This window comes from Actinomadura formosensis (assembly GCF_050948385.1).
Lineage (GTDB): Bacteria > Actinomycetota > Actinomycetes > Streptosporangiales > Streptosporangiaceae > Spirillospora > Spirillospora formosensis.
Map to the genome: position 1 here is coordinate 2,766,943 of NZ_CP192011.1, position 56,607 is coordinate 2,823,549.

The 56,607-nt window shown below is 74.1% G+C and carries 52 protein-coding genes (2 of these 52 cut by a window edge); 46 read left to right on the forward strand and 6 right to left on the reverse strand.

The features are described from left to right. The 9 genes from ACQP1N_RS13095 to ACQP1N_RS13135 form a co-directional block, all read left to right on the forward strand. A protein-coding gene (locus tag ACQP1N_RS13095) for an ABC transporter ATP-binding protein (protein WP_433231486.1) crosses the window boundary here: on the forward strand, positions 1–687 show its 3' portion. The gene continues 240 nt to the left of window position 1, outside the view; 687 of the gene's 927 nt are visible here — the last part of the coding sequence; the start codon falls outside the window, past its left edge; the stop codon is at positions 685–687. Further along, positions 684–1,478, forward strand: a complete 795-nt coding sequence (locus tag ACQP1N_RS13100; RefSeq protein ID WP_067803321.1) for an ABC transporter permease — start codon at positions 684–686, stop codon at positions 1,476–1,478. The genes ACQP1N_RS13095 and ACQP1N_RS13100 overlap by 4 nt, the downstream gene beginning before the upstream one ends. 40 nt (positions 1,479–1,518) lie before the next feature. After that, entirely contained in the window at positions 1,519–2,757 is a 1,239-nt protein-coding gene (locus ACQP1N_RS13105) for a sensor histidine kinase (RefSeq protein ID WP_067803324.1), read from the forward strand. Beyond that, positions 2,754–3,359, forward strand: coding sequence for a response regulator transcription factor (locus ACQP1N_RS13110; RefSeq protein ID WP_433231489.1), 606 nt, complete (start codon positions 2,754–2,756; stop codon positions 3,357–3,359). Before ACQP1N_RS13105 ends, ACQP1N_RS13110 begins: the two co-directional genes overlap by 4 nt. Before the next feature lie 148 nt (positions 3,360–3,507). Continuing rightward, entirely contained in the window at positions 3,508–4,671 is a 1,164-nt protein-coding gene (locus ACQP1N_RS13115) for a pyridoxal phosphate-dependent aminotransferase (protein WP_084263254.1), read from the forward strand. Positions 4,672–4,803: 132 nt separating this feature from the next. After that, a complete protein-coding gene (locus ACQP1N_RS13120; protein ID WP_433231491.1) occupies positions 4,804–5,910 on the forward strand; it encodes a ring-opening amidohydrolase in 1,107 nt (368 codons plus the stop codon). A gap of 81 nt (positions 5,911–5,991) precedes the next feature. Further along, positions 5,992–6,687 carry an SseB family protein gene (locus ACQP1N_RS13125; protein WP_067803335.1) on the forward strand — a complete coding sequence of 232 codons (696 nt, stop codon included), beginning with the start codon at positions 5,992–5,994 and terminating at the stop codon, positions 6,685–6,687. Between the two features lie 98 nt (positions 6,688–6,785). Continuing rightward, the gene (locus tag ACQP1N_RS13130; protein ID WP_433231494.1) at positions 6,786–8,423 is read left to right on the forward strand and encodes an AMP-binding protein; all 1,638 of its coding nucleotides are present in this window, start codon (positions 6,786–6,788) and stop codon (positions 8,421–8,423) included. Continuing rightward, positions 8,420–9,859 (forward strand): MFS transporter, encoded by a 1,440-nt coding sequence (locus tag ACQP1N_RS13135; RefSeq protein WP_433231497.1) that lies wholly within the window; start codon positions 8,420–8,422, stop codon positions 9,857–9,859. The genes ACQP1N_RS13130 and ACQP1N_RS13135 overlap by 4 nt, the downstream gene beginning before the upstream one ends. A gap of 405 nt (positions 9,860–10,264) precedes the next feature. Here ACQP1N_RS13135 and ACQP1N_RS13140 read toward each other — a convergent pair whose 3' ends face one another. Then, positions 10,265–11,134, reverse strand: a complete 870-nt coding sequence (locus tag ACQP1N_RS13140; RefSeq protein ID WP_217999844.1) for a family 3 encapsulin nanocompartment shell protein — start codon at positions 11,132–11,134, stop codon at positions 10,265–10,267. Between the two features lie 194 nt (positions 11,135–11,328). Between ACQP1N_RS13140 and ACQP1N_RS13145 the strand changes: the two genes are divergently transcribed. The 10 genes from ACQP1N_RS13145 (at position 11,329) to aroQ (ending at position 21,092) form a co-directional block, all read left to right on the forward strand. Next, positions 11,329–11,505 (forward strand): hypothetical protein, encoded by a 177-nt coding sequence (locus tag ACQP1N_RS13145; RefSeq protein WP_157419292.1) that lies wholly within the window; start codon positions 11,329–11,331, stop codon positions 11,503–11,505. Then, positions 11,502–14,171, forward strand: coding sequence for a type 2 lanthipeptide synthetase LanM family protein (locus ACQP1N_RS13150; protein WP_433231501.1), 2,670 nt, complete (start codon positions 11,502–11,504; stop codon positions 14,169–14,171). Before ACQP1N_RS13145 ends, ACQP1N_RS13150 begins: the two co-directional genes overlap by 4 nt. A gap of 32 nt (positions 14,172–14,203) precedes the next feature. Then, positions 14,204–15,463, forward strand: coding sequence for a DegT/DnrJ/EryC1/StrS family aminotransferase (locus ACQP1N_RS13155; protein ID WP_433231503.1), 1,260 nt, complete (start codon positions 14,204–14,206; stop codon positions 15,461–15,463). Then, complete coding sequence (locus tag ACQP1N_RS13160) at positions 15,463–16,389, forward strand: sulfotransferase (RefSeq protein ID WP_067803857.1); 927 nt, start codon at positions 15,463–15,465, stop codon at positions 16,387–16,389. Before ACQP1N_RS13155 ends, ACQP1N_RS13160 begins: the two co-directional genes overlap by 1 nt. Then, complete coding sequence (locus ACQP1N_RS13165; RefSeq protein WP_067803860.1) at positions 16,389–17,156, forward strand: SDR family NAD(P)-dependent oxidoreductase; 768 nt, start codon at positions 16,389–16,391, stop codon at positions 17,154–17,156. Before ACQP1N_RS13160 ends, ACQP1N_RS13165 begins: the two co-directional genes overlap by 1 nt. Positions 17,157–17,169: 13 nt before the next feature. Continuing rightward, positions 17,170–17,769, forward strand: a complete 600-nt coding sequence (locus ACQP1N_RS13170; protein WP_067803863.1) for a nitroreductase family protein — start codon at positions 17,170–17,172, stop codon at positions 17,767–17,769. Between the two features lie 86 nt (positions 17,770–17,855). After that, positions 17,856–19,034: a chorismate synthase gene (gene aroC, locus ACQP1N_RS13175; RefSeq protein ID WP_067803866.1), complete on the forward strand. Its 1,179-nt coding sequence runs from the start codon at positions 17,856–17,858 to the stop codon at positions 19,032–19,034. Positions 19,035–19,042: 8 nt separating this feature from the next. After that, on the forward strand, positions 19,043–19,576 hold the full coding sequence (locus ACQP1N_RS13180; RefSeq protein ID WP_067803899.1) for a shikimate kinase: 534 nt from the start codon (positions 19,043–19,045) through the stop codon (positions 19,574–19,576). A gap of 80 nt (positions 19,577–19,656) precedes the next feature. Next, positions 19,657–20,646: a 3-dehydroquinate synthase gene (aroB, locus tag ACQP1N_RS13185; protein ID WP_433232690.1), complete on the forward strand. Its 990-nt coding sequence runs from the start codon at positions 19,657–19,659 to the stop codon at positions 20,644–20,646. Then, the gene (aroQ, locus tag ACQP1N_RS13190; protein WP_433231507.1) at positions 20,643–21,092 is read left to right on the forward strand and encodes a type II 3-dehydroquinate dehydratase; all 450 of its coding nucleotides are present in this window, start codon (positions 20,643–20,645) and stop codon (positions 21,090–21,092) included. The genes aroB and aroQ overlap by 4 nt, the downstream gene beginning before the upstream one ends. A gap of 11 nt (positions 21,093–21,103) precedes the next feature. Here the strand turns inward: aroQ and ACQP1N_RS13195 are convergent, their stop codons facing one another. Next, entirely contained in the window at positions 21,104–21,679 is a 576-nt protein-coding gene (locus tag ACQP1N_RS13195; RefSeq protein ID WP_067803880.1) for a TetR/AcrR family transcriptional regulator, read from the reverse strand. Positions 21,680–21,823: 144 nt separating this feature from the next. Here ACQP1N_RS13195 and ACQP1N_RS13200 point away from each other — a divergent pair, with 144 nt between their 5' ends. Next, complete coding sequence (locus ACQP1N_RS13200) at positions 21,824–22,489, forward strand: enoyl-CoA hydratase-related protein (RefSeq protein ID WP_084263297.1); 666 nt, start codon at positions 21,824–21,826, stop codon at positions 22,487–22,489. A gap of 64 nt (positions 22,490–22,553) precedes the next feature. Next, positions 22,554–23,600, forward strand: a complete 1,047-nt coding sequence (locus tag ACQP1N_RS13205; RefSeq protein ID WP_067803902.1) for an LLM class F420-dependent oxidoreductase — start codon at positions 22,554–22,556, stop codon at positions 23,598–23,600. 37 nt (positions 23,601–23,637) lie between these two features. On the opposite strand, the gene ACQP1N_RS13210 is transcribed toward ACQP1N_RS13205, so the two are convergent. Further along, entirely contained in the window at positions 23,638–25,116 is a 1,479-nt protein-coding gene (locus ACQP1N_RS13210) for a flavin monoamine oxidase family protein (RefSeq protein WP_433231512.1), read from the reverse strand. Positions 25,117–25,278: 162 nt separating this feature from the next. Between ACQP1N_RS13210 and ACQP1N_RS13215 the strand changes: the two genes are divergently transcribed. The 6 genes from ACQP1N_RS13215 (at position 25,279) to ACQP1N_RS13240 (ending at position 30,173) form a co-directional block, all read left to right on the forward strand. After that, positions 25,279–26,355 carry a M24 family metallopeptidase gene (locus tag ACQP1N_RS13215; RefSeq protein WP_433231514.1) on the forward strand — a complete coding sequence of 359 codons (1,077 nt, stop codon included), beginning with the start codon at positions 25,279–25,281 and terminating at the stop codon, positions 26,353–26,355. A 33-nt stretch (positions 26,356–26,388) separates the two neighbouring features. After that, entirely contained in the window at positions 26,389–26,946 is a 558-nt protein-coding gene (gene efp, locus ACQP1N_RS13220) for an elongation factor P (RefSeq protein WP_067803889.1), read from the forward strand. Further along, the gene (nusB, locus tag ACQP1N_RS13225; protein WP_067803892.1) at positions 26,946–27,362 is read left to right on the forward strand and encodes a transcription antitermination factor NusB; all 417 of its coding nucleotides are present in this window, start codon (positions 26,946–26,948) and stop codon (positions 27,360–27,362) included. The genes efp and nusB overlap by 1 nt, the downstream gene beginning before the upstream one ends. Before the next feature lie 217 nt (positions 27,363–27,579). Then, positions 27,580–28,365 (forward strand): methyltransferase domain-containing protein, encoded by a 786-nt coding sequence (locus ACQP1N_RS13230; RefSeq protein WP_131732996.1) that lies wholly within the window; start codon positions 27,580–27,582, stop codon positions 28,363–28,365. A 5-nt stretch (positions 28,366–28,370) separates the two neighbouring features. Beyond that, a complete protein-coding gene (locus tag ACQP1N_RS13235; protein ID WP_433231518.1) occupies positions 28,371–29,636 on the forward strand; it encodes a DNA polymerase IV in 1,266 nt (421 codons plus the stop codon). Between the two features lie 147 nt (positions 29,637–29,783). Beyond that, positions 29,784–30,173 carry a DUF3040 domain-containing protein gene (locus ACQP1N_RS13240; protein WP_067803914.1) on the forward strand — a complete coding sequence of 130 codons (390 nt, stop codon included), beginning with the start codon at positions 29,784–29,786 and terminating at the stop codon, positions 30,171–30,173. Between the two features lie 80 nt (positions 30,174–30,253). Here the strand turns inward: ACQP1N_RS13240 and ACQP1N_RS13245 are convergent, their stop codons facing one another. Genes ACQP1N_RS13245 through ACQP1N_RS13255 form a run of 3 tightly spaced genes read right to left on the reverse strand, consistent with a single transcriptional unit; the run spans position 30,254 to position 35,046 of the window. After that, positions 30,254–32,725 carry a transglutaminaseTgpA domain-containing protein gene (locus ACQP1N_RS13245; protein WP_433231522.1) on the reverse strand — a complete coding sequence of 824 codons (2,472 nt, stop codon included), beginning with the start codon at positions 32,723–32,725 and terminating at the stop codon, positions 30,254–30,256. Beyond that, entirely contained in the window at positions 32,722–34,026 is a 1,305-nt protein-coding gene (locus ACQP1N_RS13250) for a DUF58 domain-containing protein (protein WP_433231524.1), read from the reverse strand. Before ACQP1N_RS13250 ends, ACQP1N_RS13245 begins: the two co-directional genes overlap by 4 nt. Before the next feature lie 3 nt (positions 34,027–34,029). Continuing rightward, positions 34,030–35,046 carry an AAA family ATPase gene (locus tag ACQP1N_RS13255; RefSeq protein ID WP_084263518.1) on the reverse strand — a complete coding sequence of 339 codons (1,017 nt, stop codon included), beginning with the start codon at positions 35,044–35,046 and terminating at the stop codon, positions 34,030–34,032. 405 nt (positions 35,047–35,451) lie between these two features. Here ACQP1N_RS13255 and mraZ point away from each other — a divergent pair, with 405 nt between their 5' ends. From mraZ to ACQP1N_RS13350, 19 genes are all read left to right on the forward strand, one after another. Continuing rightward, on the forward strand, positions 35,452–35,883 hold the full coding sequence (gene mraZ / locus ACQP1N_RS13260) for a division/cell wall cluster transcriptional repressor MraZ (RefSeq protein WP_067807848.1): 432 nt from the start codon (positions 35,452–35,454) through the stop codon (positions 35,881–35,883). A 247-nt stretch (positions 35,884–36,130) separates the two neighbouring features. Beyond that, positions 36,131–37,126 carry a 16S rRNA (cytosine(1402)-N(4))-methyltransferase RsmH gene (rsmH, locus tag ACQP1N_RS13265; RefSeq protein ID WP_433231527.1) on the forward strand — a complete coding sequence of 332 codons (996 nt, stop codon included), beginning with the start codon at positions 36,131–36,133 and terminating at the stop codon, positions 37,124–37,126. Then, positions 37,123–37,761, forward strand: coding sequence for a hypothetical protein (locus ACQP1N_RS13270; protein WP_433231530.1), 639 nt, complete (start codon positions 37,123–37,125; stop codon positions 37,759–37,761). The genes rsmH and ACQP1N_RS13270 overlap by 4 nt, the downstream gene beginning before the upstream one ends. 31 nt (positions 37,762–37,792) lie before the next feature. After that, positions 37,793–40,027, forward strand: a complete 2,235-nt coding sequence (locus ACQP1N_RS13275) for a peptidoglycan D,D-transpeptidase FtsI family protein (protein ID WP_131733003.1) — start codon at positions 37,793–37,795, stop codon at positions 40,025–40,027. 81 nt (positions 40,028–40,108) lie between these two features. Then, positions 40,109–41,644, forward strand: a complete 1,536-nt coding sequence (locus ACQP1N_RS13280; RefSeq protein WP_067795813.1) for a UDP-N-acetylmuramoyl-L-alanyl-D-glutamate--2,6-diaminopimelate ligase — start codon at positions 40,109–40,111, stop codon at positions 41,642–41,644. Next, the gene (locus ACQP1N_RS13285) at positions 41,641–43,023 is read left to right on the forward strand and encodes a UDP-N-acetylmuramoyl-tripeptide--D-alanyl-D-alanine ligase (protein ID WP_433231534.1); all 1,383 of its coding nucleotides are present in this window, start codon (positions 41,641–41,643) and stop codon (positions 43,021–43,023) included. The genes ACQP1N_RS13280 and ACQP1N_RS13285 overlap by 4 nt, the downstream gene beginning before the upstream one ends. Beyond that, positions 43,020–44,078, forward strand: coding sequence for a phospho-N-acetylmuramoyl-pentapeptide-transferase (gene mraY / locus ACQP1N_RS13290; RefSeq protein ID WP_067795808.1), 1,059 nt, complete (start codon positions 43,020–43,022; stop codon positions 44,076–44,078). Before ACQP1N_RS13285 ends, mraY begins: the two co-directional genes overlap by 4 nt. Then, positions 44,060–45,490, forward strand: a complete 1,431-nt coding sequence (gene murD, locus ACQP1N_RS13295) for a UDP-N-acetylmuramoyl-L-alanine--D-glutamate ligase (RefSeq protein ID WP_067795805.1) — start codon at positions 44,060–44,062, stop codon at positions 45,488–45,490. Before mraY ends, murD begins: the two co-directional genes overlap by 19 nt. Positions 45,491–45,492: 2 nt before the next feature. Further along, positions 45,493–46,746, forward strand: coding sequence for a putative lipid II flippase FtsW (ftsW, locus tag ACQP1N_RS13300; protein WP_067795802.1), 1,254 nt, complete (start codon positions 45,493–45,495; stop codon positions 46,744–46,746). A gap of 39 nt (positions 46,747–46,785) precedes the next feature. Continuing rightward, positions 46,786–47,880, forward strand: a complete 1,095-nt coding sequence (gene murG / locus ACQP1N_RS13305; RefSeq protein WP_067795799.1) for an undecaprenyldiphospho-muramoylpentapeptide beta-N-acetylglucosaminyltransferase — start codon at positions 46,786–46,788, stop codon at positions 47,878–47,880. Beyond that, positions 47,877–49,280, forward strand: coding sequence for a UDP-N-acetylmuramate--L-alanine ligase (murC, locus tag ACQP1N_RS13310; protein ID WP_433231538.1), 1,404 nt, complete (start codon positions 47,877–47,879; stop codon positions 49,278–49,280). Before murG ends, murC begins: the two co-directional genes overlap by 4 nt. 57 nt (positions 49,281–49,337) lie before the next feature. After that, positions 49,338–50,084: a cell division protein FtsQ/DivIB gene (locus ACQP1N_RS13315; protein WP_067795792.1), complete on the forward strand. Its 747-nt coding sequence runs from the start codon at positions 49,338–49,340 to the stop codon at positions 50,082–50,084. A gap of 228 nt (positions 50,085–50,312) precedes the next feature. Next, positions 50,313–51,773, forward strand: a complete 1,461-nt coding sequence (gene ftsZ, locus ACQP1N_RS13320; protein WP_067795787.1) for a cell division protein FtsZ — start codon at positions 50,313–50,315, stop codon at positions 51,771–51,773. After that, entirely contained in the window at positions 51,770–52,498 is a 729-nt protein-coding gene (gene pgeF, locus ACQP1N_RS13325) for a peptidoglycan editing factor PgeF (RefSeq protein ID WP_433231542.1), read from the forward strand. Before ftsZ ends, pgeF begins: the two co-directional genes overlap by 4 nt. Beyond that, entirely contained in the window at positions 52,495–53,226 is a 732-nt protein-coding gene (locus ACQP1N_RS13330) for a YggS family pyridoxal phosphate-dependent enzyme (protein WP_433231544.1), read from the forward strand. The genes pgeF and ACQP1N_RS13330 overlap by 4 nt, the downstream gene beginning before the upstream one ends. Positions 53,227–53,335: 109 nt before the next feature. After that, positions 53,336–53,872: a cell division protein SepF gene (locus ACQP1N_RS13335; protein ID WP_067795777.1), complete on the forward strand. Its 537-nt coding sequence runs from the start codon at positions 53,336–53,338 to the stop codon at positions 53,870–53,872. Positions 53,873–53,893: 21 nt separating this feature from the next. Next, the gene (locus ACQP1N_RS13340) at positions 53,894–54,190 is read left to right on the forward strand and encodes a YggT family protein (RefSeq protein ID WP_067795834.1); all 297 of its coding nucleotides are present in this window, start codon (positions 53,894–53,896) and stop codon (positions 54,188–54,190) included. A 57-nt stretch (positions 54,191–54,247) separates the two neighbouring features. Continuing rightward, on the forward strand, positions 54,248–55,177 hold the full coding sequence (locus tag ACQP1N_RS13345; RefSeq protein ID WP_067795774.1) for a DivIVA domain-containing protein: 930 nt from the start codon (positions 54,248–54,250) through the stop codon (positions 55,175–55,177). Positions 55,178–55,327: 150 nt separating this feature from the next. Then, positions 55,328–56,607, forward strand: the 5' portion of a protein-coding gene (locus tag ACQP1N_RS13350; RefSeq protein ID WP_433231547.1) for a hypothetical protein. Its footprint extends 103 nt past the window's final position; the window shows 1,280 of its 1,383 coding nt (coding positions 1–1,280); the start codon lies at positions 55,328–55,330; its stop codon lies beyond the right edge, outside the window.

The following is a 56,607-nucleotide window of genomic DNA, read 5'->3' on the forward strand; positions in this document are numbered from 1 at the left end:
GGCATCATGCTGCAGGACGGCGGATTCTTCGCCGACCTCACCGTCGCCGAGACCATCGACCACTGGCGCGGCTTCACCCCGGGGGCACGCGGCCGGGACGAGGCCCTCACCGTCGCCGGGCTGGCAGGCAAGGCCGGGGTGCGGGTGCGGCAGCTGTCCGGCGGCCAGAAACGCCGCCTCGACCTCGCGCTCGCGCTGCTCGGCCGCCCCGCCGTCCTGTTCCTGGACGAGCCGACGAGCGGCATGGACCCCGAGGCCCGCCGCGCCACCTGGACCATCGTCCGGGACCTGGTCGCGGACGGCACGACCGTCCTGCTCACCACGCACTACCTGGAAGAGGCCGAGCACCTCGCCGACCGGCTCGCGATCCTGCACCGCGGCCGCATCGAGACGTCCGGGACGGTCGCCGAGGTCGTCGCCGGGCACGGCGACCGCATCAGCTTCCAGATGCCCGGGCACCTGCGGGTCGCCGAGCTTCCCGACCTGCGCGGCGCCCGCGCCGACATCCGCGTGGACGGCGGCCGCACCGTCGCGTCCTACACCGTCGACGGCACCGGACTCCAGACCGGCCTCTACGAGCTGCTGCGCTGGGCCGACGCGGAAGAGGTCCGGCTGGACGGCCTGCGGGCGCGCAGCGCGTCCCTCGAAGACGTCTTCCTCGGCACCGCCGAAGGAGCGGCCCGATGAACCCGTCCGCCGTCCTGCGCGTCGCCCGCCTCGACCTCACCCTGCTCTGGCGGAACCGGACCGCGCTGTTCCTCGTCTTCGGCCTGCCGGTCCTGTTCGCCGCCATGCTCGTCCCCGTGCGGGGCGAAAGGATCGGGGGCGTGGACGGAGCGCTGCTCCAAGGCACCGGCCACCTGGGGTTCTTCCTCATCTTCGCCGTCTTCATGAACCTGGTGAACGTGTTCACCGCCCGCCGCGAGGACCGCACGCTCAAGCGGCTGCGGGGCACCGCCCTGGCGGACGCCGAGATCGCCGGCGGCAGCGTGCTCACCGCGGCCGCGCTGTACGCGGTGCAGGCGGTGGCGCTGCTGGCCGTGCTCGGCGGCGCGCTGGGCGGCCGGTTCCCCGCCGACCCGGTCCTGCTGCTGGCCGGCCTCGGGGGCGGTGTCGCGGTGTTCGCGGCGCTGGCGTTCGCGGTGTCGGGGATCACCCCGAACGCCGAGCTGGCGCAGCTCACCGTGCTCCCGATCATGTTCGGCTGCATGCTCGGGGCCGGGGTGATGTTCCCGCTGGACGGCCTGCCCGGATGGCTCCAGGAGATCTGCCGGTTCGTCCCGCTCAGCCCCGTCGTGGAGATCGCCCGGACCGGCTACTTCGGGCAGGACTTCGTGCACCGGGCCGACCATCCGTCCGTCGGCATCGCCGAGGGGTGGCTCACCTGCGTCCGGTCCTTCTGCGTCCTGGTCTTCTGGGCCGCGCTCGGCCGCGCCCTCGCCGCCCGCTGGTTCCGCTGGGAGCCGCGGCGCGGCTGAACCGTCACCCATTACAGTGCGAGGCCGGAGGGACGGGGACATGACGGTCGCGACGACGGCGGACATCGAGGAACAGGCGGCCCGCAGGCTGGAACGCTACCGGCGGGTGACGTACCGGTCGTTCCTGTTCGCCGCGTTCGGGTTCCTCGCGCCGGGCCTGGCCGGCGCCGGGGCCGCCTACGCCGAAGGTCACGTCGGTGTCCCGGCCGTCATCGCGGTGGTCGCCGGGCTGGGGCTGATGACCTGGTGCTACGCGCGGCTCGTCCGGACCGGCCTGGAGGGCGCGGCGTCCCGGCGCGACATCGCGGTCAGCGGCGCCGTCGCCGGGGCGCTGAGCCTCATGATGCTCACCGACCCGCTGTTCAGCGTGATCCCCGTGTTCTGGGTGTCCGCCGTGGTGCTGTCGCCGATGGGCCGCGGGCGGATCATCGCCCTGTGCGCGGCCGCGGGCATGTTCTGCGGGGTGCTCTCCACGGTCGGGGTGACTCGCCTGCACGGCGCCGGGAACCTGCCGTGGTTCGCGGTCCTCCCGCTGACGACCGCCCTCTACACCGCGGTCTGCGGGGTCGTCGCGTTCGTCAACCGCTACCAGCGGCGCATGTGGGACCTGCACCAGGAGGCGTACGCGGCCCGCGACGCCCTCGCCCGGCTCGCGGTGACCGAGGAACGGCTCCGCTTCTCCCGCGACCTGCACGACCTGCTCGGCCACAGCCTCTCGCTGATCGCGGTGAAGAGCGAGCTGGCGATGCGGCTGGCCCGCGACGATCCGGACCGGGCGGGGGCGGAGATGGCCGACGTCCGGCGCGCCGCCCGGGACGCGCTGCGCGAGGTGCGCGCCGCGGTCCGCGGCTACCGGGCCGTCGAACTGGACGCCGAGCTCGCCGGGGTGCGGGCCGTGCTGGAGGCCGCCGGCGTCCGCTGCGCGATCGGGGACCCGCCGGACGGGCTGCCGCCGGAGGTCCGCTCCGTGCTCGCCTGGGTGATCCGCGAGGGCGCCACCAACGTGATCAAACACAGCGAGGCGCGGCACTGCTCGATCGCCCTCACCCTCTACGGTGGCTCCGTGGTGGTGGAGATGCGCAACGACGGCGTGCGCGGCGCGGAGACCGGGGAGGGCTCCGGGCTGACCGGCCTCACCGAGCGGGCCGCCGTCCTCGGCGGCGAGATCACCGCGGGCCGGCACGGCCGCGACGGGTTCCTGCTGCGGGCCGCCGTCCCGGTGCCGTGCCCGGACGGGCGGGAGGCCGGCGAGGCGATCACGGCGGGCAGGCCCGCGTGATCCGCGTCCTGCTCGCCGACGACGAGCACCTCATCCGCGGCGCGGTCGCCGCACTGCTCGGCCTGGAACCCGACCTGGACGTCGTCGCCGAGGTCGGCCGCGGCGACGAGGTCGCCGCCGCGGTCGCGGCGCACGACCCGGACGTGGCCGTCCTCGACATCGAGATGCCCGGCGCGGACGGCCTCACCGTCGCCGAGGAACTGCACGCGTCCGGGGCCGGCTGCGCGGTCTGCATCCTGACCAGCTTCGGCCGTCCCGGCTACCTGCGCCGCGCCATGGCCGCCGGGGTCCGCGGGTTCGTCGCGAAGGACGCCCCTACCCAGGAACTCGCCACCGCCATCCGCAAGATCCACGGCGGCGGCCGCTACCTGGACGCCGAACTGGCCGCCAGCGCGATGGCCGCCGGAGACAACCCGCTCACCGCACGGGAACGCGAGATCCTCCGCCTCACCGGCGCCGGGACGGAGACCGCCCGCATCGCCTCCGCCCTGCACCTGTCGGAGGGCACCGTCCGCAACTACCTGTCCACCGCCATGGCGAAACTCGGCGAGCCCACCCGCCTGGCCGCCGCCCGCGCCGCCGAGCGGATGGGCTGGATCTGACGACATTTAGAAACTACTCTGCTACATTCTGTCAATGCTCCTCGTGTATACGGGGATGGCCCTACGGGGATGGCCCATGGGGCAGGGGTTTCCCGACACTGGCGGACGGTGCTCCCCGCGTACGCGGGGCTGGGCCTAGGCTTGCGGCGTGAGTGAGTCACTGGTCGAGCGCATGCAAGGATTCGGCGAGACGATCTTCGCTGAGATGTCGGCTCTCGCCGTCCGGACCAGTTCGATCAATCTAGGCCAGGGTTTCCCGGACAGTTCGGGCCCGGAGTCCATGCTGGACGTTGCCGTGGAGGCCATCCGGTCGGGGGCGAACCAGTACCCGCCCGGCCCCGGACTCCCGGACCTGCGGGAGGCGGTGGCGGCGCAACGGCTGGAGCGGTACGGGCTGTCCTACGACCCGGCCACCGAGGTGTTCGTGACCGTCGGGGCCACCGAGGGCATCGCCGCATCGGTGCTGGCGCTCGCCGAGCCGGGCGACGAGGTCGTCGTTTTCGAGCCCTACTACGACTCCTACGCGGCCGTGATCGCGCTCGCCGGGGCCGTCCGCCGGGCCGTCACCCTCCGGCCGGTGCAGGGCCGGTTCACCTTCGACCCGGACGAGTTGCGCGCCGCCGTCGGACCGCGCACCAAGGCCATCCTGGTCAACTCGCCGCACAACCCGACGGGCACCGTGTTCACGCGCGCCGAGCTGGAGACCATCGCCGGCGTCTGCCGCGAGCACGACCTCGTCGCGATCACCGACGAGGTGTACGAGTACCTGACCTTCGACGGGACCGAGCACATTCCGCTGGCGACACTCGACGGCATGCGCGAGCGGACGGTGTCGGTGTCGTCCGCGGGCAAGTCGTTCTCCGTCACCGGGTGGAAGACCGGATGGGTGACGGCCCCCGCGCCGTACATCCGGGCCGTCCAGACGGTGAAGCAGTTCCTCACCTACGCGGTCAGCGCCCCCTACCAGCGGGCCGCCGCGTACGCGCTGCGGACCGAGATCCCGTGGGTGGAGGAGCTGCGCAAGTCGCTCCAGGCCAAGCGGGACCGGCTCATCACCGGGCTGGAGACCGCCGGGTTCACCGCCCACCGGCCGCAGGGCACCTACTTCGTGCAGGCCGACATCCGGCCGCTCGGGTTCACCGACGGCATGGAGCTGGCCCGCGCCCTGCCGCAGAAGGCGGGCGTCGTCGCGATCCCGACGCAGGTGTTCTACGACCACGCCGAGGCCGGCGCCCACTTCGTCCGGTTCGCGTTCTGCAAGAAGGACGAGGTCATCGACGAGGCCGTGGAACGCCTCGCCCGCCTCCGCTGAGTCCCCGAGAACTGCCGAAGAAACGGCGTTCGTTGGGCGGTTTTCGCCCGTGAGCACCGCCTCCCGTGCGGCTAGCGTCCGACCCGTGACCGGGGTGGAGACCGATCATCCGATCAGCTGAGGAGCGATGACGTGCCCGATCCGATCGAAGTCCGCAAGATCCCCATCGAGAGCGTGACCGACGCGTCCGGGCTGGCCCGGCTGATCGACGACGGCGTCCTGGAGGCCGACCGGGTCCTCGCCGTCGTCGGCAAGACCGAGGGCAACGGCGGCGTGAACGACTACACGCGGCTGCTGGCCGACCGGGCGTTCCGCGAGGTGCTGATCGCCCGGGGCACCCGGACGGCGGACGAGGTGGCGCGCGTCCCGCTCGTGTGGTCCGGCGGCACCGACGGGGTGCTCAGCCCGCACGCCACCGTGTTCGCGACCGTCGACCCCGCGAAGGCGCCGGCGTCGGACGAGCCGCGCCTGTCGGTGGGTGTCGCGATGAGCGACGTCATCCGGCCCGAGGACATCGGGCGGCCCGCGATGGTCGAGACGGTCGCGGCCGGGGTCCGCGCGGCCATGGAGACCGCCGGGATCGACGACCCGGCCGACGTCCACTACGCGCAGACCAAGACGCCGCTGCTCACCCTCGACACGATCAACGACGCGAAGTCGCGCGGCCACGACGTCGTGACCGAGGACACCCTGAAGTCGATGGACATCTCCAACTCCACCACCGCGCTCGGCATCGCCGTCGCGCTGGGCGAGATCGAGATGCCCTCCGCCGAGCAGATCCACCGGGACCTGGCGCTGTACTCGTCGGTGGCGTCGTGCTCGTCCGGTGTGGAACTGGACCGGGCGCAGATCGTCGTCGTCGGCAACGTCCGCGGCATCGGCGGCCGGTACCGGGCCGGGCACGGTGTGATGAAGGACGCGCTGGACGCCGACGGCATCTGGGACGCGATCAGGACGGCCGGCCTCGACCTGCCCGAAAGGCCCCGCGCGTCCGACCTCGGCGACCGGCTCGTCAACGTGTTCATCAAATGCGAGGCCGACCCGGGCGGATCGGTCCGGGGCCGCCGCAACATCATGCTGGACGACTCCGACGTGCACTGGCACCGGCAGATCAAGGCGTGTGTCGGCGGGGTGGCGGCGTCCGTCACCGGCGATCCGGCGGTGTTCGTGTCGGTCGCGGCCGTTCACCAGGGGCCGTCCGGCGGCGGCACCGTCGCAGCCATCGCCGACCTCGGCTGACCCGCGCGGGAAGAACCGGGGGGAGGGAGAGTGCCCGGGTAGCCGCCCATGGCGGTCGCCGGAGGTTATAGCCTTCCTGCCGTGTCCGGACTGACCATTCCCGAACCGCAGTTCCCCGGTGACGACGGAAGCGCCGACCCCCGGCTGGCCGAAGTGCTCGCCGGGTACGCGGCCGGGCGCATCGGGGCGCACGCGGTGCTGCGGCTGCTGCAGGGCGCCCGGCTGCTGGTGCCGATCGTCGCCGTCCTCACCGAGGAGGAGGACGTCGAGCCCGGTGAGCTGCGGCGCGAGAAGACCAGCGAGATGGCGCTGCCGACGCTGATCGGGGACGACGGGCGGCGCGGCGTGCTCGGCTTCACCTGCACCGAGACGATGAAGGCGTGGCGCGCCGACGCCCGCCCGGTGTCGGTACTCGGCGCCGACGCGTGCCGTGCCGCGCTCGACGAGGGCGCCGACGCGCTGGTCGTGGACGTGGCGGGCCCCGTCCCGTTCGCCGTGGAGGGCCTGCACCTGCATCTGCTCGCCGAGGGCGGTCCCCTCCCGCCGCCGCACGAGGACCCGGACGTCCTCGCGGCGGTCGAGGCGGCGTTCGGCTCCGAGCCGTCCGTGACCGGTGTCCGCGTGCTGGAGGGGACGTCCGCCGAGGTCGCCGTGCGGTTCGCCGTCGTTCCCGGGCACGACGAGCGCGCCACCGTGCAGCGGGTGTCCGACCGGCTCGCCGAAGTGCTGCGCGGCCGCGTCGTCGGCGCCGTCGAGCTGAACGTCGTGCGCCCGTAGATCGTTCGCGCCGGCCCCGTCGGTCTTCGTCAAGACTGGCCGTTGCCGTTCCCGCCGCGCCGTGGTCATGATCAAGTCACCCGGCATGGAAGGGGTCGATGGTGACGGTCCTTCACGACGCACAGGAGTTCCGGCGGCGGGGCTGGTGGCGGGACGGAACATTCCTGGACGATCTCGACCGGTGGGCGGCCGCCGCCCCGGACCGTCCGGCGGTGGTCGGGCATGTCTGGGAGACCGGGGACGCGCCCGACACCGTCCTCACCTACGCGCGGCTCGCCGAGCTGGTGGACCGGTGCGCGGCGGGCCTCGCCGCGCTGGGGATCGGCCCCGGCGACCGCGTCGCGATGCAGCTCGTCAACCAGTGGCAGGCCACCGTCCTCGCGCTCGGCTGCGGGCGCGCCGGAGCGGTCGTGGTGCCGTACTACATCGCGACGGGCGCCGTCGACACCGAGTGGATCCTGCGCGAGTCCGGGGCCCGGGCCGTGGTGTCGCTGGACGGGGTGCGCGGGCTGGACATCGCCGCGACCATCGCCGGCATGCGGGACCGGCTGCCCGCGCTGCGCCACCAGATCGTGGTGGGGGAGAAGGTCCCCGATGGCGCGATCGGCTTCGAGGACGGGCTGCTCGCGGCGGACGGCGCCGCGCCCCGGCACCGGCCGTCCGGCGACGACGTGTTCCAGATCATGTACACGTCGGGGACGACCGGGCGGCCGAAGGGCGTCCGGCACTCCCACAACACGCTGTACGCGATGGCACGTTCCTACACCGTCCCGCTCGGGCTCGGCGAGGACGACGTGCTGTCCACGCCGTGCATCGTCGGCGGGCAGGGCGGCTGGCTCTACGGGATGCTGGCGCCGCTCGTCGCCGGCGCGACGGCCGTGTGGGCGGACGCGTTCAACCCCGGCGACTTCCTCGACCTCGCCGCCGAGTACGGGATCACCGCCGCGTACTTCACCCCGCTCATCCTGGACGAGCTGGTGGCCGAGCAGCGGGAGAACCCGCGGACGGTGGCGCTGCGGCACATGGTCACCGGGTCCACCCCGATCCCGCCGGACCTGCCGGGACGGTTCCACGAGACGTTCGGCCTCCCCGTCCGGTCGCTGTGGGGGATGACCGAGAACGGCGGCGTCACGATCAGCCGCCCGGACGACCCGCCGGACTGGGCGTCCCGCAGCGACGGCCGGCCCGTCGAGTGGATGTCGGTGCGGCTGGTGGACGAGGACGGCGCCGTCGTCGAGGACGGGCCGGGACGGCTGGAGGTCCGCGGCGCGAACATGTGCCTGGGCTACGAGGGCGCCGACGAGGTGTTCGCCGCCGCGCTGCACGACGGCTGGTTCGCCACCGGCGACCTGGCCCGGCCGGACGGGCGCGGCGGCATCAAGATCATCGGCCGTACCAAGGACATGATCAACAAGGGCGGGCTGCACGTCCCCGGCGTCACCGTCGAGGACATCGTGCGCGCCGACCCGCGCGTCGCCGAGGTCGCGGTCGTCGGGGAGCCGGAACCGCTGCTCGGCGAGACCATCGTCGCCGTCGTCGTCCCCGCGCCGGGCACCGCGCCGCCCACGCTGGAGGACCTGCGGAAACGGGTCGCGGACGCGGGGATGACGCCCGGCTACGAGCCCGACCGGCTGGAGATCGTCGCCGAGCTGCCCAAGACCCCGACGGGGAAGGTCCGCAAACGCGTCCTTGAGGAGGAGTTCGCCCGGAGGGCGCGCACCGACACCGCGCGGTGAGCACCGGGTCGCTCGCCGGACGGCCCGCCGCGCCGGTGCGCCCGTCCCGGCGCCGGGGCCTGGCGCTGACGTCCGTCATCCTCGCCAACGTCATGGCGGTGATCGACTACAACATCGTCAGCGTCGCGATCCCGCAGCTGCTGCGGGCCTTCCCGGGCAGCACCCTCGCCGGGCTCTCCTGGACGATCACCGCGTACACGGTGGTGTTCGCCGCCGTCCTGCTGCCCGCCGGCGGGATGGCCGACCGGCTCGGGCCGAAGCGGATCTTCCTCGGCGGGCTCGCGGTGTTCACCCTCGGCTCGGCCGCCTGCGCGCTCGCCGGCGGGCCGCTCGGGCTCGTGCTGGCGCGGATGCTGCAGGCCACCGGCGGCGGCGCGGTCGTCGCGCTGTCGATCTCGGTCGGGCTGAGCGAGTTCCCCGGCCGGGCCGGGCACGCGTTCGGGCTGCTCGGCGCCGCCGCGGGCGTCGCCGGCGCGAGCGGGCCCGCGCTCGGCGCCGCGCTGCTGGCGCTCGGCGGCTGGCGCTGGATCTTCCTGATCAACCTGCCGCTCGGCGCGCTCGCCCTGGCCTGCGCGGCGGCCGGCGTCCCGGCCCGCCGCGCGCACGGGCACGGGATGCCCGATCTGCTCGGCACGGTGCTGCTCGCGGGCGGTATCGCCGCACTGGTGCTGGGCGTCGTGCAGGGCCCGGAGTGGGGCTGGACGGACACCCGGACCGGCGCCGCGATCGCCGCCGGCGCCGCGCTGACGTGCCTCGGGGTGCGCCGGTCGCTGCGGCATCCCCGCCCGGCGGCCGACTTCACGCTGCTGCGGGCCGCGTCCACGGCGGCGGGCAACGCGGCGATGGCGCTGCTCAGCGTCACCCAGTTCGCGGTGGCGCTGTGTGTGGCGCTGTTCCTGACCGCGCGGTGGGACTACTCGGCGCTCGCCGCCGGGTTCGCGCTCACTCCCGGCCCGCTGACCTCGGCCGTCGTCTCCTGGCGGAGCGGGTCGCTGGTGCGCCGGGCGGGCGCGCGGACGGTCACGGTCGCCGGCGGCGCGCTCGGCGCCGCCGGCTGGTGCTGGCCCCTTGCGGCGGAGGCGCTCGGCGCCGGGCGGAGCTACCCGGTGGTGCTGCTGCCCGCGCTGGTGGCCGGGACGGCCGGGATGGCGGCCGCCGCCGTGGCGATCGAGACGATCGCGATGGAGGCCGTCCCGCCCGCCCGGTTCGGCAGCGGCAGCGCGCTGATCATGCTGGCCCGGTCCGCCGGCGCGGCGGCCGGCATCGGCGGCCTCGCGGCGGTGCTGCACGAGCCGACCGGGACGGCGTTCCACGTCGCCTGGGCGGGGCTCGCGGCGGGCCTGCTGGCGACGGCGCTCACCGGCGCCGCCGCGGTGAAAGGGGGGCGCCCGCGGCCCTGGAGGGTACCGCGGGCGCCGCTGCGCCGGCATCGGTGATCCGGCGCCCACTGCCGCGAATCAGTACGACCGAAATTGCTCGGTTGAAATGTGGATGACATCAACGGCATCGGCACGTGGCCATTGTTGTGATGCCTTCCTGTTGTTCGCGGAGTGCCGGTGATGGCTTACCACGGAGTCGTGCGCATTTTTCCTCCTCGGGGGTGAAGAATCGTCGAGGGTGCGGATGAAATCACCACGGCTTCGTGCGCATGCGATTCACCTCCTGGTCTCGCCGGGACGGGAACGGGCGCGGAACGTCACCACGGGGGCGTGCGCATACGGGTCACCTCCACTTCTCGGCTTGCACGGGTCCGGACATCCGGGCCCGGGGGAGCGGTGCGGCCGGATCGGGCACGGCGGGGGCGCCCGGGGCGACCGCGTCCGGGGGAGCCGAAGGGCGGGTCAGAGGGCGAGGAGGAGGAAGTGCTGGGGCAGGTGCACGGCCAGGCCGAGCCGCATCGCGGCACTGATCGTCGCGTCCCCGTCGCCGGCCGGGCGGCGCAGCGCGAGCGTCGACTCCTCCCCGTCCAGCAGGGTGATGCCCGCGCGGAAGTCGCCGAGCAGCACCCGGTCCCGCCCGATCATGCGGGTGCGGGTGACGCGCAGCCCGGCCGCATCCAGCGAGGGCAGTGCGCCGCCGCCCACGAGCCGCCAGTACAGGGCGGGGTGCATGACCAGCCCGTCGCATGAGCCGCCCATCTCCTCGACCTCGGCGCAGCCGCTCATCAGCGCGTCCATCACCCCGCCGGCCCGCGCGTCCCGCTGCGGCGCGGCGCGGCGGCGCAGGCCGTCCAGGCGCAGCAGGCCGGGGATCGCGCCGTCGCCGCTGCCGTGCAGCAGCACCTCGTTCTCCACGGTGCACAGGCGGACGGTCACGCGGTGGTCGACGAACCGGGCGAGCAGGGCGGGGTCGGCGCACAGGTCGGCGGGGACCGGGACGGCGACGGAGATCTCCGTCAGCTCGGCCTTGGCGACCGCCGGGCGGAACACCGCCTCGGGCGTCGCGTCGTAGCGGGTTCCGCGTTCGGCGTCGCGCCCGGTGTCCCGGTGCTCCCGCACGTAACGCAGGGTCCGGTCGGTGACGGTGCCGCCCTTGGCCTGCTCGCGGACGGTCGGCCGCGGCCGGGTCGAGGCGAGCGGGAACAGCGTGGTCAGCGGCGCCCGGAGCCGGACCGCCGCGTCGCCGCCGGCCGCCCGCGCGACCGCGATCGCCAGTTCCTCGCCCGGGCTGCGGACACGCAGCGCGGGGTCGTCGATGAGGTAGTCCAGCACGGAGAACTCCCCTCAGCCATGCTTTGCGCGGCCACCCGGATCTCGGGCCGGCCGACAAATGCACGATGCCGGTCCTGCACCGTGCCAACCCAGAGAGTAAGCACGGAGAAGGAGAAATGAAAAGGGCCTCCGTCGATCTTGTTTGAAAAAATTGGCCATGGTAGAACTTCGTAGCGTATTGCAAGGGAGGTGACATGCCGGAGACGGATAATGACACCGGGTGGGCCATGGGATTCGCCGATCCCGTGCTCGATCCCCTGCGCGGAACGGGCCCGCGCCCGGCCGTCCGCCCGGCCCCCGGCTGCCCCCTGCGCGTCCTGACCCGCGACGGGGAGCCGAAGGCCGGCGGCGCGCCGGGTGACGCGGGATGAGCACCGCGACGGCGGCCCGTTCCGGTGCCTCCGGCGACCTGGGCGGGCTGGGCCTGCTGGAGATCGCGCGGCCCCTGATCGGCGCGGCGCGGGACGGCCTGCGCGACCGGCTGCGCGCGCTGCCCGCGCTGCCGGACGGGCTCGCGGAGCCGCTCGTCCGCGAACCGCCGCTCGGCTGGCTCGCGATGGCCGTCCAGCCGGCGCTGACGCGCGAACTCGCCGCGGCGAGGCGGCGGGGACTGCCCGGGGCGACCCCTGAACAGCGTTACGCGTCCTTCCTGCGGAGCCTGCGCGAACCGGAGAACGCACGGCGGATCTGGGCGGAGTACCCCGTCCTCGCCCGGCAGGCCGCCGCCCTGCTGGACGGCTGGGTCGCCGCCCGCGCGGCCTTCGCCCGCGACCTCGCCGCCGACCTGCCCGCCCTCACCGAGACCTTCGGGGAGCTCGGGGCCGTCGCCGACGTCGTCTTCGGGTCCGCCGAGACGCACCGCGGCGGGCGGACGGTCGCGCTCGTCCGCTTCGAGCGCGGCACGGTCGTCTACAAGCCGCGGAGCCTGGCCATCGACCACTGCTTCGACCGGCTCCTCGGCTGGTTCAACGCGTCCGGCGGCGTGGCGCACCCGCTGCGGCGGCCCCGGGTGCTGGACCGCGGCGACCGGGGCTGGAGCGAGTACATCGAGCCCGCCCCCTGCGCGCGGGAGCGGCTCCCGGCGTTCTTCTGGCGGATGGGCGCGCTGCTCGCGCTGACCCACCCGGTGCACGGCTACGACCTGCACGCCGACAACGTGATCGCCGCGGGCGCCGACCCCGTGGTGATCGACCTGGAGGCGCTGTTCCACACCGAGGGGACGCAGCCGATGGCGCGCCGCGCGCGGCTCGGCGACCCGGCCGCCGAGCGGCTGGCCGCGTCCGTGCTGCGCACCGGCCTGCTGCCCGGCCCGCTCGTCATGCCCGACGCCGGCACCGAACGTCCCTTCGGCGTCGACATCAGCCCGCTCGGCATCTCCCCGGGCCGCCGCTCCCTCATCCCCACGCCGATCGTCGAGGAGCCGGGCACCGACCGGATGCGGGTCAGGCTCGGCTACCGGAGCGTTCCCGCGCCCGCCGGGCGGCTGCGCACGCCGGACGGCGGCACCGTCGACCCGCGCCCGTACCGGGACGCGCTCGCCGCCGGGTACGCCTTCGCCTACCGCCGCCTGGCCGCCGCCGGAACCGGCCTGCTCGCGCCGGGCGGGCCGCTGCACGGCTGCGCGGACGTCCCGGTCCGGCTGATCCAGCTGTCGACGTTCCTCTATGTCCGGCTCCTGCTGGAGGGCTGGCGGCCGGAGGCGGTGCGCGATCCCGCCGTCCACGAACGCGGGCTCGCCCGGCTCGACGCCGGCTGGCCCGGCGTCCCGCACCGCGAGACGCTCATCGGCGCGGAGAAGGCGGCGCTGCGGCGCGGCGAGGTACCGGTGTTCGAGATCCGCCCCGGGCACCGCGACGTGTGGCTGGAGGACGGGACACGCCTGCCCGGCGTCCTGCCGGCCGCGCCGCTGGAGGAGACCGCGGTGCGGCTCGCCGCGCTGGGCGAGAGCGACCTCGCCGCCCAGACGGAGATCATCGACGCGAGCCTGGCCGCGCTGGACACCCGGCCGCGCGCCGGGCACCGCGTCCCCGCCGCGCCCGGCGACGACCCCGTCCGGCACGCCCTGCAGATCGCCCGGCGGCTGGAGGAGACGGCCGTGCGGGACGGCGACCGGATCGGCTGGCTCACCGTCGAGGTCGTGGACGCCGCGTCCCGCCGCGTCGTGCCCGCCGGGCTCGACCTCTACGGCGGCCTGCCCGGCATCGGGCTGTTCCTGTCGTACCTGTCCGCCGTGACGGGCGAGCCGCGGGCCGGGAGGCTGGCGGAACGGGTCGCGGACGAGGTCGCCCGCCGGGTCCGCGCCGGCGCGGCGGGCCCCGGCCCCGTCCACCATCTCGCGCACGCCGCCGCCGTCCACGGCCGCGCCGACCTGGCCGAGACGGCACGCGACGCGCTGCTCGCCACCCCCGCGGCGCCCGGCCCGGACGTCCTGGACGGCGAGGCCGGCGTGCTCCTGTCCGCGCTCGCCCTGCACGCCGTGCTGCCCGACGGGCGGGTGAGGGAGGCGGCACGGGCCGCCGGTGAACGGCTCATGGCCATGGACCCGGCCGGCCCCGGCTTCGGATACGGCGCGCCCGGCGCGGCGGTCGCCCTGGCCCGCCTGCACGCCCTGCTCGGCGACCCGCGCCACGCGTCCCGCGCGCGGGCGCTCGCCGCCCCGGCCGCGGGCGCCGAGCCCGGCTGGTGCCAGGGCGCCGCCGGGACCGGCCTCGCCCTGCTGGAACTGCGCTCAGTGCTCGGCGACACCGTGTTCGCCGACACCGGCCTGGAGCGTTCCCTCGGCACCGCCGCCGCGACCGCCCGCGCGGCCGGCCCGCTCCCGGACGACTCGCTCTGCCACGGCACGTCCGGGCTGCTGGACCTGCTGACCGCCCTCGGCGAGCCCGCCGCCCGCCCGCCCGCCGGATGGCGCACCGCCCTGCCCGTCCCCGCCCCCGGCCTGCTCGCCGGCCTGTCCGGCATCGGCTTCGGGCTGCTGCGCCGCGCGTTCCCCGCCGACGTGCCCCCAGTGCTCACGCTGGCGCCCCCGCACCCCTGAGCCATGCTCCCGTTCCCCGTGGAGGAGACGACATGACCGTGGACGTTCAGCCCGGCCTGCTCGCCATCGACGGCGCCGCGCCGGTGCGCACCGACCCCTGGCCGACCTACGACAAGGGCGACGTCTTCATCGACGAGGACGACCTGCACGCCGCGCTCGACGCGATCCGGGACCGGCTCTACTTCCGCTACGACCACCGCCCCTACGCCGAGACGCAGACCGGCCGGTTCGAGCGGGACCTGTGCGCGTACTTCGGCGTCCCGCACGCGCTGTCGTGCGCCAGCGGCACCGCCGCGATCACCCTGGCGCTGCTCGCGCTCGACCTGCCGCCCGGCTCGCCCGTCGCCTGCCCCGCCTTCACCTTCGCCGCGACGCCCAGCGCGATCCTGCTCGCCGGGCACCGCCCCGTCCTCGTCGAATGCGACGACGATCTGCACCTGGACGTGGCCGACCTGCGCCGCCGCCTCACACCCGACGTCCGCGCGATCGTCGTCGTGCACATGCGCGGGTTCGCCTCCGACATGGACGCGATCTGCGCCCTCGCCCGCGAGCGCGGCGTCCCCGTCGTCGAGGACGCGGTGCCCGCGCTCGGCGCCCGGCTCAACGGCCGCCCGCTCGGCACGTTCGGCGACGCGGGCGCGTTCAGCACCCAGTCCGACAAGTCGCTCAACACCGGCGAGGGCGGATTCCTGCTCGCCCGCGACCCCGCCGTGCACGCCCGCGCGGTCGTCTACTCCGGCGCCTACGAGGGACGCATGGCGCGGCACTTCGACGGGCCGCCGCCCCCCGTCGACGACCTGGCGCTGCCGATCTACAGCCTGCGGATGGACGAGATCCGCGCCGCGCTCGCCCGGCCGATGCTGCGCCGGCTGCCCGACCGGCTCGCCGCCCACCGCCGCAACTACGACGACGTCGCCGGGCGGCTCGCCGGCGTGCCCGGCATCGCGCTGCGCCGCCCCGTCGCCGACCACGCCTACCTCGGCGAGGCGCTCGTCTTCCGGCTGCCCGGCGCCGGCGCCCGCGCCACCGCGTGGACCGCCGCCGCGCTGCGCGCCGAGGGCATCGGCGCCCGCGCCCTCGGCGACCCCGGCGACACCAACGTCCGCGCGTTCTGGAACTGGCGGTTCCTGTTCCCGGACGCGGACCGTGCCCGCGCCGAGTACCCCGCGACGGCCGCGCGGCTCGACGAGTCGATCGACATCCCGCTGTCGGCCAACCTCACCGAACGCGACCGGGACCACGTCGTCGAGGCCGTCCGGAAGGTCGTCGGCTCCGGCACCGGACGCGTCTGATGGTCCGCGTCCTGTACGTGACGGGCTGGTGCCGCAGCGGAACGACCCTGCTCGGCAACCTCCTCGGCGAGGTGCCCGGCGCCGTCCACACCGGCGAACTCCGCTACCTGTGGACGAACGGCGTCCTCGGCCGCGGCACCAACACGCTCTGCGGCTGCGGGCGGGAGCTCGCGTCGTGCCCGCTGTGGAAGGCCGTCATCGGGCGGCTCGCCGGTGACGATCCCGCCTGGCACGCCGAACGCGCCGCCGGGCGCCAGCGGGCCGCGCTGCGGACCCGGCACACCGGCCGCCGGCTCGCCGACGCCCGGCACGCCCGCCCTCCCGTGCCGGCCGTGCGCGACCTGGTCCGGCTGTACGAGGCGATCGCCGCCGAGACCGGCGCCGGGCTCGTCGTCGACACCGGCAAGTTCCCCGCCGAGGCCGCCGCGCTGTGCGGCGCGCCCGGCGTGGACGCCCGCGTCCTGCACGTCGTGCGCGACCCGCGCGCCACCGCCGAGTCGTGGCGGCGCGCGAAGGAGTACATCCCGGCGATGGGCCCCGCCCGCAGCACCGCCTACTGGACGGGGTTCAACCTGGCGTCCGAACGTGTCGCCCACGCGTTCCCCGGCCGCTGCCTGCGGCTCCGCTACGAGGACTTCACCGCGCGCCCCCGCGCCGAGCTGATGCGGGTGATGGCGCACGCGGGTCTCACCGGAGACCCGCCCGTCGGCGGCGACGGCACCGCCCGGCTCGGCGTCAACCACACCGTGACCGGCAACCCCGACCGGCTGCGGCAGGGCCGCGTCCGGATACGGGAGGACGACGCATGGGTGCGCGCCCAGCCCGCCTCCGCCCGCGTCGTCGCCACCGCGCTCGCCGCGCCGCTGCTGGCCCGCTACGGCTACCCGCTGCGTCCCGTCCCCGCCCGCGTCCCCGAGGGGGTCTGATGGATCTCGGCCTGTGCGGCCGGGTCGCGCTGGTCGCCGCCGCGACCAGCGGCCTCGGCCTGGCCACCGCCCGTGAACTCGCCGCCGCCGGCGCGGACGTCGCGTTCTGCGGGCGCGACGAGGCGAAGCTGGAGGCGGCCGCCGAGCAGATCGGCGCGGCGGGCCCGGGACGAGCCGTCCCCGCCCGGCTCGACGTCCGCGACCACGCCGCGGCGGCCGCCTGGGTGGAACGCACCGCCGCCGACCTCGGCGGGCCCCACGTCCTGGTGACGAACGCGGGCGGCCCGCCGCCCGGCCCCGGACTCGGGTTCGGCCTGGACGCCTACCGCGACGCGGTCGACCTGTGCGTGCTGTCGCACATCGCGCTCGTCCAGGCGGCGGTCCCGCACATGGTGGAGGCGGGCTGGGGCCGCGTGCTCATGATCGCCTCCGAGACGATGCGGCAGCCGACGCCCCGGCTCGCGCTGTCCAGCACCGTGCGGCCCGCGCTCGCCGGGTTCGCCAAGGCGCTCGTCCGCGAACTGGGCCCGGCCGGGGTCACCGTCAACGTCCTGGCACCCGGCTACCACCTCACCCCCGCCGTCGAGGCGCTCCTCGGCGCCGACCGCGACGCGGACCTGGCGGAGATCGCCGCCGGCGTCCCGCTCGGCCGCCTCGGCGCGCCCGGCGACTTCGGCGCCGCCGCCGCGTTCCTCGCCTCCGAGCGGGCCGGGTTCATCACCGGAACGACGCTGCTGGTCGACGGCGGCCTCAGCCAGGGCATCTGAGAACGGAGACGCAGTGGAGTTCGACGATGTGCTCGCGGCCCGGCGGATGGTCCGCCGCTACCGGGACGACCCCGTCCCCGCCGAGACCGTGGAGAAGATCGTCCGGGTGATCCGCAGGGCACCGAGCGCCGGGTTCAGCCAGGGCCACCGCCTGGTCGTGGTGACCCGCCGCGCGACCCGCGAGCGCATCGCCGAATGCGCCGAGGAGCACCTCTACCCGGACAGGTGGCTGTCGGTCGCGCCGGTGCTCATGGTCCTCGGCATCCGCGAGGACGACTACCACGACCGCTACACCCGGCCCGACAAGCTCATCGACGGCGAGGAGATCGACTGGCCCGCCCCCTACTGGTGGGTCGACTCCGGGGCGTTCCTCATGCTGCTCCAGCTCGCCGCGATCGACGCGGGCCTCGCGGCGGGGTTCGCGACCGTCCGCCGCACGGACGAGCTCAAGGCGCTGCTCGGCCTGCCGGACGACATCGCCGTGGTCGGCGTCATCACGATCGGCCACCCCCGCGAGGACGCCACACCGCCGTCCGACACCGCCCGCCTGCGCTCGATGCGCAAACCCCTCGACGCCCTCGTCCGCCACGAATCCTGGGAGCGGCCCGGCTAGGACCGGGCCGCCGGACCCCGCGGCCGGGCCTCTCAGATGGTGGACGCCGTCACGGGCGGGTGCGCGGACTCAATAGGATCGTTCGCATGCTGCGCTGGTTGACCGCGGGGGAGTCCCACGGCCCGGCCCTGACCGCGATCGTGGAGGGGCTGCCGGCCGGTGTGCGCGTGACCTCGGCGGACATCGTCGAGGAACTGCGCCGCCGGCGGCTCGGGCACGGGCGGGGCGCCCGGATGAAGTTCGAGCAGGACGAGGTGACGATCCTCGGCGGGGTCCGGCACGGGGTGACGCTCGGCGGGCCGGTCGCGATCGAGGTCGGCAACACCGAGTGGCCCAAGTGGGAGACGGTCATGTCGGCCGACCCCGTGGACGCCGCCGTCCTTGCGGCCCAGGCGCGCAACGCGCCGCTGTCGCAGCCGAGGCCCGGGCACGCCGACCTCGTCGGCATGCAGAAGTACGGGTTCGACGACGCCCGCCCCGTGCTGGAGCGGGCGAGCGCCCGGGAGACCGCGGCGCGGGTCGCGCTCGGCACGGTCGCCAAGGCGTTCCTCAAGCAGGCCCTCGGCGTGGACGTCCTCAGCCACGTGCTCGCGCTCGGCGAGGTCGAGGCGCCGGGCGGCGTCCTGCCGGGGCCCGGCGACCTCGCACGGGTGGACCAGAGCCCGGTGCGCTGCTTCGACGCGGAGGCGTCGGCCAGGATGGTCGCGCACATCGACGAGATGAAGAAGGCCGGCGACACCCTCGGCGGCGTCGTGGAGGTCCTCGCCTACGGCCTGCCGCCCGGCCTCGGCAGCCACGTCCACTGGGACCGGCGGCTCGACTCGCGGCTCGCCGGCGCCCTCATGGGCATCCAGGCGATCAAGGGGGTGGAGCTGGGCGACGGGTTCACCACCGCGCGGCGCCCCGGATCGCGGGCGCACGACGAGATCGACGGCACCCCGGAGGGCGTCCGCCGCCGCACCAACCGGGCCGGCGGCGTCGAGGGCGGCATGACGACCGGCGAGGCGCTGCGGGTCCGGGCCGCGATGAAGCCGATCTCGACCGTGCCGCGCCGCCTCGACACCATCGACGTGCGGACCGGCGAGCCCGCCAAGGCGATCAACCAGCGCAGCGACGTCACCGCCGTCCCCGCCGCCGGGGTGGTCGCCGAGGCGATGGTGGCGCTGGTCCTCGCGGACGCGGCGCTGGAGAAGTTCGGCGGCGACTCCGCCGAGGAGACCGCGCGCAACCTGCGGGGATACCTGTCCGCCCTGACGATCAAGTGAACGGGACCATGCGACCGAAGGCAGTCATCATCGGGCCGCCCGGCTCGGGCAAGACCACGATAGGCGGCGCGCTCGCCGAGCGCCTCGGCGTCCCGCTGCGCGACACCGACACCGATGTCGAGGCCGTGGCGGGCAAGCCGATCGGCGAGATCTTCATCGACGACGGCGAGGAGCGCTTCCGCGAACTGGAGCGCGCGGCCGTCGCGGCGGCCCTCGCCGAGCACGGGGGCGTCGTCGCGCTCGGCGGCGGCGCCGTCCTCGCCGCCGAGACGCAGGAACTGCTCGGCGGGCACACCGTCGTCTACCTGAAGGTCGGGCTGCCGGAGGCGATCAAGCGGGTCGGCCTCGCGACCGCGCGGCCGCTGCTCGTGCTGAACCCGCGCAGCCAGATGCGCAAGCTCCTGGAGGAGCGCCTGCCGGTCTACGAGCGGCTCGCCACGGTGAGCGTCGACACCGACGGCCGCGACCCCGCCGAGATCGTCGAAGAGATCGCGGCGGCGCTGGACGCCGCCCCCGCCGGCGAGCGCGGGGAGGAAGAGTGACACCCGCGCGGGTGCGCGTCGGCGGCCCCGACCCGTACGACGTCGTCATCGGGACGGGCGTCCTCGGCGAGCTGCCCGCCATGGTCGGTGGCGGCGCCCGCACCGTCGCCGTCGTGCACGCCGAGGGCCTGCCGGAGATCGCGCACCCCGTCCGCGGCGTGCTCGAACAGGCCGGACACACCGTCCACGCGCTGCCCGTCCCGGACGGCGAGGCGGCCAAGGAGGCCGGTGTCCTCGCCGGCCTGTGGTCGTCCTTCGCCCGGTCCGGCATGACCCGCACGGACGTGGTCGTCGGCGTCGGCGGCGGCGCCACCACCGACCTCGCCGGGTTCGCGGCGGCGTCGTGGCTGCGCGGGGTGCGGGCCGTGCTGGTCCCGACGACGCTGCTCGGCATGGTGGACGCGGCGGTCGGCGGCAAGACCGGCATCAACATCCCCGAGGGCAAGAACCTCGTCGGCGCGTTCCATCCGCCCGCCGGCGTCCTGTGCGACCTGGCCACGCTGATGACCATGCCGCGCGAGGACTACGTCAGCGGCCTCGCCGAGATCATCAAGGCCGGTTTCATCGCCGACCCCGCGATCCTGGACCTGGTCGAGGACGACCCGGAGGGCGCCGCGTCCCCGGACGGCCCGCACACCCGCGAGCTGGTGGAACGCGCCGTCCGGGTCAAGGCCGACGTCGTCTCCGCCGACCTCAGGGAGAGCGACCTCCGCGAGATCCTCAACTACGGGCACACCCTCGCCCACGCCATCGAGAAGGCCGAGGACTACCGGTTCCGGCACGGCCACGCCGTCGCGATCGGCATGGTCTACGCCGCCGAGCTGTCCCGTCTCGCCGGGCGCCTGCCCGCCGAGACCGTCCAGCGGCACCGCGACATCCTCGGCTCGGTCGGCCTGCCGGTCTCCTACGCCGCCGACTGGCCCGGCCTGCGCGCCACCATGACCATCGACAAGAAGTCACGCGGGAAGACGCTCCGCTTCGTCGTCCTGGACGGCATCGCGCGGCCGGGCCGCCTCGAAGGCCCGGACGAGGAGCTGCTCGCCGCCGCCTACCGGGAGATCGGCCGATGACCCGCGTGCTCGTCCTGAACGGCCCCAACCTCCGGCGCCTCGGGACCCGCGAACCCGACGTGTACGGGACGACCGGGTTCGACGACCTCGCCGCCCTGTGCCGCGACACCGGCCGCCGCCTCGACCTCAATGTCGAGGTCCGGCAGACCGACGACGAGGCCGAGCTGGTGCGCTGGGTGCACGAGGCCGCCGACGAACGCGTCCCGATGGTGCTGAACCCGGCCGCGTTCACCCACTACTCCTACTCCCTGCGCGACGCCCTCGCCCAGCGCACCGCCCCGCTCGTCGAGGTCCACATCAGCAACCCCGCGGCCCGCGAGGAGTTCCGCCACACCTCCGTCGTCGCGGGCGTCGCCACCGGCACCATCGCCGGCTTCGGCCCCATGTCCTACGTCCTGGCCCTCCAGGCGATCGCCGGGATGCTCGCCGAGGAGGAACGCGCGTAGCTCCGGCGCCGTCACCTCTCCCGGACGGCGGTCCGCGTCAGGTCCTTGAGCTCGGCCACCACGTCGTCCAGGGGGGCCACGTCGCGGTGGGCGCGGCAGAGGATGGTGGCGCCCTCGACGGCGGCGACGATGAGCCGGGCCAGGCGGGCGGCGCGGTCGTCGGGGACACCGGCGTTGCCGAGGCCGGTGGCGAGGGTGTCCTGCCAGCGGCCGAACACCGCGGCGGCGGCCGCGGCGAGCTGCGGGGCGTCGTCGTGGGACTCCACGGTGACCGCGACGACGGGGCAGCCCGCCCGGAACTCGCTCTTGATGAGGACCTGCCGCCACCAGCCGACGAAGGCGTCCACGGCGGACGCGGCGTCGCCGCCCTCGGTGGCGGCGAGGATGCCGGCGTTGAGGAAGTCGCCGGCGTAGCGGACGGCCTCCTCGGCGAGCTGCGCCTTGCCGTTCGGGAAGTGGTGGTAGATCGACCCGCGCGGGGCGCCGCTGTGCGCGATGACGTCGCGGAACCCGGTCCCGCTGTAGCCGCGCTCGCGGAAGAGGTAGGCGGCGCTGCGCACCATGCGTTCCCGGCTGTCGGTCCCCATGAGCCGATTATGACATTCATCATAGGGTGTTCGCGTTGCCCATGACGACCGTCATAGAGGAAGGTGCCCATGACGGGCGTCCTGCCGATACGATCTGGCTACTCGCGAGTAGGGCCCGGTCGGGCCCGGATGAAGGAGAACCTCGTGATCGACCTCCAGCGTGACGGAGACGTGTACGTCCTGCGGTTCGACGCCGGTGAGAACCGGTTCGGCCCCGACTTCCTCGGCGCGGTCGAGGGCGCGCTCGACACCGTGGCCAAGAACGACGGGCCCGGCGCCCTGGTCACCGTGGGCACCGGCAAGTTCTACTCCAACGGCCTCGATCTGGACTGGCTCGGCGCGAACCGGGACAAGTTCGAGGAGTACCTGCGGCGCGTCCACGGCCTGTTCGCGCGCGTCCTGGAGTTGCCGATGCCCACGGTCGCGGCGCTGAACGGGCACGCGTTCGCCGGCGGCGGCATGCTCGCCCTCTGCCACGACTTCGCCGTCATGCGGACGGACCGCGGCTACTTCTGCCTGCCCGAGGTCGATCTCGGGATGAGCTTCACGCCGGGGATGAACGCGCTGATCAAGGGACGGCTGTCGAAGGCCACCGCGCACGAGGCCATGCTGACCGGCCGCCGGTACACCGCCGAACAGGCGCGGGAGGCCGGGATCGTCCAGCGGATCGCCGCCGAGGAGGAGGTCCTGCCCGCGGCCGTCGAACTGGCGGCGTCGCTGGCGGGCAAGAACGGCGGGACCGTCGCGAAGATCCGCACCGACCTGTACCGGCCGACGCTGGACGCGCTGCGCGGTCCCGCCCTGCCCTGACCCGGGGGCGGCGGAATGGGTTACGGTCCACTGGAATCAGATTCGGTTTAGGGAGGGGATGTCGATGCGCATCGGGATGGCGCTCAGCTACTCGGGCGGTTTCAAGGAGACCGTCGCGGAACTGGCCGACTACGAGAAGGCCGGCCTCGACATCGTCTATGTCGCGGAGGCGTACAGCTTCGACGCGGTGAGCCAGATGGGCTACATCGCCGCCAAGACCGAGCGGGTGGAGATCGCCTCCGGCATCCTCAACATCTACTCGCGGACGCCGACCGCGCTGGCGCAGACCGCCGCCGGCCTCGACTACGTGTCGGACGGGCGGTTCACGCTCGGCATCGGCGCGTCCGGCCCGCAGGTCATCGAGGGTTTCCACGGCGTCCCCTACACCGCGCCGCTCGGCCGCACCCGCGAGGTCATCGAGATCTGCCGCAAGGTGTGGCGGCGCGAGCGGCTCCAGTACGACGGCAAGTACTACACGCTGCCGCTGCCGGAGGACCGGGGCACCGGCCTCGGCAAGGCGCTGAAGCTCATCAACCACCCGGTGCGCGCCGACATCCCGATCCTGGTCGCCGCGATCGGCCCGAAGAACGTCGAGCAGACCGCCGAGATCGCCAACGGCTGGGAGCCGATCTTCTACATGCCGGAGAAGGCCGCGGACGTGTGGGGTGCGTCCCTCGCCGCCGGCAAGGCGCGCCGCGACCCGGCCCTCGGCGAATTGGACGTGGTCGGCCAGGCCGCGCTCGCCATCGGCGACGACGTCCAGGACTACCTGGAGTTCGGACGCCCGATGGCGGCGCTCTACATCGGCGGCATGGGGGCCAAGGGCAAGAACTTCTACAACGACCTCGCCCGCCGGTACGGCTTCGAGAAGGAGGCCGAGGAGATCCAGGACCTGTACCTGGACGGCAAGAAGGACGAGGCCGCCGCGAAGGTGCCGCACGAACTGCTGGAGAAGATGTCGCTCATCGGCTCCGAGGGGCACGTCCGCGAGCGGCTCGCCGCGATGAGGGAGTCCGGGGTCACCACGCTGAACGTGTCCCCGATCGCCGGCGACCACAAGGGCCGGCTCGCCCTGATCGAGAAGGTCAAGGAGATGGCCGCCGACCTTTAGCCGCCCGGGCCGGCCGGAGCGGGCGGCCGGCCCGCTGTCAGAGGGCGGCGTCGACCTCCCTGGCGACGCGTTCGCCGGAGCGGACGGCGCCGTCCATGTACCCCGTCCAGTAGCCGGACGTCTCGGTGCCCGCCCAGTGGATCGGCCCGCACGGCGCGCGCAGCGCGGGGCCGAACGCGGTGAGGACGCCGGGCGGGGCGACCCCGACCGGCCCGCCGCCGCTCCATGTCTCGTTGTCCCAGCGCTGGAACGCCGTGATCTTCGGGAGGGCGGCCCTGTCGCCGAACAGCCTGGTGAACGAGTCGAGGCCCGCGGCCCGCACCCGGTCCGCGGACGCGCCGTCCAGCCCGCGGACGTTGGCCTGGTTCATGAAGCCCATCAGGATGCCGCGCGACCCGTCCGGCGGGCTGTTGTCGAATGTCGCGTCGATCGCGCCGCTGTCGGCGATCGCCTGCCCGGTCAGGCCGTCCGCCCGCCAGAACGGGGTGTCGTAGACGGCGACGAACTTGGCGATCGAGCCCATCGGGTAGCGCTGCATCAGCTGCGCCCGGCTCGCGGGCAGGGCCGGCGAGTAGTCGATCCTCCCGGCGACGGCCGGGGACATCGCGACCACGACCCGCTTCGCCGACACCGTGAGCCCGTCCGCGGTGACGGTGACGCCGCCGGACCCGGTCACGATGGACCGCACCGGCGCGTCGTAGCGGACGATGTCGCCCAGCTTCGCCGCCAGCCGGACCGGCACCTCCTGCGAGCCGCCGGCGAACCGGGACTCCTGCGCGCCGCCCCTGGTGCCGATCAGCCGGTCGATCGTCCCCGGGGTGCTCTCGTTGCCCGCCGAGGCCGCGTAGTTCAGCAGGTACAGCAGCGAGATCTCCTGCGAGCGCACCGACAGCGTCGCGGAGGCGAACGCGTCCATCAGGAACCGCGCGCCGCCGCTCAGCGCGTTGGACCGCGACCAGGTGTGGAACGTCTGGGCGTCCCACTCCTCGGCCTTCGCCGCCTTCCACGGCTCGCCGGCCGGCACCTCCTTGATCATGTCGCCGAGCTTGAGCAGCGCGACCTCCAGGTCGAGGACGCCCCAGTCCGGCGGGACGGCGCCGAGGACGCCGTCGGTCGCGTACAGGGACCGCTTGCCGTCGCGGTAGTAGACGTTCTTGCCCTCGTTGTAGGTGGCGAAGGTCGCGACGCCCATGTCCTTGGCGAGCGCGGCGATGCGGTCCTGCGTCGGGCCGATGAACTCGGCGCCGCCCTCGCTGGTGGTGCCGTCGCCGAGCGGCAGGCCGTACACGCGTCCGCCGGGCCGCTCCCGTGCCTCCAGGACGAGCACGGACCGGCCGGCGGCGACCAGGTCGCGGGCGGCGGTCAGGCCGGCCAGACCGGCCCCGACGATCACCACGTCGGTGCTGAGGGGCGCGGTGCGGGCGGCGGCGGACGGTGCCGCGGCGGCGGAGACGGCCGCTCCGGCGGCGGTGAGCGCGCCCGTGCCGAGCAGTCTGCGGCGGCTGACTCGGGTCAAGGGGATCCCTCCCGGGGGAAGTCCATGCGGGGACGGAAGAGTCACACGGTCGGTCACGGTAGGCCGACCCTCAGGTATAAGTCGAGGGTTCTTCATGTTTCGTGACCGCGTCGAGACGGCCGCCACCGCGCCCTGCCGGGCGATGATCTAGAGTCCTGGAGTATGGGGGAGACGCACTTCGCGCGGCGCCGCAGGCTGGCCGCGCTCGTCGCCGCCGGCGACGCCGACGCGCTGCTGGTCACGCGGCTCGTGAACGTCCGCTACCTGACCGGCCTCGACAGCTCGCGGGCCGCGCTGCTCATCCCGGCCGACGGCCCGGCCGTGCTCGCGACCGACGGCCGGTACGCGGGAACGGCCGCCGAGGTCTGCCCGGAACTGCCCCTCGTCGTCGATCGGAAGGTCGCGACGGCGCTGGTGGCGCGGGCCGCCGCGGGCGGCCACGGCCGGCTCGGCTTCGAGGCCCACGACCTCACCGTCGAACAGCACACGGCCCTCCTCGCGGACACGGAGGCCGAGCTGATGCCGCTCGGCCACCTCGTGGAGGACCTGCGCAGGGTCAAGGACGAGGAGGAGATCGCGCTGCTGCGCGAGGCGTGCGCGATCACCGACCGCGCCTTCGAGGCCGTCCTCCCCGAGATCCGCGCGGGCGTCACCGAGCGGGCCGTCGCGGTCGCGCTCGAACGGGCCATGGTGGACTTCGGCGCCGAGGGCACCGCGTTCGAGACGATCGTCGCGTCCGGCCCGAACGGCGCCGTCCCGCACCACCACCCCGGTGGACGCGAATTCCAGGCGGGCGACCTCGTCACCATGGACTTCGGCGCCCTGTACAGCGGCTACCACGCCGACATGACCCGCACCGTCGCGATCGGCGAGCCCGCCGGCTGGCAGCGCGACGTCTACGACCTCGTCCACCGGGCGCAGCGCGCCGCAGTCGACGCGGCCGTCCCCGGCGCGGACGTCAAGGACGTCGACGCCGCCGCCCGCGACATCATCACCGCCGCCGGGCACGGCGACGCGTTCACCCACGGGCTCGGGCACGGGGTCGGCCTGGAGATCCACGAAGCGCCGCTCATGGGGTACGACCAAACCGGTAAACTGGTGGATCGAGTTCCGATCACAGCGGAGCCCGGGGTCTACCTCACCGGCCGGGGCGGCGTCCGCATCGAGGACACGTTCGTGGTCCGCGCGGACGGCCCGGAGCTCCTCACCACGACGACCAAGGACCTGCTCGTCCTGTAGACGCGCGGGGCCCACGACTGGGAGAACAACGCAGTGGCGACGACGAACGACCTGAAGAACGGCATGACGCTGAACCTCGACGGCCAGCTGTGGACCGTCCTGGAGTTCCAGCACGTCAAGCCCGGCAAGGGCGGCGCGTTCGTCCGCACCAAGCTCAAGAACGTGCTGTCCGGGAAGGTCGTCGACAAGACCTTCAACGCCGGCACCAAGGTCGAGGTGGCGAGCGTCGACAAGCGGGAGATGCAGTACCTCTACCGCGAGGGCGAGGACTTCGTCTTCATGGACACCGAGACCTACGACCAGCCGCACATCCCGGAGGCCGTCGTCGGCGACGCGGCGAACTACCTGCTCCCCGAGCAGAACGCCGTGATCGCGTTCAACAACGAGACGCCGCTGTACGTCGAGCTGCCCGCGGCCGTCGTGCTGGAGATCACCGAGACCGAGCCGGGCCTGCAGGGCGACCGCTCCACCGGCGGCAGCAAGCCCGCCACCGTGGAGACCGGCGCGCAGATCCAGGTTCCGCTGTTCATCACCACCGGCGAGAAGGTCAAGGTCGACACCCGCTCCGGCGAGTACCTCGGCCGGGCCTGATGGCCGCTCGCACCAAGGCGCGCAAACTCGCCCTCGACATCCTCTTCGCGGCGGAGCTGCGGGAGGAGGAGCCGGCGGCGGTGCTCGCGGCGCGGGGCCGTCCCAACCAGGACGAGCTGGCCGAGTTCCCGCATGCCGTCCGGCTGATCGAGGGCGTCCAGGAGCACCGGGAACGCATCGACGAGCTGATCGCCACCTACGCGACCGGGTGGACGCTGGAGCGGATGCCCGCCGTCGACCGCAACATCCTGCGGATGGGCGCGTTCGAGCTGCTGTGGGTCGACGACGTCCCGGACGCCGTCGCGGTCAGTGAGGCGGTCGGGCTGGCGGCCGAACTGTCCACCGACGAGTCGCCGCGCTTCGTCAACGGCCTGCTGTCGCGCCTCCAGCAGCTGAAGCCCTCCCTCGTCCTGTAAATGCCGAGCGGCACCCGCCACTGCGGCCACCTCAGCCGGCGCAGTGACGACCTCAACGTCGGCGATCGCGTTCGAAGGCGGTGCCGAGCCCGCGGGAAGCCGATCGTGCAGCAGGCCGCCAGGGGAGCCGGAGCGGTGCGGCGATCGCACGCGGTTCCCGGCGCCGGAGGGCCGCCAAGGCCCTCCGGCGCCGGGAACTGCAATAAGCTCTTCGGGAATGAACGACGTTAGGGGAGTGGCCGTGACGGGCCGGCAGCAGAAGCGGGTGCGAGGCGGCGCCCGGGTGCGCAACGCGGTCCTGTGGGATGCCCTGCGCACCGTTCTCGCCCGCATCGCCCCCGAGGCCGGCCCGAGCGACGTCGTGGACGTCGGCGGCGGCACCGGCGGGTTCGCGGTCCCGCTCGCCGAGCTGGGGCACCGGGTCACCGTGGTCGACGCCAACCCCGACGCGCTCGCCGCGCTGGAGCGCCGCGCGGCCGAGTCCGGGGTGCGGGTCCGCGCGATGCAGGGCGACGCCGCCGACCTGCCCGACCTGCTCGGCCCGGACGCCGCCGACCTCGTGCTGTGCCACAGCGTGCTGGAGTACGTCGACGAGCCCGCCGCGGCGATGGCCGCGCTGACCGGCGCCGTCCGCCCGGGCGGCTCGGTCAGCGTGCTGGCCGCCGGGCAGATCGCCGCCGCGCTGCACCGCGCCGTGTCCGGGCACTTCGACGATGCCCGGCGGGTGCTGACCGACCCGTCCGGGCGGTGGGGCGAGGGCGACCGGATGCCCCGCCGCTTCACCCGGGAGACGCTGACCGCGCTCGCCCGGGGCGCGGGCCTGCGGGTCGCCGAGCTGCACGGCGTACGGATCTTCACCGACCTGGTGCCGAGCGGCCTGCTGGACGGCGACGCCGACTCCGCCGACGCGCTGATCGCGCTGGAGTCGGTCGCGGCCGTCCACCCCGTCCTGCGGGACCTGGCGGCCCAGCTGCACCTGGTGGCCGACAAGCCGGCCGGGTAGTACCCGTGAGCCGCAAGCAGCAGTTGCATCGGCCCGGTCCGCAGCCGGGGCCGCCCGCCGACGACACCGGCTGCGCCATCCTGCACGTGGACATGGACGCGTTCTTCGTCAGCGTCGAGCTGCTCGAACGTCCCGAGCTGCGCGGACGCCCCGTGATCGTGGGCGGCGCCGGGCCGCGCGGGGTGGTGTCCGCGGCCTCCTACGAGGCCCGCGCGTTCGGCGTGCACTCGGCGATGCCGATGACGCGGGCGCGGCGGCTGTGTCCGCGGGCGATCGTGCTGCCGGTGAGCCACGGCAAGTACTCCCGCGTGTCCGCCGCGGTGTTCGAGCTCTTCCGATCGATCACGCCGCTGGTGGAGGGCCTGTCGCTGGACGAGGCGTTCCTCGACGTGGCGGGCGCCCGGCGGCGGCTCGGCCGGCCCGCCGAGATCGCGCGGATGGTCCGCGAGCAGGTGCGCGACCAGCAGGGCATCACCTGCTCGGTCGGCGTCGCGAGCACCAAGTTCATCGCCAAGCTCGCCTCGACCCGCTGTAAACCGGACGGGCTGCTCGTCGTGCCCGCCGACGGCGTCGTCGGCTTCCTGCACCCGCTGCCCGTCGCGTCGCTGTGGGGTGTCGGAGAACGGACGGAGCAGACCCTCACCCGGCTCGGGCTGCGGACGGTCGGGCAGCTCGCCCAGGTGCCGCCGGCCACGCTGCAACGCGAGCTGGGCACCGCGTTGGGCGCGCACCTGCACGAGCTGGCCTGGGGCCGCGACCCGCGCGAGGTCGTCCCGCACACCCCGGACAAGAGCATCGGTGCGGAGGAGACGTTCGACACCGACGTCTCCGACCCGGAGGTCATCCGCCGTTCGCTGCTGCGGCTGGCGGACAGGACCGGCGCGCGGCTGCGTGAGAGCGGGAACGCCGGCCGGACGGTCGGCGTCAAACTGCGGATGGCCGACTTCAAGACGATCACCCGGGCGCGCACGCTGAGCGAGCCGACCGACCTCGCTCGTGTGATCTATGTCACAGCCTGCGAGTTGTACGAGGCGGCCGGGCTGGAACGGGTACCACTCCGTCTGGTCGGGGTACGGGTGGAGAACCTGGGCCCCGCCGGCGAGGCCCCCCGTCAGCTCGCCTTCGACGAGCCGGAACGCGGCTGGCGTGAGGCCGAGCGAGCCATGGACCAGGTCGCGCACCGGTTCGGCCACGGTGCGGTCCGCCCCGCCGCGCTCGTCCGGCGTGCGGCGGATGGTGACGGACGTGACGGCAGGGACGGAAGACAATGAAAGAAAGCGGTGAGGTGACCGGTACCGGGCCCTCGGTGGGCCGTTTGCTTCCGCACGCTCGACAGTGCTCGTATTCTGGGCATATCACCGTTGACGTTCGCGTCCCGCATCGGAGAACCGGTCGCGGAGCTGTCGTTGGGAGGTGCCGTGCCGCTCTCTGAGCACGAGCAGCGCATGCTCGAACAGATCGAATCGGCTCTGTACGCCGAGGATCCGAAGTTCGCTCACGCGGTTCGCTCGACCAACCCCCAGGTCCACTACAAGCGCCGGATCATCAAGGCCGCCCTCGGGTTCCTCGTGGGCGTCGGCGCCCTGATGGCCGGCCTCGTGATCAATGAGGGCACCGTCACGATCGCGATCAGCGTGACCGGTTTCCTGCTGATGGTGGTGTGCTGCGTCTGGGCGTTGACGAGCTGGAAGCGGATGACCGGCATCGGAAACGAGCCCCCGCGCGGCGGAAGCCCGGCCCGTCCCGCCAAGGCGGGATTCATGGAGCGCATGGAAGAGCGCTGGCGCCGCCGCACCGAAGGCGACTGACCCCGGCATGACGAGCGTCCCGGCTCCGCGGATCGATCGCGGGCCGGGACGAACGCGTATCCCGGGGGCGTGACCCCCTGCTAGCCGCGGCGGCGCAGGCGGGCCGGCAGCTCGCTCAGGCGGGCGGTGGCCTCCAGCGCCCGGTCCCCGGCGGCGCGGAACGCGGTGTGCGTCTGCGCCACCGTCGACGGCGGCAGCAGCCGGGCGCGCCAGCGGGCCCGGCGCCCCACGGACGCGGCGAACCCCGCCCGGACGGTCTTGACGTCGGCGCGCAGCCGCTCGGCCGGCTCCGCCGAGCAGGACCGGGAGTAGCGGGCCAGTTCCTCGGCGCGGGCGATGCGGGTGAGGGCCTGCGCGCTCGCCGTGTCCAGTTCCAGCAGTTCACCGAGGCGGCGGGCGGTCGCACGCGGAGAGTCGCTGGCCCGCCATTCGAGCCCGTGGTCGAGCGCGTCGGCGCGCATCTCCCGCCACGCCGCGTGCGCCGCACCCGCCGGATCGGGCGCCGCCCGCGTCCCGTCCCGCCGGGCGCCGGGCGGCGGTGGGACGGGCGCCGAGGCCAGTGCGGTCCAGCGGCGACGCCGGGTCACCATCCGCAGCGCCATCGGCACCCCCATCAGCAGCAGTGCCAGGAGCGCGCCCGCCAGCCAGGGCGCCGGGGTGAACCCGCTCTCCGCGTCGTCTTGCGCGGTGACGGTGCCGCCGGCGCCCTCGTCGTTGCGGTGCCGGTCGCCCGCACCGGGGGAGGCCGTCGCGGGGCCGCCGGGGGAGGGGGCAGGCTCCGGCGCGACCTCGCCGCCGGTTCCGCCGCCGGTGCTGATGGCCGGGCGGCTGTAGGGCGGCGCGACCGCGGTGCCCTGCCCGCCCGCGCCCGCCGGGGTCGGCTCGAAGCGGACCCAGCCGGAACCGGGGAAGAACAGCTCGGGCCAGGCGTGCGCGTCCCGCGACCGGACGACCCACTCGCCCGGCTTGACCTCGCCGCCCGGCGTGTACCCCATCGCCACCCGGGAGGGGATGCCGAGGATGCGGGCCATCAGCGCCATCGACGCGGCGAACTGCTCGCAGTAGCCGCGCTTGCTGTGCAGCAGGAAGTCGACCAGGTCGCTGCCGCGCTGCGGCGCCGGCGCGGACAGGTCGTAGGTGAACCCGCCGGTGGCGGTGAACCAGCGCTGCAGCCGCACGGCCTGGGTGAGCGCCGTCGCCGACCCGGCGGTGATCTGCTCGGCGAGCCTGCGGATCTGCTGCGGGATGTTCTTCGGCACCGCCGTGTAGTGCGACACGATCTCGGCGGGGTAGCCGCCCGCGGCGGCGAGCTGCCCGGTGGAGGGGTCCGTGCGCACGCTCCGCACGGTGTAGGAGCGCCCGCCCGCGGAGTCGCGCAGCGAGTAGACCATCAGCGACGAGGCGTGCACCCGCCAGTCGCCCTTGATCGACACCTCGGCCGGCGCGTACGGCACCGGCAGGAACGTCATGTTCTTGACCTCGGACCGCACGCGGACCGTGGTCGTCACGTCGTGCGTGCGGGCGATGGACAGCCCCGGCGGCGGCGGCAGCGTCCGTCCCCCGGCGACCCGGTCCTTGGAACTGCTCTTCAGCGGGCTGTAGGTCCACCGGTCGCCGTCGAACCGGTCGAGCGAGTAGAGCCGCAGGTAGTCGGGGCCTTCCGGGTCGTCGGTCTGGTAGGTGAGGACGATCGAGTCGTCCAGCCGGGTCAGCTCCCGTTTCAGGCTGACGAGCGGGTCCGGGGTGGTCACGGTCTGCGTGCCCTGACCGGAGCGGCCGCCCAGCCCGAACGCGCCGCGCGGCTGCAGGCCGGGCACGGCGGCGGGCAGCACCACCGCGACGGCGACCGCGCCGATCGCGATCCGCCGGCCGCTCGCCGCCAGCCCAGCCGCGTCGGGCCGCACCATCTCCTCGTCGGGACGCGGGTCCGCCCCGGCCAGCGGGACCTGCGGGGGCCGGCGGTGCGCGGTGACCGTGCGGCCCCAGCCGCCGACCCGCTCGCGGGCGTCGGCCATCAGCAGGCCGAGGAAGCCGAGCGCGCCCACGCCGAACGCCAGCCAGCCCACGCCGTCCTCGCGGACCGCCGCGGGCACGCTGTACATGGCGAGCAGCGGCAGCCCGGCGGTGGCGGTGCGGCGCAGCCGCACGGCGAGCAGGTCGACCAGGACGGCGACCAGCCCGATCCCGGTGGCGGTCAGCATCGTGATCCCGGGGACGAGCGGGACCGGCGCCGCGTACCGGTTCGCGGCCCGCCAGCCCTCCCCGGCGAGATCGGCCAGCTCGCGCACCGACTCCGGCGACGGGATGAGCCACAGCCACGCCTTGCCCGCGGCGTAGACGAGGTCGAGGTAGAGCAGCAGCGCCGCCAGCCCGAACACCGGGTTCAGCAGCGCGGGCAGCCGCAGCCGCCGGGCCAGCAGCCCGCCGCCCGCGACGGCGAGCACCGCGCCGAACCCCGCCCAGAACCAGCCGGCCCTCTCGAACAGCGGGTAGAGGCCGAGGGAGCCGGCGAGCGTCGCCAGCCCGGCCATGACCGTCATCCGGATCCTCATGAACCGTCCCTGACGAAGTCCTCGCCGGCCTTGCCGGCCGTCGTCCACGCGTGGGCGAGCTCCGCGGCGGACTGGATGGACAGCACCCGCCATCCGGCCGCGCGCAGCAGTCCCGCGGTCGTCTCGGCGGCCGGCTGCGCGGGCGCCGAGCCCGCGTCCGCGCCGCCGCCGTCCGCCGGCGCCCGCCCGGCGGGCCCGCCGCCCACCAGCACCGCGACGCAGGTCCCGGTGCCGCGCCGCGCCGCCGCCACCGAGCGGGCCTCGTCCCCGGACAGCGCCCCGAACACCGCGATGACCAGGCCCTCGCCGTCCCGCCCGCGCTGGGCGGCGCGCAGCGCGGCCAGCCCCGCCGTCAGGGAGCTGCCCTTGGACCTGCGCGCCACGGCCAGCGTGTCGAGCAGCAGCGCCTCGAACGCCCCCTCCGACGGCGCGGCCGCAAGCGCCTCGCCGGCGTCGGTGACATAGCGCAGGCTCATCCCCGTCCGGACGAGGTGCACGCCGATCGACGCGGCCGCCGCCACCGCCTGCTCGAACGAACCGCTCGGGCCCTCACCCCGGTGCGAGGCCCAGCGCGTGTCGAGGAACAGCGTCCCGCTGCTCTGGAAGTGCTGCTCCTCCCGGCGCACCATCAGCTCTCCGTGCCGGGCGGTGGACCGCCAGTGCACGCGGCGCAGGTCGTCGCCGTGCCGGTACTCGCGGGGCGCCACGTCGTCCTCGCCCGCCGCCGACACCGCGCGGGCGACGCTGTCGCCGCCGCCCGACCACCCGCCCGCCCGCCGGCTGTGCGGCAGCGGGACGATCGCGGGCGTCACCGTGAGCGTGTCGGACAGGCTGAACGAGCGCACCAGCTCCACCATCCCGAACGGGTCGGCGAGCCGGACGGTCAGCGGCCCCACGCGGTACCGCCCGCGCGCGTCCGAGCGGATCCGGTAGCCGAGCCCGCGGGAACCGTGCGGCTCGATCCGCTCCAGCACGAACCGGGCCCGCCCGCCGAGCGCGTGGGGGACCCGGTCCTCCACCATCAGCAGCCCGCTCGGCAGCCGGGACACGTTCTCCAGCCGCAGGTCGACGCGGGTCTCGTGGCCGACCGGCAGCCGCGCCGGCTCCAGCCGCCGCGCGCACGCCAGCCGGTACCGGGTCCGCGACACCGCGAGCATGCACAGCAGCGGCAGCACCAGCACGAGCACCCCGGCCCGCAGCAGGTCGCGCTCGCCGAGGACGATCGCGCACGCGATCGCGGTCACGCCGGCGGCCACGAAGGACCGCCCGCGCGTGGTGAGGCCGGCCAGCGCGCGTCCCACCGGTCACTTCCCGGGGGAGGGCACCGGCAGCCGCTTCACCAGGTCGGCCACGACCTGCTCGGGCCGCCGCCGCTCCACCTGCGCCTCCGCGGTCGGCAGCAGCCGGTGCGCGAGGACGGGACCGGCGAGGTCCTGGATGTCGTCGGGGACGACGTAGTCGCGGTCGTCGAGCGCCGCGTAAGCCCGCGCGGCCCGCACCAGGTGCAGGGTCGCCCGCGGGGACGCGCCGAGCCGCAGCTCGGGATGCTTGCGGGTGGCGGCGACCAGGTCGATCGCGTACTGCCGCACCGCCGGCGCGACGTGCTGCTGCCGCACCACCTCGATGAGGTCGCGGACGTCGGAGGCGTGCGCGACCGGGGTGAGCCGGTCCAGCGGAGACGCCTGGCCGTGCGTGTCGAGCATCTCCAGCTCGGCCGCCGGGTCGGGGTAGCCCATCGAGATGCGGGCGGTGAACCGGTCGCGCTGCGCCTCCGGCAGCGGGTAGGTGCCCTCCATCTCGATCGGGTTCTGCGTGGAGATCACCATGAACGGCGGCTCCAGCGCGTAGGTGGTGCCGTCCACCGTGACCTGGCGTTCCTCCATGCATTCCAGCAGCGCCGACTGTGTCTTCGGGGACGCCCGGTTGATCTCGTCGCCGACCACGATGTTGGCGAACACCGGGCCGGGCTTGAACTCGAACTCGCGCAGCTCCTGGTTGTAGGCGCTGACCCCGGTGATGTCGCTGGGCAGCAGGTCCGGGGTGAACTGGACGCGCCGCACCGAGCAGTCGACCGAGCGCGCGAGCGCCTTGGCGAGCATCGTCTTGCCGACCCCGGGCACGTCCTCGATCAGCAGGTGCCCCTCCGCCAGCAGCACCGTGAGCGCGAGCCTGACCACCGAGGACTTGCCCTCGATCACCGACTCCACCGCGTCCCGGATCTTGTCCGCGACATGGGCGAGTTCGTCGAGCCCGCGGCCCGCCCCCTCGCCTCCCGAGGCGCCGCGACGGGCAGGGTGGGATGCCGGGGGGTCGGTCTCCATGAACGACTCACCGTGCGTACCTACTGCCACCAAACCCTCCTCAGCCGTTCCACCCGACAGTACGTCGTCGGAAGGCCCACTGTGATGTTCGCGGGGAACGCGAGCCCATTGTGCTCCACGGGAAGGACGTCGAACGCCGTCCCGCCGCGCCCCCACTTCACTCCACCAAGATCATCCAGTGTCCGCGGCCGGCTCCGGAAGGGCGTCCAGGACCGCCGCGCCGCGGCCCGGCGCGCGGAGCGGCACCCGCCGGGCCCCACTCCGCACCACCCCCTCTGACCTGCGCTTTCCGGCGCCGAATTCGCCCGTGGACGGTGTTTTTCTTGTTGACGGTGGGGAAGAGTGGAGTAGAGTGGGGCGCCGTGGGGAGCTGGAGCACCCCCATGCGGCGCGGGAGGTGGGCCGGTGTTCCTCGGCACCCATTCCCCGCGCCTCGACGACAAGGGACGGCTGTTCCTGCCGGCGAAGTACCGCGAGGAGCTGTCGGGGGGATTGGTGATCACGAAGGGCCAGGAGCGCTGCCTGTACGTCTTCCCCATGGCGGAGTTCCAGCGGATTACCGAGGCTCTGCGCGCCGCGCCGGTCACTGAGAAGGCGGTCCGCGGCTACAGCCGGGTCTTCTTCGCCAGCGCCTCCGACGAGGTGCCGGACAAGCAGGGCCGCGTCACGATTCCTCCGCCGTTGCGCAGGTACGCGGGCCTCACCCGCGACTGCGCGGTCATCGGGGCCAACACACGTCTGGAGATCTGGGACGCCCAGGCCTGGGAGACCTACCTGGAGCAGGAGGAGCAGACGTTCTCCGATGTCTCGGAGGAGGTGTTGCCAGGGATCCTCTGAGATGACGACTCGCCGGTCCGTTGACCGCCGTGGCCCACGTTCGGCCAGGTCTCCAGCCGCTCTCCAAGCCAGCTGGCGCAGCTTCCCCGGTGCCAGACGGCGACCCCCCGCGGATACCGCGGTGATCTTCCTCTAGGGCAGCGGATGGGGACCTGGCCGGGCGAGGCCCCCTGCGGGGGCAGGGGGGCGGTCCGGTCCGGCGATGCCACACAGTCCGCGAGCGAGGTGGCAGTACAGGGGGTGAAGCATGGATGTGGACGACCACGCGTCCGAGAGCCGGGAGCCGGGCCACGGCCACGTACCGGTCATGCTCGGCCGCGTCCTCGAACTTCTCGTCCCCGCCGTGGAGGCCGTCACCGGCCGCGACCCCGTCTACCTCGACGCCACGCTCGGCATGGGAGGCCACGCCGAGGCGATGCTGCGGGCCGTCCCGCGGCTGCGCCTGATCGGCCTCGACCGCGACACCGTCGCGCTGGAGCGCTCTGCGCTCCGGCTCGCCCCGTTCGGCGACCGGGTGAGGCTGGAGCACGCCGTCTACGACGAGATCCCCGCGGTGCTGCGCCGGCTCGGCGTGCCCGCGGTGGACGCCGTCCTGTTCGACCTCGGAGTGTCGTCCCCGCAGCTCGACGAGACCGGCCGCGGCTTCGCCTACTCCTACGACGCCCCCCTCGACATGCGGATGGACCGCACCCAGCGGCTCACCGCCGCCGAGGTGGTCAACGGCTACCCGCCCGCCGAGCTCGCCCGGATCCTGCGCGAGTACGGCGAGGAGCGGTTCGCACAGCGCATCGCGGCGGCCATCGTCCGCGAGCGCGAGCGCGCCCCGCTGGAGTCCACCCGCCGGCTCGCCGACCTCGTGCGCACCTCCATCCCGGCCGCGACCCGCCGCACCGGCGGCAACCCGGCCAAGCGCACCTTCCAGGCGCTGCGCATCGAGGTGAACGGCGAACTCGACGCCTGGCGCCGGGCGCTGCCCGCCGCCCTGGACGCGCTCCCGGTCGGCGGCCGGATCGCCGTTCTCAGCTACCACTCCCTGGAGGACCGCATCACCAAGCGGGTCCTCGCCGCCCAGGCGGCCGACACCACCCCGCCGGACCTGCCCGTCCCGCTGCCCGAGCACGAGCCGAGGTTCCGGCTCCTGACGCGCGGGGCCGAGCTGCCGTCCGACGCGGAGACCACGACCAACCCACGGGCCGGATCGGTGCGGATGCGCGCCGCGGAGCGGATCCGGGAGGCGACATGACGACGACGAGCAGGCGCCGGCCGGCCAAGGCGCCGAAGAAGCCGAAGAAGGGCACCGCCGCCGTGAAGACGACGGCCACGCCGCGGACCGCCGCGGCGGCGGCCGCGAAGCCCGCGCCCAAGCCCGCGCCCAAGGCCCCGTCCAAGAGCACGGCCGCCAAGCCGGCGGCGAAGAAGAGCGTGAAGCAGAGGACCGCGGGGGCGGCGGGCCGGTCCCGCCCGGCCGCGTCCCGCCGGGCCGCACCGCGCACGCCGTTCGTGCTGCTCGTCGTCGGGCTGCTCGGCGGCGCCCTGGTGAGCCTGCTGCTGCTCAACACCGTCCTCGCGAGGGACGCGTTCACGCTGACCAGGCTCCAGCAGAGCACCAAGCAGCTCGAACAGCAGCGCCAGGCCTACGAGGAGGAGAACGCGCGGGAGGGCTCCCCGGCGAACCTGGAGAAGAAGGCCAGGGCGCTCGGCCTGAAGAAGGCCGAGGACCCGGTCTTCTTCAACCCCGAGACCGGCCAGGCGAGCGGCGGCGCGATCCGTCCCGTCCCGCCCGCGGCAGCCGCGTCGGCCGGTGCCGCGGGCGTCGTCGGCGTCCCCGGCACCGTGGTGCCCGGCGACGACGTCCGGCCCGGGACCGGGGCGCCGTGACGGGCCGCGGCGCCCGGAAGCGGGAGACACGGTGACGAAACGGCCGGGAGACGGGAACACCGGCCCTTCGCCCGGCAGACGACGCGCCGGCGGGCGGGCCTCCCGGGGTTCGGCCGGGCGGGACGACAAGAGCGGCCCGGGCGCGGCGCGCGCGTCCGGGCATCAGACCGGCGGCACTCCGCGCTCCCCGGGCGGGAGGGCGGACGGCGCGGGACGGCCCGGCAAGAAGGGCGGCGCGCCCCGCCGCCCCGCGCGCACCGGGACGGGCACCACGCCCCGCAAGGAGACCCAGCGCAAGGGACAGGCCGGGCGCAAGGGGACAGAGCGCACGGCGGCGCAGCGCAAGCAGGCGCCCAAGGGCGCGTCCACGGGCAAGCCCGCCCGGAAGAAGCCGCCCGCCGGCGCCGGCAAGAAGCCGCGGGCCGGGAGCGGCGCGCCCGCCAAGGGCGGCACGGGAACGACCCGTACCGCCCGGCCGCGGGCGGGCACCGGCGGCGGCTCCGGCCGCCGGCCGCGCGCCCGCGCGGCCTTCAACCGCCGCGACCCGATGAAGCGGCTCAACATGGGCCTGCTCGCCGTCGCGTTCGTGCTGTCGCTGTTCGCCGGACGCCTCGTCCAGCTGCAGACGATCGAGTCCGGCAAGTACACCGAGCAGGCGATGAGACAGCGGCTGCAGACGTTCAAGCTGCCCGCGGTCCGCGGCGACATCACCGACGCGCAGGGCCACCCGCTGGCGATGACGGTGGAGGCGCGCGCGATCTACGCCGACCCGTCGCTGATCAAGGCCGGCAAGCGGCAGGAGATCGTGAACGCGCTGGCCTCCACGCTCGGCCTGAACCCGGCGACGCTGATGAAGAAGATCAGCAAGCCCGACACCCGGTTCGTGTACCTGGCGCACGGCGTCCGGCCCGACCAGGCGCGGCTGATCACGTCGTGGAACTACCTCGGAATCGGGACTTTGCCGGAATATCGCCGCGAGTATCCCAACGATTCGCTGGCCGCGAGCGTCATAGGTTTCGTGAACGACACGGGGAAGGGCGCCGCGGGCCTGGAGAGCTCGATGGACGACGTGCTCGCCGGGCAGCCGGGCTGGCAGCGGGTGGAGATCAGCCTGGAGGGCCAGCACATCCCGATGGGCGAGGAGCAGAGGCGTCCCCCCGTGCCGGGCCACGGCGTCCGGCTCACGCTCCAGCGCGACCTGCAGTTCAAGGCGCAGGAGGCGATCGAGCAGCAGGTCAGGGCGACCCGCGCCGACAGCGGCAGCGTCATCGTCATGGACCCGCGCACCGGCAAGCTCCTCGCGATGGCCTCGGCGCCCGGGTTCGACCCGAACCGCTACGCCGAGTCCGACCGCGCCCTGTGGGGCAGCCCGCTGGTGCAGGAGGCGTACGAGCCGGGCAGCACCGGCAAGGTCGTCACGGCCGCCGCCGTCATGGAGCACGGCGGCGTCACCCCGCGGACGCCCTACACCGTCCCCGACAAGATCAAGAAGTACGACGTCGTGTTCCACGACTCGCACCCGCACGCGCCGGAGCGGCTCACGTTCGGCGGGGTGCTCGCCAAGTCCAGCAACGTCGGCACCATCATGGCCAGCGAGAGCATCAACTCCCAGCGGCTCTACCAGACGCTGCGCGAATTCGGCTTCGGGCACAAGACCGGCCTGCCGCTGCCCGGCGAGACGCCCGGCCTGCTGAAGCCGCCGCACCAGTGGTCGGGCACCGACCGCTACCCGATCGCGTTCGGGCAGACGGTCTCGGTCAACGCGGTGCAGATGGCGAGCGTGTACGCGACCATCGCCAACGGCGGCGTGCGCGTCGCGCCCACCCTCGTCGAGGGCACGGTCGGCGAGAACGGCAAGTTCACGCCCGCGCCCGCGCCGGAGCGCAGGCAGGTCATCAGCGCACAGACGGCCCGCCAGATCAGCGACATGCTGGAGGGCGCCACCACGAACGAGGGCACCGCGCCCAAGGCCCAGATCAAGGGGTACCGCGTCGCGGGCAAGACCGGCACCGCCGAGATCGTCAACCCGCGCTGCGGCTGCTACGACGGCGGCGGCTACACCGCGTCGTTCGCCGGGTTCGCCCCGGCGGACGACCCCCGGCTGGTCGTGCAGGTCGTCCTGCAGGACCCCAAGCGGGGCAGCCACTATGGTGGCGATGCGGCCGCTCCGGTCTTCAAGGACGTGATGAGCTTCGCCCTGCAGTCCGAGAAGATCCCGCCGACGGGGAGCCGAGCGCCGACCACCGAGATCTACGCCCGAAACTGACCGCAGCGAGTACCCTCCTCGCCTGTGAGTCCACCACCCGTGTCCCACCAGTCCCAGCCCGCTCGTACCGAAAGAACCGCCATGCGTCCCACCACCAATCCGGCCCGCCCGCTGAGCGGGCTCGCGGAGCTTCTCGGGATCGAAGGGGGCGGCTGGGACGACGTGTCCGCCACGGGGATCACCCACGACTCGCGGGCGGTGCTGCCCGGCGACATCTACGTGGCGCTGCCCGGCGCGCGCGCCCACGGCGCCCAGTTCAGCGTCCAGGCCGCGGAGGCGGGCGCGAACGCGATCATGACCGACCCGGACGGGTACGACCGGGCGGCGGCGACGGGTCTGCCGGTCCTGGTGGTGGCCGACGTCCGCGCCCGGCTCGGCGACGCCGCGTCGTGGGTGTACGGCGAGCCGGGCAGCGACATCACGCTCATCGGCGTCACCGGCACCAGCGGCAAGACCACCACGGTGTTCCTCATCGACGCGGGGCTGCGCGCCGCCGGGATCGAGACGGGCCTGGTCGGCGGCGTCGAGATCCGGGTGGGCGGCGAGCGGGTGCCGAGCGCGCTCACCACCCCGGAGGCGACCGACCTGCACGCGCTGCTGGCGATGATGCGCGAGCACGACGTCGGCGCCGCCGCGATGGAGGTGTCCAGCCACGCCCTCGTGCAGGGCCGCGTCGGCGGCGCCCGCTACGAGGTCGCGGTGTTCACCAACCTGTCCCAGGACCACCTGGACTACCACCCGACCATGCAGGACTACTTCCTGGCGAAGGCGCGGCTGTTCACGCCGGAGTACTCCCGCGTCGGGGTCATCAACCTGGACGACCACCACGGCCGCGAACTGCTGGAGATCAGCCGGGTGCCGGCCACGACGTTCTCGGCGTCCGGGGACCCGGCGGCCGACTGGCGGGCCGAGGACGTGCGCGCCGGCGCCGACGGCAGCGTGTTCCGCGTCGTCGGGCCCGGCGGGATCGAGGCGGACGCGCAGGTCCGGCTCGCCGGCCCGTTCAACGTCGCCAACGCGCTCGCCGCGATCGTCGCGCTGGTCGAGGCGGGCATCCCGCTGCAGGCCGCCGTCCGCGGGGTCGGCTCGCTGCCCGGCGTCCCCGGCCGGCTGGAGCGCGTCGACGAGGGCCAGGACTTCGTCACCCTCGTCGACTACTCCCACAAGCCCGGCGCGGTCGAGGCCGTGCTGAACGCGCTGCGTCCCGTCACCGAGGGCGACCTCGCGGTGGTGCTCGGCTGCGGCGGCGACCGCGACCGCGGCAAGCGGCCGCTCATGGGCGAGGCCGCCGCGCGGCTGGCCGACATGGCGTATTTCACCAACGACAACCCGAGATCGGAAGATCCGCTCGCCATTCTCGCCGCTATGGTCGAGGGCGGGCTCAAGGTGCCGCAGCGCGAGCGCGCGCACATCGTCGTGGAACCCGACCGCGCCGCCGCGATCGGGCTGGCCATCGGCCGGGCCCGCCGCGGCGACGTCATCGTCGTTGCGGGCAAGGGCCACGAGCAGGGTCAGAACGTGGCGGGCGAGGTGCATCCGTTCGACGACCGCGAGGTCGTCCGCGCGGCCCTCCGGCGCCGGACACAAGGGATTAGAGGGGACGGGACGCAGGCGTGATCCCACTTCCGCTGTCGACGATCGCGGAGATCACGGGGGGTACCCTTCACGGGCCTCCGGACGTCGTGGTGAGCGGCCCCGTGGTCATCGATTCCCGCGCGGTGGAGCCCGGGGCGCTGTTCGCGGCGCTGCAGGGCAAGCGCGCGGACGGGCACGACTTCGCGGCCGGGGTGCTGGCCGCCGGGGCCGCCGCGGTGCTCGCGCAACGCCCCGTGGAGGGGCCGTGCGTGGTCGTCGCCGACGTCCGGGAGGCGCTCGGGCGGCTGGCCCGGGGTCTGCTGGAGCGGCTGCCGGACGTGACCGTCGTCGCGGTCACCGGCTCGGCCGGCAAGACCTCCACCAAGGACCTCATCGCCCAGGTGGTGAGCCGCGCCGGCCCGGTGGTGTACCCGCCGGGCTCGTTCAACAACGAGATCGGGCTGCCGCTCACCGTGCTGCGCGCCGACGCGCGGACGCGCCATCTCGTCCTGGAGATGGGCGCCCGCGGCATCGGCCACATCGCCTACCTGACCGGGATCGCGCGCCCGGACGTCGGGGTGGTGCTGAACGTCGGCACCGCGCACGTCGGGGAGTTCGGCGGCAGGGAGAACATCGCCCGCGCCAAGGGCGAGCTCGTCGAGGCGGTGCCGCCGGGCGGGACGGCCGTCCTCAACGCCGACGACCCGCTGGTCGCCGCGATGGCGTCCCGCACCCGCGGCGAGGTCGTCACGTTCGGCCGCTCGCCGGACGCGCTCGTGCGGGCCGAGGACGAGACGCTCGACGAGCGGGGCCGGGCCCGGTTCACCCTCGTCACGCCGGAGGGGGCGGCGCCGGTCGCGCTGCGCCTGCACGGCTCGCACGCCGTCCAGAACGCGCTCGCCGCGGCCGCCGCGGCGCGGGCCGCCGGGCTCGGGCCGGAGGTGATCGCCGAGGCGCTGTCGGCGGCCGTGCCGGTCAGCCGGTGGCGGATGGAGGTCACCGAGCGGGCCGACGGGGTGACCGTGGTGAACGACGCCTACAACGCCAACCCCGACTCGACCCGCGCCGCGCTCGACGCGCTGGTGCACATGGCGCGGGGCCGCCGCGCGTACGCGGTGCTGGGCGAGATGGGGGAACTCGGCGCCGTTTCTGTGGCGGAACATGCCAAGATCGGGCAGCATGTCGCGCGCAGCGGGATCGCCGGGCTCATCGTCGTCGGCGCGAACGCCGCCGCGATGGCCGAAGGGGCCGGGCAGGTCGCGTCATGGACGGGAGAGTGCGTGCAGGTGGATGACGTCGGCGCGGCGGTGGCCGCGCTCAGCGAGCGGCTCGCGCCGCGGGACGTCGTGCTGGTGAAGGGCTCCCGCGTCGCCGGCCTGGAACGGGTGGCCGAGGCGCTGCTCGCGGAGGATGCCCGATGACCAACATCATCATCGCCGCGGGTGTCGCGCTGATCTTCGTGATGGTCGGCACGCCGGTGTGGATCCGGATCGTCAACCGGCTCGGCTACGGCCAGATGATCCGCGACGAGGGCCCGGAGGCGCACCTCAACAAGCGCGGCACCCCCACGATGGGCGGGACGGTCTTCATCGTCGGCTCGCTCGTCGGCTACGGCGTGGCGCACCTGGTCACCGGGGACGAGCCGACGATCTCCGGCCTGCTGGTGCTGTTCCTGATGACCGGCCTCGGCCTCGTCGGGTTCGTCGACGACTACATCAAGGTGTTCAAGCAGCGCAGCCTCGGCCTGCGCAGCGGCGCGAAGATGATCGGGATCATCCTGGTCGGCGTCGTGTTCGCGGTCGCGTCGCTGAACTTCCCGAACGGCTACGACGTCACCCCCGCCGACCCCCACCTGTCCTTCCTGCGCGACTTCGGCCCCTCGATCGGCCCGTACCTGTTCGTGGTGTGGGCGCTGCTGCTCATCGCGGCCATGTCCAACGGCGTCAACCTCACCGACGGGCTGGACGGTCTCGCCGCGGGCCCGGCCGGCATGGTGCTGGCCGCCTACGTGATCATCGGGAACTGGCAGCTGCGCAACAGCTGCGCCGCCGCCCTCGTCCCCAACTGCTACAGCGTCCGCGACCCCCTCGACCTCGCGGTGGTCGCCGCGGCCGTGCTCGGCGGCGTGTTCGGCTTCCTGTGGTGGAACGCCCCGCCCGCGAAGATCTTCATGGGCGACACCGGCTCGCTGGCCCTCGGCGGCGTGCTGGTCGGCCTGGCGATCCTCACCCGCACCCAGTTCCTGCTCGCCATCCTGTGCGGGCTGATCGTGATGATCACCCTGTCGGTGATGATCCAGGTCGGCGGGTTCAAGCTGACCGGCAAACGCGTGTTCAAGATGGCCCCGCTGCAGCACCACTTCGAGCTGTCCGGCTGGGCCGAGACCACGATCGTCGTGCGCTTCTGGCTGATGTCCGCGCTGTTCACCGCGATCGGCATCGGCCTGTTCTACCTGGAATGGATGCCGAAGAAGTGAGCGAACCCTGGGACGGCCTGGCGGTGTGCGTGGCGGGGCTCGGCGTGTCCGGCCGCGCCGCCGCCCGCGTGCTGGCCGCCCGCGGCGCCCGCGTCACCGTGGTGGACGCCCGCGACGGAGCGGAGCAGCGCGAGCACGCCGCCGAGCTGGAGGCCCGCGGGGTCACGGTCCGGCTCGGGGACGGCGAGAGCCTCCCGGAGGCCACCGGCCTCGTCGTGACGTCGCCCGGCTGGCGGCCGGACGTGCCGCTGCTCGCCGCGGCGGCCGCCGCGGGCATCGAGATCATCGGCGAGGTCGAGCTCGCCTGGCGGCTCCGCGGGCCGGACGCGGCGCCGTGGCTGGCCATCACCGGGACGGACGGCAAGACGACCGTCGTCCGGATGCTGGCGTGCATGCTCACCGCCGCCGGCCACAAGGCCCTCGCGGTCGGGAACGTCGGGACGCCGATCGTCGAGGCCGTCACCGAGCCGTACGACGTGCTGGCGGTGGAACTGTCGAGCTACCAGCTGCACTGGTCCAGCTCGCTCGCCCCGCGGGCGGCGGTCGTGCTGAACGTCGCCCCCGACCATCTCGACTGGCACGGCTCCATGGACGCCTACGTCGGCGCCAAGGGCAAGATCTACGCGCCGGGCACCGTCGCGGTCTACAACGCCGACGACGACACGTCCACGGCGCTCGCCGAACGCGCCGAAGGCGTGGACCGGCGCGTCGGGTTCACCCTGCGGGTGCCGCGGCCGGGCGAGCTCGGCGTCGTCGAGGACCTCCTGGTCGACCGGGCGTTCACCGGCGACCCGGCGCGGCACGCCGCCGAACTGGCCGAGCTCCGCGACGTCCGCCCGTACGCGCCGCACAACGTCGCGAACGCGCTGGCCGCCGCCGCGCTGGCCCGCGCGTTCGGGGTGCCGCCCGAGGCCGTCCGGGAGGGCCTGCGCTCGTTCGTCCCCGACCCGCACCGCATCCAGCACGTCGCGGACATCGCGGGCGTCGCCTACGTCAACGACTCCAAGGCGACCCAGCCGCACGCCGCCGCCGCGTCCCTGGCCGCCTACGAGTCCGTCGTGTGGATCGCCGGCGGCCTTCTCAAGGGCCTGGACGTCGACGACCTGGTGCGCTCGTGCGCCGGACGGCTGCGCGGCGTCGTGCTGATGGGACGCGACCGGCACCGGATCGCGGAGGCACTCGCGCGACACGCCTCGAATGTCCCGGTCGTGGACGTCTCCGACACCGACACTGGGGCGATGGAACGCTGCGTCAACGAAGCCTCCGGCCTCGCCCGTCCGGGAGACACCGTGCTCCTCGCGCCCGTCGGGGCGTCCTTCGACATGTTCGCCGGCTACCCGGCCCGCGGTGACGCCTTCATCGCGGCGGTCGAACGCCTCGCGGGGGCGTCCGGCTCCGGGGACGACCGGTAGCCGTGACCGCCGCGGCGGAGGAGGAGGGCGGCGGACGCCCGGGACCGCGCGAGCAGGTGGTCGCCGCCGTCGGGCTGCTCGACCGGCCTCTGACCTCCTATTACCTGGTGCTGGGCTGCTCGGTGATGCTGCTCGCGCTCGGCCTGACGATGGTGCTGTCGGCGTCCAGCGTCAAGCAGCTCCAGGCGACGGGCTCGGCGTACACGCTGTTCCAGAAGCAGGCCGTGTGGATGGCGATCGGGCTGCCCTGCATGTGGCTGGCGTCCCGGCTGCCGGTGAAGACGTTCCGCGCGCTCGCCTACCCGCTGCTGCTGCTGTCGGTCGTCGCGCTGGCGATGGTGCTGGTCCCCGGGCTCGGGCGCAGCGCGGGCGGCGCCACCCGCTGGGTCGATCTCGGGCCGGTGCAGATCCAGCCGTCCGAGCTCGCCAAGCTCGCGCTCGTGCTGTGGGGCGCCGACCTGCTGGCCCGCAAGGACAGGCTCGGCCAGCTCACCGAGTGGCGGCCGCTGCTCGTCCCGCTGATGCCCGGCGCCGGGATCCTCGTCCTGCTGGTCATGCTGGGCAGCGACCTCGGCACCACGCTGGTCCTGCTCACCGTCTTCCTCGCGCTGCTGTGGGTGGTCGGCGCGCCCGGGCGGCTGTTCGTCGGCATCGCGGGGCTCGTCGGCCTGCTGGTGTCGATCCTCATCCTGGTCGAGCCGTACCGGATGCAGCGCCTCACCGGGTTCCTCGACCCGTCCGGGAACCAGCTCACCACCAACTACCAGGGCACCCAGGGGCTGTTCGCGGTCGCGTCCGGTGGTCTCTTCGGGACGGGCCTCGGCGAGGGATGGGCCAAGTGGGACTACCTGCCGCACGCCGAGACCGACTTCATCTTCGCGATCGTGGGGGAGGAGTTCGGGCTCGCCGGCACCCTCGTCGTCCTCGGCCTGTTCGGGATGCTCTCCTACGCCGGCCTGCGGATCGCCCGCCGGGTGAAGGACCCGTTCACCCGGCTCGCCGCCGCGGGCGCCACCGCCTGGATCATCGTGCAGGCCATCGTGAACATCGGCGCCGTCATCGCCGTCCTGCCCATCACCGGGATCCCCCTTCCGCTGGTGTCGTACGGCGGTTCGGCGCTCGTTCCGACCCTTTTCGCGCTCGGGATGCTGCTCGCCTTCGCCAAACGTGAGCCCGGCGCGCGGCAGGCACTCTCCGCACGTGGCCCCGGACCGGTCGTGAGGGCTCTAAGCTGGCTGGGTCTGGCACGGCGGTGAAATCCCCCTTTCGAACACGCTGAGGAGTTGTCAACGAGCATGAGGGTTGTCCTGGCCGGCGGGGGCACCGCCGGACACATCGAGCCCGCCCTGGCCCTCGCCGACGCGCTGCGCCGCAACGACCCGAACACCGGGATCGTCTGCCTCGGGACGGAGCGAGGGCTGGAGACCCGTCTCGTCCCGCAGCGAGGGTACGAACTCGCGCTGATCCCGCCGGTGCCGCTGCCGCGCACGCTGACCCCGCAGCTGCTGTCGGTGCCCGGCCGGCTGCGCGGCGCGATCAACGCGGCGGCGGCCGTCCTCGACCAGGCCCGGGCCGACATCCTGGTCGGCTTCGGCGGCTACGTCGCCACCCCCGGCTACCTCGCGGCCCGTAAACGCAAGGTGCCGATCATCGTGCACGAGGCCAACCCGAAGCCGGGTCTCGCCAACAAGCTCGGCGCCCGGTTCACCGAGCACGTGGCGGTGTCGCACGCCGACTCGCCGCTGCCGAACGCCACGTTCGTCGGCATCCCGCTGCGCCGCGAGATCGCGACGCTCGACCGGCTCGCGATGGGCGACAAGGCCCGCTCCTACTTCGGGCTGCTGCCCGACCTGCCCACGCTGCTGATCTTCGGCGGCTCGCAGGGCGCCCGCTCGCTGAACCAGGCCGCGGTGGCCGCCGCGCCGTACTTCCGGCAGGCCGGCATCCAGGTGCTGCACATCGTCGGGCCGAAGAACACCGAGGAGCCCGAGCCCTCGTCCGGCGGCCCGCAGTACGTCACGATCCCGTACTGCGACCGGATGGACCTCGCCTACGCCGCCGCCGACATGGCCATGTGCCGCGCGGGCGCGATGACGTGCGCGGAGCTGGCCGCCGTGGCGCTGCCCGCGGTGTACGTCCCGCTCCCGATCGGCAACGGCGAGCAGCGGCTGAACGCCGAGCCGATCGTGGCGGCGGGCGGCGGCATGCTGGTCGACAACGCCGAGCTGTCGCCCGACTGGATCGCCCGGCATCTGCTGCCGGTGCTGGCCGACCCGGGCCGGGTCGCGCACATGTCCGAGGCGGCCGGCCGGATGGGGCGCCGGGACGCCGACGTCGCGCTCGCCCGCATGGTGTACGACGTGGTCCGCTCGGCGGGCGCCGCGCGATGAGCCTGATCGACCCCGGTGAGGTGGTCCCCGCCGGCGAACTCGGCAGGGTCCACTTCATCGCGATCGGGGGCGCCGGGATGTCCGGCATCGCCCGCATCATGCTGCGGCGCGGCATGGCCGTGTCCGGCAGCGACGCCCGCGACTCCGAGCTGCTCGCCCAGCTCGGCGGCCTCGGCGCGAAGGTGTTCGTCGGGCACGACGCCGCCCATGTGGGCGATGCCGACACGGTGGTGGTCTCCACGGCGATCCGGGAGGGCAATCCCGAGCTGGTCGCCGCCCGTGAGCGGGGCCTGCGCGTCCTGCACCGGTCCGCGGCGCTCGCCTCCCTGATGATCGGGCGGCGCGCGGTGGCGGTCGCGGGCACGCACGGCAAGACCACCACGACGTCGATGCTGACGGTCGCACTCCAGCACGCGGGCGCCGACCCGTCCTACTGCATCGGCGGGCAGCTCGTCACCACGGGGCTCGGGGCGGACGAGGGAAGCGGCGACGTCTTCGTCGCGGAGGCCGACGAGAGCGACGGCTCGTTCCTCATGTACACCCCGCACATCGCGGTCATCACGAACGTCGAGGCCGACCACCTCGACAACTACGGCGGCTTCGAGCGGGTGAAGGAGAACTTCGCGCGCTTCGTCGAGCGCGTCGAACCGGGCGGGACGCTCGTCGCCGGCGCCGACGACCCGGTGGCGATGGAGCTCGCGGAGCACGCGCGGGCGCGGGGGCTGACCGTCCGCACCTACGGGGAGGCCGAGCACGCCGACCTGCGGGTGACGGGATTCACTCCGCGCGGTCTCGGCTCCCGGTTCGAGATCGAGGGCGCCGGCGAGGTCCTGCTCGCCGTCCCCGGACGGCACAACGCGCTCAACGCCGCCGCCGTCATCGCGGTCGCGCGGTCGCTCGGGGTGGACGACGCGGCCGTGCGGGCGGGCCTCGCCGCGTTCGGCGGCGCGATGCGGCGGCTGGAGCGCAAGGGCGAGGCGGGCGGCGTCGAGGTGTTCGACAGCTACGCCCACCACCCGACGGAGCTGACCGCCGACCTGGAGGCCACCCGCGACTACCTGGGGGAGAAGGGCGGCGGCCGGATCATCGCGGTCTTCCAGCCGCACCTGTACAGCCGCACCCGGTTCTTCGCCGCCGAGTTCGGCGCGGCGCTCGGGCTCGCCGACGTCGCGGTCGTGCTGGACGTCTACGGCGCCCGCGAGGATCCCGAGCCCGGCGTGACGGGGGCGCTCGTCGCGGACGCGGTCCCGGCCGGCACCGAGACCGTGTACGCGCCCGTCCGGGATGAGGTGCCCGGCATCGCGGCGTCGCTCGCCCGGCCCGGTGATGTCGTCATCACGCTGGGTGCCGGGGATGTGACGCAGCTCGGCCCGCCGGTTCTCGATCGGCTCGCGGGGTGACACGCCGCCGCCCGCCCGGTGGGCGGCGCAGGAGGGGAAGACTGTCAGGCTTGGGTGATGACCGAGGCGCAGACGGACCGGCGCGCGGCCCGGCGGGAGGAGCCCGCGGGCGATGGGCGCGGCCGGCCGAACCGGTGGAAGGCGATCTTCGTCACGCTGCTGGTCGCCGGCGTGCTCGGGCTGGTGGCGTGGGTGCTGCTCGGCTCCCGGCTGCTGGTGGTGCGGCACGTCGAGGTGACCGGCGCCGATCTGGCGCCCCGCGACCGGATCGCCGCGGCCGCCGAGATCCCCGTCGGCACCCCGATGGCGCGGCTGCGCACCGGCGCGATCCGGGAACGCGTCGAGCGGCTCCGCGAGGTGGAGTCGGCGGAGATCGAGCGGCACTGGCCGGGGACGGTCCGTATCGTTGTCCGGGAGCGGGTCCCGGTGGCGGTGTTCGCACGCGGCGGGCGCTACCACCTCCTTGACCGGTACGGGGTCACGGTGGCCGACCGAGGGTCCCGCCCGCCCGGGCTGCCCGTGCTGACGGTCGCCTCGCCGGGGCCGTCCGACACGGCGACTCGCGCGGCGCTCACCGTGCTGTCCGAGCTGCCGGAACGGCTGAGCGGGGGGCTGGCCGAGGTCGAGGCCACCGGCCCCGAGGCGGTCACCTTGTACATGAAGGACGGGCAGACGGTGGTGTGGGGGGCCGCCGAGCGGGCAGGAGAGAAGATCCGGCTGCTGGACGCCGTTCGGCGTACGGTGGCCGGCCGTGCCCTACGCACCGTGGACATCAGTTCACCCGAGGTCCTCAAGACGAAATGAGGGGATATTCGGGTCCGGTGCGACACGCCGGGGGAGTTAGGGGGAGGTTAGTTGACCCTGGCCGTAAGGCCGCCCTACTGTCCGTATCAGTCCTCAGGTTGACATAACTGTAAGCCTCAAGTTGAGGGTGAGGGTTTACCCCACCCCAGCGCACAGGTCGGAAACACCGCGGCGGCACGGTCGGCAGACCGGTCAGGGCGGTCGGAGAGAGCGGAAAGGCCCCTCGTCGTGGCAGCACCGCAGAATTACCTCGCGGTCATCAAGGTCGTCGGTATCGGCGGCGGCGGCGTCAACGCCGTCAACCGGATGATCGAAGAGGGCCTCAAGGGCGTCGAGTTCATCGCGATCAACACGGACGCCCAGGCGCTGCTGATGAGTGACGCCGATGTGAAACTGGACGTGGGCCGTGAGCTCACCCGCGGCCTCGGCGCCGGCGCCAACCCCGATGTCGGGCGCAAGGCCGCCGAGGACCACCGCGAGGAGATCGAGGAGGTCCTCAAGGGCGCCGACATGGTGTTCGTCACCGCCGGGGAGGGCGGCGGCACCGGCACCGGCGGCGCACCCGTGGTCGCCAACATCGCCCGCTCGCTCGGCGCCCTGACGATCGGCGTCGTCACCCGCCCCTTCAGCTTCGAGGGCAAGCGCCGCGCCATGCAGGCCGAGGCCGGCATAGAGACGCTGCGCGACGAGGTCGACACCCTCATCGTCATCCCCAACGACCGGCTGCTGTCGATCTCCGACCGGCAGGTCAGCGTGCTCGACGCCTTCAAGGCCGCCGACCAGGTGCTCCTCTCCGGTGTTCAGGGCATCACCGACCTGATCACCACCCCCGGCCTGATCAACCTGGACTTCGCCGACGTCAAGTCCGTCATGTCCGGCGCCGGCTCGGCGCTGATGGGCATCGGCTCCGCGCGCGGCGACGACCGCAGCGTCGCCGCCGCCGAGATGGCGATCTCCAGCCCGCTGCTGGAGGCCAGCATCGACGGCGCGCACGGCGTGCTGCTGTCCATCTCCGGCGGCTCCGACCTCGGGCTGTTCGAGATCAACGAGGCCGCGCAGCTGGTGTCCAACGCGGCGGCCTCGGACGCCAACATCATCTTCGGCGCGGTCATCGACGATGCGCTCGGCGACGAGGTGCGGGTCACCGTGATCGCCGCGGGGTTCGATGAGGGCAGCCCTAGCAAGCCGGCCCCTGAGCCGGAGGCCAAGAGACTTCCGCCGCCGCCCCGCCCGGTGCCGCCGCCGCCGGTGTCCGCGCCGCCCGCCGCCCCGGCCAACCCGATCCCCAGCCGGATCGGGCGGTCCGAGCCGGCGGGCACGCACCAGGCCCAGCAGGGCTCGCAGTCGTCGGTGGCGCAGGCCGCCGCCGCGCCGCCGGCCCCGGTCCTGCCGCAGCGGGCCGAGAGCGATCGCCCGCAGCCGTCCGCGCAGGGCCACGACGACCGGACGGCGGGACGCGACGAGCCCGCCCGGCCGGGGAGCACCTCCCCGGGGCCCTCGGGCGACCGGGACGCCGGCGAGGCCGCCGGGTCGCGCGCCCCCGCGCCGCGCCAGCCCTCCGAGCAGACCTCCTCTTCCCGCGTGCACGCGGGCGAAAGCGACGGCGGCTCCGCCTCCTCCGGGCAGCGCCGCCGTCCCGTGGTGTTCGACGAGGATGACGACCTCGACGTCCCCGACTTCCTGAAGTGATCACCACCGTCGCCCTGGGCGACGGCGTCGGCGCCGCCTTCACCGGCCGCGCCGGCGGCGTGAGCGGGCCCCCCTACGACTCCCTGAACCTCGGCGGCGCTGTCGGCGACGACTCCGCCGCCGTGCTCGGCAACCGGCGGCGCGCCGCGTCGGCGCTCGGCGTCGACGCGGGCCGCACCGTCTTCATGCGGCAGGTCCACGGCGCGGACGTCGCGTTCGTCACCTCCCCCGAGACCTCCGGCCCCGTCGACGCCGTCGTCACGACCGTCCCGGGCCTCGCCCTCGCCGTCCTCGTCGCCGACTGCGCGCCCGTCCTGCTGGCCGACCCCGCCGCCGGGGTCGTCGGCGCCGCGCACTCCGGCCGTCCGGGGACGGCCGCCGGGGTCGTCCCGGCCCTGGTGAAGGCGATGTGCGAGCGGGGTGCCGACCCCGCCCGGATGACCGCCGCGATCGGGCCGGCCGCGTGCGGCCGCTGCTACGAGGTTCCCGCCGAGATGCGGGACGAGGTCGCCGCCGTCGTGCCCGCCGCGTACTCCACCACGTCCGAGGGCACACCCGGCCTGGACATCCGCGCCGGCATCGCCGAGCAGCTCGCGTCCGCCGGGGTGGCCGGAACGCGCATCGACGCCCGCTGCACGATCGAGGACCCGGGGCTCTTCTCCTACCGCCGCGAGGGGCGAACCGGGCGCTTCGCCGGATATGTCTGGCTCAAGGACGACGCGTGACCCACCAGGAACACCTCACCCCCGAGCAGCGCCGGGCGGAGCTGGCCGAGGGCCTCGCCGCGGTCCGCGCCCGCATCGCCGCCGCCTGCGCCGCCGCCGGCCGCGACGAGGCCGAGATCACGCTCATCGCGGTGACCAAGACGTTCCCCGCCTCCGATGTGCGGCTGCTCGCCGGGCTCGGCCTCACCGATGTCGGCGAGAACCGCGACCAGGAGGCCCGCCCGAAGGCCGCCGAATGCGCCGACCTCCCGCTGACCTGGCACTTTGTCGGCCGGCTGCAGAGCAACAAGGCTCGCGCGGTCGCCGGCTACGCCGACGTCGTGCACTCGGTCGACCGGTCCCGGCTGGTGTCCGCCCTGTCGGAGGCCGCCGTCCGCGCCGACCGCACGCTGCGCTGCCTCGTCCAGGTCTCGCTGGACGAGGAGGAGGCCGCGCAAGGCCGGGGCGGAGCGGCCCCGGACGCGGTGCCGGGGCTGGCCGACGAGATCGCCGGGGCCGCCGGACTCGAACTCGGCGGCGTGATGGCCGTCGCGCCGCTCGGGGCCGACCCGCTGCCCGCCTTCACCCGGCTCGCCGGGGTCGCCGGGGAGGTGCGCCGGAACCATCCGGGCGCCCGGATCGTCTCTGCGGGTATGAGCGGCGATCTGGAACAGGCGATCGCGTGCGGCGCGACACACCTGCGGGTCGGTACGGCGTTGCTCGGCGGTCGGCGGGCAATCGTCAGGTAATGTCCCCCCAGTGGCGCCTGCCCGTACGTACGCAGGTCGCCACGGCGGATCAGTCCAACGACGGCACCGGACGCTCCCGGAGCCGCGGCCACAGGACACGGAGGGGCGTATGGCCAGCGCGATGCGCAAGATGGCGGTCTACCTCGGCCTTGTGGAGGACGACCGCTACGACGACAAGTACGGCGACTACGACGAGTACGAGGTCTACGACGACGAGACCGACACCGGGCAGGGCCGCCGTCGCGAGGACGAATCCGGCGGTCAGCTTACCCGAGCGGAGGAGACCGCGGACCGGGATCGTGACCATCACTCTCCGTCGACCATCGAGCGGCGGTCCGTGGCTCTCTACGAGACCGGTACCACCGACCTTGCTCGTATCACTACCCTGCATCCAAGGACCTACAACGAGGCAAGGACCATCGGAGAGCACTTTCGGGAGGGCACGCCGGTGATCATGAATCTGACCGAGATGGTGGACAGCGACGCCAAGCGTCTGGTCGACTTCGCGGCAGGTCTCGTGTTCGGCCTGCACGGGAGCATCGAGCGTGTTACCAACAAGGTGTTCCTCCTGTCGCCCGCCAACGTGGAGGTGACGGCGGAGGACAAGGCCCGGATGGCCGAACGTGGGTTCTTCAACCAGAGCTGAGATTTACATGCGAGAGTGTCCGTGAGCATCGTTGGATCCATAGTGCAGGGCGTCCTGTACCTCTTCCTGCTCTTCCTGATCGGGAGGCTGGTGCTGGAGGTCGTGCAGTCCTTCGCCCGGCAGTGGAAGCCGAGCGGGGTGGTTCTCGTGATCGCCGAGGTGACGTACACGGTGACCGATCCGCCGCTGAAACTGCTCAGGCGTTTCATCCCGCCGGTCCGGCTGGGTAACGTTGCGTTGGACCTCAGCTTCACCGTCCTCATCCTTGTGGTCTGGGTCTTGATCATCTTCGTCCGCTCGATATTCGGCGGAGGGTAGGTCGATCGGATACGGTCCTCCGGGGACAGACTCCAAGCGCGCCAAGGAGACGAGAGCATGCCGCTGACACCCGCTGACGTGCGGAACAAGCAGTTCAGTACCACCAGGCTGAGGCCGGGGTATGACGAGGAGGAGGTGGACGCCTTCCTCGACGAGGTCGAGGCGGAGCTCGACCGCCTCATCCAGGAGAACGAAGAGCTGCGCGCCAAGCTGGCCGAGTGCCTGCGCGGCAAGGTCCCCGCCATGGCCGCCCCCATCGTGGAGCCCAAGCCGGACGTCCAGAAGATCCCCGAGCCTCCCCGTCCCGAGCCGCAGCCGCAGCCCGAGCCGGAGCCCGTCCTCGGCCTCGGCATGTCCCCCGCCCCCACCGGCGAGGACAACATGGACACCGCGGCCCGCGTGCTCGCGCTGGCGCAGCAGACCGCCGACCAGGCGATCGCCGACGCCCGCCGGGAGGCCGACGAGACGCTCGGCCGCGCCCGCCGCGAGGCCGAGGAGATCCTCGGCAAGGCCCGCCGGCAGGCCGACCAGATCGTCAGCGAGGCCCGGTCCCGCGCCGAGGCCCTCGACCGCGACGCCCAGGAGCGGCACCGCCAGGTCATGGGCTCGCTGGTGCAGCAGCGCGAGGAACTGGAGCGCGAGGTCGACAACCTGCGCGCCTTCGAGCGCGAGTACCGCAGCCGCCTGAAGGTCTACCTGGAGGGGCAACTGCGCGACCTGGAGGCGGGCAGCACCGAGACCGGCGCGTTCGCCGCCGTCCCGGGCGCGGTCCCGGCCCCGTCCCCGCAGGCCCCGCCCCAGACCGGTCCGCAGACGGGCCCGCAGAGCACCCTGTCGCACGGCGAGAACCGCAACGGCGTCCCCGGCGCACCGTCTCCCGCGCCGGGCACGTTCCCGCCGCCCGCCGAGCACGCCCAGCAGGTCCAGCACTCGGCGACCGGCGCGTTCCACGCGGGCGGTGACAACCCGCCGCACGACAGGCGCTGACGCGGCCGCCGCAGGCGATAGGGTCGTCCCCATCTCCGGGCCGGGCGTGGCGATGGCGCCATCCCGGCGGTGCCGGACGGTCGTGCGGGACGGCCACCGGTTCCGTCCGCGGTCCGGAGCCGAGCGGCCCGAACGAGTGGGAGAGACCCTGTGATCATCCTGAGTGGCGTTCTCGTGGTGGTGGCGATCGCCCTGCTGGTAGCGGGAATCGTCGCCGGCAACGGAGACAGCGCCCAGGTCTTCGGCCTGGATGCGCTGGTGGTGATCTACATCTCGATCGCCGTCAGCATCGTCTCCGCGCTGTGCCTGGCCATCGGGGTGTTCCTGCGCCGCAAGGAGCTCTGGGGTCCCGGGGCCACGACAGCGCCGGCCCGTCCGGCCGCCAAGAAGGCCAAGAAGGACAAGCGCGGGAAGGCCGCGCCGCCGGTACCGGCCAAGGGCGCCACGAGCCTCCCGGCGGCCGCGATCCCGGCCGCCGACCCGGCCGACGACGCGTTGGAGATCCCGGCCCCGTCCGTCGACGTCCCCGACGACGCCATCGTGTACGTCGTCCGCGGGCGCAAGCGCTACCACCTCGACACGTGCCGGCAGCTCGCCGGGCGTGACGCCGAGGAACTCACCTACGCCGAGGCCATGGAGGAGGGGTTCAGCCCCTGCACCGCCTGTATGCCCGACACCGCACTGGCGGCGCGCGCCGCGGCGTCGGCCCCCGCGTCCCCGGACGCGGGTAAGGCGGCAGAGGCCGGCTCCCCGGGCCGTGAGCCCGGTGCGGAGCGCTCCAGGGGCGGCCTGGCGGGGCTCGCCGGGCCGGCGTCCTCACCTCACGCCGCGCCGGCGTCGTTCACCAGGCCCGGTTCGTTCGAGGAACCCGCGTCCTCCGGCAGGCCGGGCGCGTTCGACAGGACGGCCGAGATCCCGCGGGCGGACGAGCCCGCCGCGCCGGAGCGTCCGGCCGCGAGTCCGACCGGCCCGACGCTGACCGACGTGCCCGTCGCGGGGCTGTTCACGTCCGGTGCGGCGGCCGGAGAGCCCGCCACGGCGCCGGAGACATCCGAGGAGCCCGAACCGGCGGCGAAGGCCCCGGAGGGCCGCTCCGGCGGCGACGAGGCCGCCGAGACCGAATCCGCGTCGCCTGACGCCACCGCCGATGTCACCGCCGACCTGAGCGCCGCGGCCCCCGGGCCGCGCCATGCCGCCGACACGGCCGATGACGAGTCCGCCGAGTCCGCCGAGACCGGGGTCGCGGACGGCGATGAGGACGCTCTCGCCCCGGAACCGGCCGCCGAGCCCGAGCCGGAACCGTCCGCCGCGGCCGCGGCGGACCAGGAGCCGGCGGACGAGCCGGCGGACGACGGACCGGAGGTCCGCATCCTCAGCGGCACCAAGCGCTACCACCGCGTCGACTGCGCCCTCATCGAGGACATCGGAGA

What these genes read in the sequence shown, in the direction of transcription:
- ACQP1N_RS13100 (WP_067803321.1), top strand. Translation starts at nt 684, where the DNA reads ATGAACCCGTCCGCCGTCCTGCGCGTCGCCCGCCTCGACCTCACCCTG.
- ACQP1N_RS13105 (WP_067803324.1), top strand. Translation starts at nt 1,519, where the DNA reads ATGACGGTCGCGACGACGGCGGACATCGAGGAACAGGCGGCCCGCAGG.
- ACQP1N_RS13130 (WP_433231494.1), top strand. Translation starts at nt 6,786, where the DNA reads ATGGTGACGGTCCTTCACGACGCACAGGAGTTCCGGCGGCGGGGCTGG.
- ACQP1N_RS13145 (WP_157419292.1), top strand. Translation starts at nt 11,329, where the DNA reads ATGCCGGAGACGGATAATGACACCGGGTGGGCCATGGGATTCGCCGAT.
- ACQP1N_RS13150 (WP_433231501.1), top strand. Translation starts at nt 11,502, where the DNA reads ATGAGCACCGCGACGGCGGCCCGTTCCGGTGCCTCCGGCGACCTGGGC.
- ACQP1N_RS13155 (WP_433231503.1), top strand. Translation starts at nt 14,204, where the DNA reads ATGACCGTGGACGTTCAGCCCGGCCTGCTCGCCATCGACGGCGCCGCG.
- ACQP1N_RS13160 (WP_067803857.1), top strand. Translation starts at nt 15,463, where the DNA reads ATGGTCCGCGTCCTGTACGTGACGGGCTGGTGCCGCAGCGGAACGACC.
- ACQP1N_RS13165 (WP_067803860.1), top strand. Translation starts at nt 16,389, where the DNA reads ATGGATCTCGGCCTGTGCGGCCGGGTCGCGCTGGTCGCCGCCGCGACC.
- aroC (WP_067803866.1), top strand. Translation starts at nt 17,856, where the DNA reads ATGCTGCGCTGGTTGACCGCGGGGGAGTCCCACGGCCCGGCCCTGACC.
- ACQP1N_RS13180 (WP_067803899.1), top strand. Translation starts at nt 19,043, where the DNA reads ATGCGACCGAAGGCAGTCATCATCGGGCCGCCCGGCTCGGGCAAGACC.
- aroB (WP_433232690.1), top strand. Translation starts at nt 19,657, where the DNA reads ATGGTCGGTGGCGGCGCCCGCACCGTCGCCGTCGTGCACGCCGAGGGC.
- aroQ (WP_433231507.1), top strand. Translation starts at nt 20,643, where the DNA reads ATGACCCGCGTGCTCGTCCTGAACGGCCCCAACCTCCGGCGCCTCGGG.
- ACQP1N_RS13195 (WP_067803880.1), bottom strand. Translation starts at nt 21,679, where the DNA reads ATGGGGACCGACAGCCGGGAACGCATGGTGCGCAGCGCCGCCTACCTC.
- ACQP1N_RS13205 (WP_067803902.1), top strand. Translation starts at nt 22,554, where the DNA reads ATGCGCATCGGGATGGCGCTCAGCTACTCGGGCGGTTTCAAGGAGACC.
- ACQP1N_RS13215 (WP_433231514.1), top strand. Translation starts at nt 25,279, where the DNA reads ATGGGGGAGACGCACTTCGCGCGGCGCCGCAGGCTGGCCGCGCTCGTC.
- nusB (WP_067803892.1), top strand. Translation starts at nt 26,946, where the DNA reads ATGGCCGCTCGCACCAAGGCGCGCAAACTCGCCCTCGACATCCTCTTC.
- ACQP1N_RS13230 (WP_131732996.1), top strand. Translation starts at nt 27,580, where the DNA reads ATGAACGACGTTAGGGGAGTGGCCGTGACGGGCCGGCAGCAGAAGCGG.
- ACQP1N_RS13245 (WP_433231522.1), bottom strand. Translation starts at nt 32,725, where the DNA reads ATGAGGATCCGGATGACGGTCATGGCCGGGCTGGCGACGCTCGCCGGC.
- ACQP1N_RS13255 (WP_084263518.1), bottom strand. Translation starts at nt 35,046, where the DNA reads ATGGAGACCGACCCCCCGGCATCCCACCCTGCCCGTCGCGGCGCCTCG.
- rsmH (WP_433231527.1), top strand. Translation starts at nt 36,131, where the DNA reads ATGGATGTGGACGACCACGCGTCCGAGAGCCGGGAGCCGGGCCACGGC.
- ACQP1N_RS13270 (WP_433231530.1), top strand. Translation starts at nt 37,123, where the DNA reads ATGACGACGACGAGCAGGCGCCGGCCGGCCAAGGCGCCGAAGAAGCCG.
- ACQP1N_RS13280 (WP_067795813.1), top strand. Translation starts at nt 40,109, where the DNA reads ATGCGTCCCACCACCAATCCGGCCCGCCCGCTGAGCGGGCTCGCGGAG.
- mraY (WP_067795808.1), top strand. Translation starts at nt 43,020, where the DNA reads ATGACCAACATCATCATCGCCGCGGGTGTCGCGCTGATCTTCGTGATG.
- murD (WP_067795805.1), top strand. Translation starts at nt 44,060, where the DNA reads ATGGATGCCGAAGAAGTGAGCGAACCCTGGGACGGCCTGGCGGTGTGC.
- murG (WP_067795799.1), top strand. Translation starts at nt 46,786, where the DNA reads ATGAGGGTTGTCCTGGCCGGCGGGGGCACCGCCGGACACATCGAGCCC.
- murC (WP_433231538.1), top strand. Translation starts at nt 47,877, where the DNA reads ATGAGCCTGATCGACCCCGGTGAGGTGGTCCCCGCCGGCGAACTCGGC.
- ACQP1N_RS13315 (WP_067795792.1), top strand. Translation starts at nt 49,338, where the DNA reads ATGACCGAGGCGCAGACGGACCGGCGCGCGGCCCGGCGGGAGGAGCCC.
- ACQP1N_RS13335 (WP_067795777.1), top strand. Translation starts at nt 53,336, where the DNA reads ATGGCCAGCGCGATGCGCAAGATGGCGGTCTACCTCGGCCTTGTGGAG.
- ACQP1N_RS13345 (WP_067795774.1), top strand. Translation starts at nt 54,248, where the DNA reads ATGCCGCTGACACCCGCTGACGTGCGGAACAAGCAGTTCAGTACCACC.